Raw genomic sequence first — 57,671 nt, 5'->3', positions numbered from 1 at the left:
ATTCTTCGAGCACAAACGTGCATACCGTCTAATCAAAGGCGAAGTACCAACAGATGATTACGTATTACCAATCGGTAAAGCAGACGTAAAACGTGAAGGAGAAGACATCACGGTAATCACTTACGGTCTATGTGTACACTTTGCACTACAAGCAGCAGAGCGTCTTGCACAAGACGGAATCTCCGCACACATTCTTGACCTGCGTACTGTTTACCCGCTTGATAAAGAAGCAATCATGGAAGCTGCTTCTAAAACAGGAAAAGTTCTTCTACTTACGGAAGATACAAAAGAAGGAAGCATCATGAGTGAAGTATCTGCCATCATCGCAGAAAACTGCTTATTCGATCTTGACGCACCAATCATGCGCCTTGCTGGACCAGATGTACCTGCAATGCCATATGCTCCAACAATGGAAAAATACTTCATGGTTAACCCGGACAAAGTAGAAAAAGCGATGCGTGAGCTAGCTCAATACTAATACCTGAATTTTTAAGTGGAAGAGTGATTAAAGGAGGTTCTCATCATGGCAGTAGAAAAAATTACCATGCCGCAGCTTGGGGAAAGCGTAACGGAAGGAACAATCAGCCGCTGGATCGTAAGCGTGGGCGATAAAGTAAACAAATACGACCCTCTAGCAGAGGTTATGACAGATAAAGTTAATGCAGAAATCCCATCTTCTTTTACAGGAACAATCAAAGAACTTGTAGCAGAAGACGGTGACACACTAGCAGTAGGAGAAATCATCTGCTACATCGAAACAGAAGGCGGCGGAGAAGCAGAAGCTACTGCTGACGCACCAAAAGAGGAAAGTGCACCTGCACCTGCAACGAAATCTGAAGCACCAACAGCACCAGCTGTAGAAGATGATGCAGACGCACCTAACAAACGTCGCTACTCTCCAGCAGTTCTTCGTCTTGCACAAGAAAACAATGTAGATCTTGAACAAGTGAAAGGAAGTGGAGCAGGCGGCCGTATTACAAGAAAAGACATCCAAGCGGTGATCGATTCTGGTAACATCCCAACTGCTGATTCCAAGCCTGCAGCTGCTCAAGCTTCAACAGCGGAAGCTCCAAAGGCGGCACCTGCAGCACCTGCAGCACCAGCGGCTCCATCTGCACCTGCAGCAGCAAGTGCACCTAAATCAGCTCAACCTGTAAACGTACCAGTGGAAGCAGGCGACATCGAAATCCCTGTAACAGGTGTACGTAAAGCAATCGCTGCAAACATGCTGCGCAGCAAGCATGAAGCGCCACATGCTTGGACGATGATCGAAGTGGACGCGACAAACCTTGTAGAATACCGCAACTCCTTGAAGAGCGAGTTCAAGAAAAAAGAAGGCTACAACCTAACTTTCTTCGCATTCTTCGTAAAAGCGGTAGCGCAAGCATTGAAAGAATTCCCACAAATCAATTCCATGTGGGCTGGCGACAAAATCGTTCAAAAGAAAGACATCAATATTTCAATCGCCGTTGCAACAGATGACGCACTTTATGTGCCGGTTATCCGCAACGCTGATGAGAAGACAATCAAAGGCATTGCTCGTGAAATTACAGATCTTGCAAACAAAGTTCGTGCTGGTAAATTAACCTCTGCAGAGATGCAAGGTGGAACATTTACTGTCAACAACACTGGTTCATTCGGTTCTGTACAATCACAAGGAATCATCAACTACCCACAAGCAGCCATCCTGCAAGTGGAATCCATCGTGAAACGTCCAGTAGTCATGGACCACGGCATGATCGCTGTTCGCGACATGGTGAACCTATGTATGTCTCTTGACCACCGTGTACTTGATGGTCTTGTATGCGGACGCTTCCTAGCTCGCGTTAAAGAAATCATTGAGAAAATGTCTAAAGAGAATACGTCTATTTATTAAGATGTAAGATGTTTGTGGAAACCGATAAGGTCCTTCTAAAAGGAGGGCTTTGTCGGTTTTTTTGTTTTCGCCCGATTACTCGTGAAAATCGCCCGTTTTTTCGAAATATCGCCCGATTGCAGTCCAAAATCGCCCGTAAAATTAAATTTTCGCCCGTTTTTTCGAAATATCGCCCGAAAGACCTCTAGAATCGCCTGAAAAGTTTTGATCGCCGCCATTTTGGCCGGCCGTTTTTTTAAATGTCCTACAGACAAGTGGACGTATTTACAGGTGGAGCAACATACAATGGTTGCAGGCAAATAAATAACTATATTCAGAGGAGGCAGTCGATGAAAGCTGTTGTGTATACCAAATATGGTCCACCAGAGGTACTTCAATTAAAAGAGGTCGATAAACCAGTTCCAAAAGATAATGAAATTCTAATAAAAGTAGTGGCGACAGCTGTTAATGCAGCAGATTGGCGATTAAGAAAGGCGGACCCGGTTGCAGTGAAATTGTTCTTTGGATTGACACGTCCTAAGAAATCCATTCTAGGTGGAGTTCTGGCAGGAATAGTTGAGTCTGTAGGTAGTAATGTTACTCGGTTTAAAGAGGGAGACCAAGTTTTTGGATCTACAGGGATGAGCTTAGGAGCTTACGCGGAATATATATGCCTGCGCGAAGACGGAGTGATAGCATTAAAACCACACAATCTAAGCTATGTAGAAGCGGCCACTGTTCCGTTCGGAGGGCACACTGCTATTCATTTTCTAAGAAAAGCAAATATCCAACCTCGCCAAAAAGTTCTCATTTACGGGGCATCAGGTGCAGTCGGTACCGCAGCCATTCAACTAGCTAAAATATACGGCGCTGAGGTTACTGGAGTATGTAGCACAGCTAATGTCGAAATGGTGAAGTCTTTAGGGGCAGATAAAGTAATTGACTATACCAAAGAAGAAATCGGTGAAGAAAACTATGATGTCATTTTTGATACAGTAGGGAAAATCCCTTATCAAGCAATCAAGAAAACCCTTAAGAAAAAAGGAACGTGGATTCTTGGCGCAGCAGGAGTCACTCAGATGGTGCAGGGATACTGGAGTGGCATGGCACGCGGCTATAAAATAATATCAGGTGTTGCATTGGAAAAAGAAGACGATATTAAATTCTTGAAAGAACTAATTGAAAAAGGCAAGTATAAAGCAGTTCTCGATAAAAGCTATCCGATGGAACAATTAACAGTTGCTCACAGCTATGTAGAAAAGGGACACAAGAAAGGAAATGTTGGGGTTATTGTTGATGAAAACTACGATAAATAAGTAAAAAAATGGTGTAGGAACCGCTATGTTTCCTACACCATTTTTCAAATATTAAGGTTATCAGTTCTTCAAGAACATCCCATCCAACTCCCGCATCTTATCATAAGCCTCCAACAGATTTTCAGGTACAACCGTCCTTCCAAACACCCACGCATTTTTTTCGATTTGTCGCATCAAGATTTCTTTTTCATCTTCTCCACCATACATTAAAATTCTCAAGTCATGCTTGTTCTTTTTAAAATCCAGGTAATAGCCGACTTCATGAAAGAGTATGAGTTTCACAAAGTTTTCATCGGATTCTCTAATTTTATTATTTATCTTGGCTTTGTAACCATTAATCTGCAAATAATTGAATTTGATCGTGTTAGTGGAGATGTTAAAACTCATTGGTGCTTTCAAGTTATTGTCAAATTCAAAGTAAATATCTAAACCAAGTTCCTCTAATGTTTCATTAATTATGTTTTCAATATTCCATATGTATAACATCGCTACCAATCACTACCTTTTTATGAAACTATCATTTATATAGTAAGTATAGTTTTTTTGCCGGGTGAATACTACCGAAAAATAAATAATTCCAATGCTTTCTTTATTTGCCGTGCCCCCATAACTATATTAAAATAAATATATGAACTTTTGAAAAATTTAAATTTGTAAGCGATTACGAAATTAAGGGGACGAGGGGATGAAGATGAGTAGATTAAAAGACATGATAAACAATAGTTTCCCGAAAGTTACAATGGAAGAATGGGCTGAGCAAGCAGAAAAAGCGTTAAAGGGGAAGCCTGTATCCAAGCTCGACACCGTTACATACGAAGGAATCACACGTAAACCGGTATATACAGAAAACGATAATAATAATGCATCCAAACAATTAATAGAGAAGTCTGATTGGACAGTCAGCCAGCAATTGTATGCATCTACTTCGTTTGAAGAATTAAATGCTCAACTGAAAATGGAACTAGAAAGCGGCTTGCAGACCATTCATTTTGCCACTTTCCCATCAACAGAAGCTAATGCATTAATAATAAAAGACCAAACAAACTTAAAGACTTTATTAAATAATATCTCATTAAATGACATAACACTCCAAGTACATGCAGGCCCGAGTGCAACAACGTTCATCAATGCGTTAATCGATAGCGAGTTGGAAACGAAGAGTTTGCAAGGGATCATTGGAGCTGATCCAATTGGCGAGCTTGCAGCAACAGGATCACTGAATCAGCCATTGGAGCAGTATTATGATGAAATGAAATCCAATATCGAATGGAAGGAAAACAATGCTCCAGGACTTAAAACAGTGTGGGTGCAGTCCAATGCTTACCACAACGGGGGCGCTAATGCCGTGCAGGAGCTCGCAGCTGTTATGGCAACAGCAGTAGAATATTTACAGGCACTTATGATCAGAGGGATGTCTTTTGAAGAGGCTTCCCAGGAAATAGCATTTACTTTCCCTGTTGGAAGTGACTTTTTCATGGAACTTAGCAAGTTGAGGGCGGCAAGAGTGTTATGGGCAAATATCGTGGAGGCTTTTGGAGGGGATGAAAAAGCACAGACGATGACATTACATGCAACAACCTCAATATTCACAAAGTCAAACTTGGATCCGTATGTCAATATGCTGCGGACAACAACAGAGGCATTCTCTGCAGCCGTTGGTGGAGCTGACAGTATTAATGTGGACAGCTACCAGCAAGATTCGGACGCATTCTCACGAAGAATCGCCAGGAATACTCACTTTATCTTAAAAGAAGAGAGCTTCTTAAATAAAGTCGTAGATCCAGCAGCAGGGTCATTTTATGTCGAAAACCTAACAAATCAATTAGCTGATGAGGCATGGAAGTTGTTTCAGGAGCTGGATAAGCTTGGAGGTATAATGGAAGCTCTGCGAACGAACTTCCTTCAAGACCGCATTGTCGAGGTAAAAGAAACACGACTTAAGGATGTCCAATACAGGAAAAAAGTGTTGGTCGGTATCAATATGTTTGCCAATCTTCAAGAGGAATTAAAGTGGCAAATAAGCACAAAACGTACGAAAGAAAATGAGCATGCTCCAGAAAAAATACAGGCCATTCAGCCCCTAAGGCTTTCTGAAGCCTTTGAAAGTTTACGATACCAAGCGAAGTTGTATCAGGAAAAACAGGGGACATCACCAAAAGTTACCTTGATTAACCTTGGTACATTAGCATCACACAAGCCACGAACTGACTTCGCATCAGGCTTTTTCCAAGTAGGAGGTCTACAACCTGTAGTCAGTCCAAGCTTTGAAGAAGCCAAAGAAATTGTGGAGTGGGTATCTGATCAAAACATAACTGGCTATGTGTGCATGTGCGGAAGTGATGACACGTATGAAGAGTTCTTGAATGCAGCGGTTATGGCAGTCCATTCACCTAACCGAAAAGTATTAGTTGCCGGATACCCTGATGCAACTCGTCAAAAAGAGTTGCAGAAATTAGGGGTTAGTGATTTTATCCATATGCGCTCCAATTGTTATGAACAATTAGTAAAGATACACCAAGAAATGGGGTTGACAGACAATGAAGCCTGATTTTTCAACGAAAACACTGAATAAACATACCACTACGGCACAAACAGTGCCACTAACCAACGAAACGGTGGAAGAACTATTTTTTGAAACAAATGAACAGATTAAATTGAAGGCTAATTACACAGACGCTGACTTGGATGGAGCCGATCACTTGGGAACTCTTCCTGGTATGGCCCCGTATGTGCGTGGACCTTACCCGACGATGTATGTTAACCGTCCATGGACGATTCGTCAGTATGCAGGTTTTTCAACAGCAGAGGAGAGTAATGCATTCTACAGAAGAAACCTTGAAATGGGGCAAAAAGGGTTGTCGGTTGCCTTTGACCTTGCGACGCACCGAGGCTATGATTCTGATCATCCACGAGTAGAGGGGGATGTTGGGAAAGCTGGTGTAGCCATTGATTCCATTCTCGATATGAAAGTTCTTTTTGATGGAATTCCATTGGATAAAATGTCTGTGTCGATGACGATGAATGGCGCGGTACTGCCGATTATGGCGTTTTACATCGTTACCGCTGAGGAACAAGGGGTAAGTCCAGAGAAACTTTCTGGGACTATTCAGAATGATATTTTAAAAGAATATATGGTACGTAATACGTATATATATCCACCTGAGATGTCTATGCGAATCATCGGAGATATTTTTGCCTACACGTCCCAGCATATGCCGAAGTTTAATAGTATCAGTATTTCCGGCTACCACATGCAAGAAGCAGGAGCACCGGCGGATATTGAGCTTGCCTATACGCTTGCAGATGGTCTCGAATATGTGAGAACAGGATTGGAAGCTGGCATTGATATTGATAAGTTTGCGCCAAGACTATCATTCTTCTGGGCAATAGGTATGAACTTTTTTATGGAAGTGGCAAAAATGCGTGCCGCTCGATTTATCTGGGCGAAGATGATGAAGGAGTTTGCACCTCAAAATCCAAAGTCGATGGCCTTAAGGACCCATTCACAAACGTCTGGATGGAGCTTAACGGAACAGGATCCATTTAATAATGTGACGCGTACCTGCATTGAGGCTTTAGCGGCTGCCAATGGGCATACACAATCCTTGCACACCAACGCATTGGATGAAGCCATTGCACTACCAACGGACTTTTCCGCCCGTATTGCTCGTAATACACAGTTGTATTTGCAGGAGGAAACAGAGATAACAAAAGTAATCGATCCTTGGGCTGGTTCTTACTATGTAGAAACCTTGACAAAGGAATTGATTGATAAAGCCTGGGCACATATTGAAGAAATAGAAGAGCTTGGTGGCATGGCAAAAGCGATTGAAACTGGATTGCCGAAGATGAGAATAGAAGAGGCATCTGCACGTCGTCAAGCAAAAATCGATTCAGGCAAAGAATCCATCATTGGTGTGAACAAATTTCGTTTGGAAAAAGAAGATATGGCAATAGATGTTTTGGATATTGATAATGCCGAGGTTCGTAAAAAGCAAATCCATCGTTTGCAAGAGCTTCGTGAAAATAGAAATGAAACAGAAGTTGTTTCTGCTCTAGAAGCACTGACAGATGCGGCACGTACAGGGAAAGGCAATCTTCTCGAGCTAGCCGTTGACGCTGCCCGTGCGCGTGCAAGTTTAGGAGAAATTTCAGATGCTATTGAAAAGGTTGCTAATCGTCATCGTGCTGTTATCCGCTCTATCAGCGGCGTATATAGCAGTGAATTTTCCAATGAGGAAGAGATGAAGACCGTGAAGGATAAAATTGAGGAATTCCTAGAGCTTGAAGGAAGAAGACCGAGGATCATGATTGCGAAAATGGGACAGGACGGCCATGACAGGGGAGCAAAAGTAATCTCAACTGCGTTCGCCGACCTTGGGTTTGATGTGGATATTGGACCTCTTTTCCAAACACCTGCAGAAACCGCGCTGCAAGCAGTGGAAAATGACGTGCATGTTATCGGCATCAGTTCGCTTGCTGCCGGTCATAAAACACTTCTTCCACAACTTGTGGAAGAGCTGAAAAAATTAAATCGCGAAGACATCATCGTTGTTATAGGTGGAGTAATCCCAGCACAGGATTATGAATTTCTATATAGCAAAGGTGCATCCGCCATCTTCGGACCTGGAACGGTTATCCCTCGTGCCGCCGAAAAAGTTCTAGAGGAAATCTACGAACGCCTTGGCTATGAAGAAGTGGAAGAGACGCATGACTAAAGAGCGTAAACCTCGTAAAAAGGTGCTCAAAAAAGTGGAGCGGAGTACAGCGGATATCATTACTGGTATCCATGCAGGAGTACGATCTGACCTCGCTCAAGCTATCACGCTTGTGGAAAGCAATGCAACACGACATTTTCATAAAAGCCAAGAGATTATACAAGAGATCATGCCTTTGACTGGTCGCTCTGTCCGCATTGGGATTAGCGGCGTTCCAGGTGCAGGTAAGAGCACCTTTATTGAAGCGTTTGGGTTGTATTTGTGCGAGCAGGGCCATAAAGTGGCTGTGCTTGCAGTCGATCCGAGCAGTTCTAAGACAGGTGGAAGTATTCTTGGGGACAAAACGAGGATGGAGCAGCTTGCCAGACACCCTAAGGCGTTTATCCGTCCATCTCCTTCAAGTGGCACATTAGGTGGAGTTCATAGAAAAACACGTGAAAGCATTCTTTTATGTGAAGCAGCTGGCTATGATGTGATTTTAGTAGAGACTGTTGGAGTGGGACAAAGTGAAGCGATAGTGCGTGATATGGTGGATTTCTTCTTACTGCTTGTTCTTACAGGTGCAGGGGATGAGCTTCAAGGTATGAAGAAAGGCATTATGGAGCTTGTGGATGCGATTGTCGTGAATAAAGCGGATGGAGATAATAAAAAAAGAGCCGATAAAACAGCTCATGAGTACAAACAGATCCTTCATTTCTTGCAGCCTGCAACAGAAGGATGGGAAACGAAGACATTTACTTGTTCGGCTTTAAATAATGTGAATGTTGATGAGACCTGGAAGATCGTTCAAGAGTTTGTGCAAAGCACGAAGGATTCCGGAGCTTTTGGAGAGCGAAGGAATGCACAAAAGAAGACTTGGTTTTATACTTCGTTGAAGGATCAAATAGAGCGGATGTTTTTTGAGGATGAAAAGGTGAAAAAAGAGTTGTCGATTCTTGAGCAGCAAGTTGGGAAAGATGAAGTTTCAGTATCTTTGGCTGTGGAGAAGTTAATTGCAAGTTACAGACAATAATAAGGGGCTACAAAAAAAGGAAAGTGAGCATATCACTTTCCTTCATCTAGGGAGTATAGGGGTATGGATATCTGGATGCTACTGGTATAATACCCTCCAACTTAGAAAATAAACCTTTTTTATTTTATTTATTTGAAAAAAATTGGTATGATAGAGATAGTTTAAGAAGAGGTGATACAACATGAATATCGATTTTAATATGTTTATGAATGATGTTGTTCGTACTGCCAGAGAAGAAATGGATAACGCTGGCTATGAGCAACTTAGAACAGTAGAAGATGTTGAAGAAGCATTTGCACGTAAAGGGACGACACTTGTAATGGTTAACTCTGTTTGTGGTTGTGCCGGCGGTATTGCTCGTCCAGCTGCAACGCATGCGGTGCATTATGACAAGCGTCCAACACACTTAGTTACTGTGTTTGCAGGTCAAGATAAAGAAGCGACAGAGAAAGCACGCGAATATTTCGAAGGCTATCCACCATCCTCTCCTTCTTTTGCTTTATTAAAAGACGGCAAGATTGTAACAATGGTAGAAAGACACGAAATTGAAGGCCATGCGCCAATGTCTGTTATCACAAAGCTACAAGGGTATTTTGAAGAGCATTGTGAAGAGCTGTAAGATTTAAAAAAATGTCGATTCCAAATATGGGATCGGCATTTTTTTGTTGTGTAGAAAACTAATATTTACCGCTACATCCTCCACCCATAGCATATTACAATAATAGTTAGGCAGTTTATTAGGAGGAAGTAACAAAATATGCAACTTAGACGGAAACTTACGCTATATTTATTGGCTCTACTGGTTCTTGTGAGTGCAGTAGTTATATATTTAATAAATTCTACAAAGTCAGTACCTACTAAATCGGCTACAGAAAAGATACCAGAAGTCGTGGAGGAAACCGACAACCCACCTGAGATTATTAATTTTACCCATACTTCTTCAGATGAGAATGATGATTCTGTAGTAAGTGGGGATGTAGAACTTCAAGTTGAGGCAAAAGATGACAACGAAATCATTAAAATTGAATATTACTCTAGCAATGGCGACTACTTAATTGGCGAAAAGACAGAAGCGCCATACACTATCAATTGGTCCACCGATCCTTGCGTGGAAAATGGAGAGCAGATACTGAAAGCCGTTGTGTATGATAGCGCCGGACATAAGGCGGAAGCAACGAAAAAGGTAACAGTAGAAAATAAAGAAGTACCAGAAGCGGACTACAAAATGGTCGGTTATTATGCTGGTTGGTCCAGTTATTCGGGATTTAACGTGGCCAACATTGATGCTAGTAAACTGACACATATAAACTATGCATTTGCTAATATATCACCCGATGGAGAAATAGTTGTGGGAGACCCTGCAATTGACCATGAAAATTTCAATGACATGCAACAGCTAAAGAAACAGCACCCTCATCTGAAAACGATGATTTCTGTTGGTGGTTGGACTTGGTCGAAGAACTTTTCTGATGCAGCGGCAACTGAAGCTTCCAGAGCCAAATTTGCAGAAAGTGTGCGACGATTTATTTTGGAAAATGGCTTTGATGGGGTGGATTTGGATTGGGAGTACCCAGTGAGTGGAGGACATCCTAATAATATAAACCGCCCAGAGGATAAACGTAATTACACCCTTTTACTTAAAACGATCAGGGAAACCTTGAACGACCAAGAAAAAAAGGATGGCAAGGAGTATTTGCTAACAATCGCGGCGGGAGCGAGTTCGTCTCATGCTGCAAACATGGAATTAGCAGAGCTGCATCAATATGTTGATTATATTCAATTGATGACCTATGACATCAATGGGGAATGGGATGAGCTGACTGGATTGAATGCACCATTGTATCCAGATCCCAATAGTGCGTTCAGTTGGCAGTGGAGTGTTCAAGACGGTATAATAACCTATTTGAAAAGCGGTGTTCCGGCATATAAGCTGGTGATGGGATTGCCTTTTTACGGGAGGGTGTTCCATAATGCTGATTCTGCTAATAACGGACTGTATCAGTCTTTTAGATGGGGTACATCGTTTAGCTATGCCAAGCTTGAATCGCATTACATTAATAAGAACGGATTTAAGCGTTACTGGTTAGAAGATACGGAAGTACCGATTCTTTATGATGGCAATACGTTTATTAGTTATGATGATGAAGAGTCGATAGTGAAGAAGACCAAATTTCTGAAAGATAAAGGACTAGGTGGAGCGATGGTATGGGAATTAAGTCAGGATCCTGAGAGAGTATTATTGGAACGAATTTATACAGAATTGAATAGATAGAGATAGAAATAAATATTAAATAAATTGAAGCTATATATTCATCACTAAAAACGCTCATAAGGAGCGTTTTTTATTGTGAAATATTCTGGCTTAGGATAACTAATAGGAATAAAGATTCAATATTTTCGTAATAAAAAGAAAACGGTTGCACGGAAGAAATTCATCATGTTATTATAAATTTGAAATGGACAACTATGAAAAATATACCATCGTTTGCACAATGAAAAAATAGAGAATTGGGGAGTGATATTAATAGAGATTTATTTTTTTGGATTGTTATGAAAGCGTTTGCACAAAAAAGAGAGGGGTATGTTATGAAGTTTGAGAATCGAATAGTAAGTTTAGTATTAACAATATTGTTAGCTGTAGCGGTGCTGATTCCGTATACATCGGAACCAGCGAAAGCTCATCATAATGGGACAAATGGAACCATGATGCAATATTTCGAATGGTATTTACCAAACGATGGAAATCATTGGAACAGGTTAAGAGATGACGCAGCAAACTTAAAAAGTAAAGGTATAACAGCTGTATGGATTCCACCTGCTTGGAAGGGGACTTCCCAAAATGATGTAGGTTATGGAGCCTATGATTTATATGACCTAGGAGAGTTTAACCAAAAAGGTACCATTCGTACAAAATATGGAACACGCAGCCAGCTTCAGTCTGCAGTGACATCTTTAAAGAATCAAGGTATTCAGGTATATGGTGATGTCGTCATGAATCATAAAGGTGCAGCAGATGGTACAGAAATGGTAAATGCAGTGGAAGTGAACCGCAGCAATCGAAATCAGGAAATCTCAGGAGAGTATACAATTGAAGCATGGACGAAGTTTGATTTTCCTGGCAGAGGAAATACGCATTCTAGCTTTAAATGGCGATGGTACCATTTTGATGGGACAGATTGGGATCAGTCACGTCAGCTTCAAAACAAGATTTATAAGTTTAGGGGAACAGGCAAGGCATGGGACTGGGAAGTCGATACAGAGAATGGAAACTATGACTATCTTATGTATGCTGACGTTGATATGGATCACCCTGAAGTAATAAATGAACTTAGAAACTGGGGAGTTTGGTATACCAATTCTCTAAATCTTGATGGATTTAGAATTGATGCAGTGAAACATATAAAATATAGCTTTACGAGAGATTGGCTTACACATGTTCGTAACACCACAGGCAAACCAATGTTTGCAGTGGCAGAGTTTTGGAAAAATGACCTTGGTGCAATTGAAAACTATTTGAATAAAACAAGCTGGAACCACTCGGTATTTGATGTCCCTCTTCACTATAATTTGTACAATGCATCTAGCAGCGGTGGATATTATGATATGAGAAATATTCTAAATGGTTCTGTCGTGCAAAAACACCCTACACATGCGGTCGCATTTGTTGATAATCATGATTCCCAGCCTGGGCAAGCATTGGAATCCTTTGTTCAGTCATGGTTTAAACCACTAGCATATGCATTAATCCTGACGAGGGAACAAGGTTACCCTTCTGTTTTTTATGGAGATTACTACGGAATCCCAAACAATGGTGTTCCCGCATTGAAAACAAAAATAGACCCGCTTTTACAGGCGCGTCAAACCTATGCGTATGGATTACAGCATGACTATTTTAATCATCAAGATATTATCGGATGGACAAGAGAGGGCGACAGTTCCCATCCAAATTCAGGACTTGCCACCATTATGTCAGATGGTCCTGGTGGTGGTAAATGGATGTATGTCGGTAAAAATAAAGCAGGACAAGTTTGGAGAGATATTACAGGGAATAAAACCGGCACCGTCACAATAAACGCAGATGGATGGGGTAATTTCTCTGTTAATGGAGGGTCTGTTTCTGTTTGGGTGAAGCAATAACAGTTCTTCTGGGGGATGATTAATTAAATGAAAATTGCGCTGCTACATGCGGAAATTAGTGATCTATCATATCACATGTATAAATTAGAGGCGTATGCAACCGTCCCTATTAGCACAATGGATAATAAAGAACCTATGATGATCTATTCAATTGGTGCTCACTTTGACAAAGTCCATAGTACGAATGTAACGGTAATGGGTAATCAAAGAGTTATCAAGTTTGATATCTTGTTAACGAAACAGTCTGGATTATTAGCAGAAGGGCTTACTTTTCAATTAAGCCTTTCTTCTTCCTATATAACAGGTGATTATCATATTGGAGGAAGCTTTGGAAATATTGTTCTAGAAGAATCAATAATTAAACATCATTTACTATATTTACAACACCTAAAACTAACAGGATCAATTTTGATAAAATCTTCGTATAACAAGAGAAGTGTTCGATTTGTATGTTTTAATGAGAGCCACTCACTAATTAGTGAAGCGAGGTTTAAAGAGTACATTCCATTTAGTAAGATAGAACTTTGGGAATATACTGTTAATTTAAACGAAGAAAGCCTAACAGACGATTTGTTTTTCTATGTAGAGCTAATAGGAGAAAACATTTCTTACAAGGATAATAATTTCCAGAAATTTTACAAGTTGTGGGAACAAGTACCTCGTCTCACATAAGATACTAAAGAAGCTACAAAACCAATTGAACTGGGTTTTGTGGCTTTTTTTTATACAAAACAGAATATACCTTACTTCTAAATAAAGTTTAGATTAATTCTTATATTTAAATTAATGTTTCCATGTTTCCCACTTCACAACAATTATATAATAGGTTAGTAACTTAAGAAATTCTTAAGAAAATACTTCAATAATACTTAAGATTTACCATATATGATGTGTATATAAAGAAACAATGGTAAGTGGGAGAAGGGTGAGAAATGGCGAACTATACGGTATTGGTAGTAGATGATGAGAAAGAAATTAGAGATGCGATTGAGATTTATTTGAAAAATGAAGGTGTTAGGGTCTTAAAAGCTCAAGATGGGGTGGAAGCGTTAGAAATGCTTCATGAAAATGAAGTGCATCTCATTTTACTAGATGTGATGATACCAAGGCTCGATGGGATATCTGCGACGCACAGAATTCGCGAGGAGAAGAACATCCCGATCATTATTTTAAGCGCAAAAAGTGAGGATACCGATAAAATCCTTGGGCTTCAGATGGGAGCAGATGATTATGTAACAAAGCCTTTTAATCCAATGGAGCTTGTCGCGAGAGTGAAATCGCAGCTCAGAAGGTATGTAACACTTGGAACGTTTGAAGGAATCAAGAAAGTAATTGATTTGAACGGCCTGACCATTGATAAGGAATCGAAGGAAGTAACAGTTCAGGGAGATCCGGTCAAGTTGACGCCAATTGAATACAAAATAGTGGAGCTGTTGATGACTAATGCCGGTCGGGTATTTTCCATCAATGATATATACGAGCGGGTATGGAAAGAACCTGGCTACAATGCGGAAAATACAGTGGCGGTACATATTAGGAAAATTAGAGAGAAGATAGAGATAGATTCGAAAAATCCAAGATATTTAAAGGTGGTATGGGGGATTGGGTACAAGATGGAGAAATAGAATAATAGCTTTTTTAATGGCACTAGTTTTTGTTTGTGCGCTAAGCGGGAGCTTTTATTTTATCTATAACTTAGATCGATTTGGACAGAAAAATTATTTTGAAACAGATGAGTTCCAAAGTGAGCTTGACGGATTTGCCAACTATTTAATTAGGGGCGAACTTGGAACTGTGTCAATAGAAAGTGTAAAAGAAAAAATTACCGTTACCATGGAAGAAATAGAAGAACACCGTTATAGATACGGTTCATTGGATGCTCAACTTGATAACATCCGCTATCAATATGAGGAGCGACTTCAACTTGCAGAGGATGGCGAAATAAGCGAGCAACCAGAAGAGATAGTAGCTGAAAGAGATGCAAAATTAGAAGATATTCAAAAAAACTTCTCAAGTGATGAGCATGTAGAGAAGAAAATAAGAGCAGAAAAAGAAAAAATAGTGGAAGCCTACTTTGAAGATGAGAGTAACTTCACTTCTGATTCATACAGATTTAACAAGGATTTCTTATACTTTTTTGAACAAAATGGAGAAAGTTTTACTAACACAGATGCCGAAATTAATTCAAAAGAACAATTATTCAATGAGAATAACATGCAATATGTTACTAATTACACGATACATGGAGATAGGTATTTTCATTCATACAATTGGCCGTATGAGGATTGGCTGTACCAAGCACTGGCGGATGTTAGAGGTGATTTTAATGGGGAAATTGGTGTGCCATTAGAACTTGCATCCGATAGCCTATTGATGACTTTTAAAACTAATTATGAAGAGAAAAGGATTTGGTTTTGGAGACTTGGGATAAGTTCACTGATTGTATTATTATTATGGTTTGTCACCATGTTAAAAATTATTTCTCTGCCAAAACAAGCTGGGAAGTGGCAAAACCTATACGGAAAAATTCCGGTTGACCTTAGGATTGCGGTGACGGGAATCTCTACCTTTTTATTATTGTTCAGTCTAATGTGGGTACATGATTGTATCAATCAATTGACATACAGCTTATCAACAGCATGGGCTACTGAATTCATAATTAGTATTCTAATCTCAGCATGCATGAGTTTACTAACTTACTACCAAATAAGATATTTGATAGCAACCATGCGAAATATGTCTGATTTTAAGGAAGCATGGACAAGAAGTGTGCTTCTTAGAGCATTAATATTTTGTAAAAAGGTGTATAAAAAGTTCTTCCGTATCGTAAAGGAAGCATTTCTAAATACAACTACAGGCATCCAAGTGTTCATTCTCCTGGGGATCATCTTTGGACTAGGCTTTGGTTTCTTTATGATCTTTATTGATATAGCTTTCTTCCTGCTATATTTTCTCTTTGCTATATTTATTGGTGTGCCAACGTTCATTCTTTTAGTAAAAAGTGTCGGTTATTTCAATAAGATCTCCATCAAAACAGAGGAGATGGCATTAGGTAAATTAGGGGAGCCAATTGAAGTAAAGGGAAATTCCATCCTTGCTAAAATGGCAGCAAACCTGAATGTATTGAATCAAGGGGTAAAGGTATCTTTAAACGAGCAGGCAAAAAGTGAGAGATTGAAAACGGAGCTGATTACAAATGTCAGCCATGATCTTCGAACACCGTTAACCTCCATCATCACTTATACGGAGCTTTTGAAGAAAAGCGACCTGAATGCTGATGACCGATCCGCCTACCTTGAGATTATTGATAGGAAGTCACAACGTTTAAAGGGACTAATTGAGGATTTATTTGAAGTTTCCAAAATGGCGAGTGGAAATATTGAGCTTGTTAAAGAGCGTGTAGATTTAAATCAGCTTCTTCAACAAGCTCTGGCGGAATATGATGATTCATTAAAGGAATCAAATCTGCAATTTCGTGTTGCAAACACGGATAAACCTTTATATGCCATGGTAGATGGACAGAAAATGTGGCGAGTATTTGATAACTTAATTGGAAATATCGTGAAATACTCCTTGGAAAACTCTCGAGTATATATACAGGCCCATCAGTATGAAAACAAAGCAAAAATTACGTTTAAAAATGTATCAAAATACGAGTTGAATGATCAAAGTGAGGAATTATACGAACGTTTTAAAAGAGGAGATACCTCCAGACATACAGATGGTTCTGGACTTGGCCTTGCTATTGCAAAATCTATCATCGATCTTCATGAAGGAAGTCTCGATATTGAAACGGACGGCGATTTATTTAAAGTGAATATCTGTTTGAGAGTGGTGGAATAGGTGGATTTTACGACGATGTATAATGTGCATTATGACAGATTGTTTTACGTCAGTTTCTCTATTATTCGCGACCGCCAGTTGGCTGAAGACAATGTGCAGGAAACTTTTATAAAGGCGTATAAGAAGTTGGATAGTTTACAAGAGGGTGATAAAGTAGGATCCTGGCTTTGCGTGATTGCCACAAGAACAGCCATTGATTTTATCAGGCGAGAGAGAAAAATTGGTGGATGTCCAATGGAATTAGATGTGTTAGATAGCCTTGGAAAAGAAGCAGGCCATAATGTTGCAGGAGAAGTGGAAGCGAAATTGTTGAAAGAGCTCCTAGATGAAAAAATAGAAGATTTTTCAAAGGAAGACCAGAAACTGCTCGTTCTTAAAATGGAAAGAGGATTAAAGGAGCGGGAAATCGCTAATGCTTTGGAGATGAATCCAGCTACAGTGAAGACGAAGATCCATAGAGCTAGAAGAAAATTAAAAGAGCGAATGGCTGTAGAGTTGAGTGCTTAGGTGGATTATTGTTGGTGCAGGGGACACTTTTCCTAAAAAGTGCTCCCTGCACTTTTTTGAATAGGAACTTGTATAAATGTTTTGCTAAAGAAGTTCTTTCGAGGACAAACTCCAATGGGTATGTTTACGAAAATAATTATCTGGATTCAAAATCACGTTGATCTCTTTCATCCAATTTTGCAGATATTTCTTCAAGGATTGCTTCTATATCCTTCGTTTGATCCTCTTCTATTCTAGTCAGGGTAGCATTGATTTCATTAAAGCGGTCGTTCACATCATGCCTGAATAAATAGAATTCTTCCCGAAGTGTACCAGTGGTATTTGTCAAAGAATGAAGCTCTTCTTTTATCTGATGCTGCCCAGCAGAAAGGATGAATGTCTTTTCACTCAGACCACTGATTTCTTCCCTCACAAGCATTTGGTTGTCAGAGAGGATGGAAGTTTTTTCGTTAAGACCTAGAATTTCATCTTTCATCAGCAACTGATTATCAGCGAGTGTGGAGGTTTTATCGTTAAGACCTTTGATCTCATCTTTCATCAGCATCTGGTTGTCAGAGAGGATGGAAGTTTTTTTGTTAAGACCTCGAATTTCATCTTTCATAAGCAACTGATTGTCAGCAAGTGTGGAGGTTTTATCGTTAAGACCTTTGATCTCATCCTTCATCAGCAACTGATTATCAGCGAGTGTGGAGGTTTTATCGTTAAGACCTTTGATCTCATCTTTCATCAGCAACTGATTATCAGCGAGTGTAGAGGTTTTATCGTTAAGACCTTTGATCTCATCTTTCATCAGCAACTGATTATCAGCGAGTGTGGAGGTTTTATCGTTAAGACCTTTGATCTCATCCTTCATCAGCAACTGATTCTCAGAAAGTGTGGAAGTTTTTCCGTTCAACTCACTTAAATCTTTTTTCATTTCATACTTAAAATCCAACATCCTATTTAAAATCAAGTCCAATTTAGCATCTGTGTTCATCTTAAATCACCTCCTTTTTCTAGTTCATTGTAATTATAACATGAACCTAGACTAATGGAACTATAACAAAAAGTGTATATTTCAGAATAATAAAAATATAAAAATAATATTTATCTTTATTAACTATATTGCATAAATATTAACATGTGTTAAAATACATTTATTCGAATAAACATACATCACAATAGTACTTGATTTAAATGTAGGTTTGTTTCATAATTAGATTAAATTTTTACTTTTCTGAAAAAGGAATAGGGGGAAATTATTGTGAAAAAATGGTTTGTGTATTCATTTATTAGTATTTTAGTAGTAGGTTTGTTATCCGCTTGTGGAACAACAGGTAATGGGGATGAAACGAGTGGAGAAGGTGAAAATGAAAAGAAAGTATTAGTCATGGGGACTTCCGCTGACTACCCGCCATTTGAGTATATTGACACGGAAGTTGGAGAAGAGATTATCGGTTTTGACGTTGATCTTGCAAAAGCTATTACAGAAGAGCTTGGTTATGAATTGAAAGTTCAAGATATGGATTTTGGAAGTTTAATCACTGCGATGAAGTCAGGTAACATTGACCTTATTTTGGCAGGTATGACACCGACAGAAGAGCGTGCAGAGCAAGTTGATTTTACAAATGTATATTATACTGCGAATCACATGATTGTTTCATTGAAAGATAGCAATATTACTAGTTTAGAAGATTTAGAAGGTAAAACGGTTGGCGTACAAATGGGATCCATTCAATATGACAAAGCGGAAGAAATTGCAGAAGAAGTGAATATCACTATTGAAAACCGTGACCGCATCCCACAAATTGTACAAGATCTAAAAACTGGTCGTTTTGATGCAGCTATCATTGAAGATACAGTTATGAAAGGCTTCATGGAAAAAGATGCTGATTTGACTGGTTTCACACTTGAGTCTGATGAAGAAGGATCTGCGATTGCCCTTCCTAAAGGCAGTGAATTGACTGAGGAATTTAACCGTGTTCTGAAAGAGATGGAAGAGAACGGTGAGATGGAAAAGTTAATTAACAAATGGTTTGGTGGAGAAGAAGAATAAGTCTTAACGAAATCAAAAGGGTGCAGGAATTGCCCTTTTGATTTTCTTGTTACTATGAGAATACGGTTTTACACCGCTGATAATTTCCGTGCAAGGCTTCGCTTTCCACGGGGCGCTTGGGGAGCCTCCTCGGCAAGCCTGCGGGGTCTCCCCTAAGCGCTACCTCCCGTAGGAGTCTTCGCCTTTCACTCCAATCATCCGCTCTTAAACTGTATAATCATACTTGCCTTTGTTATTTAGGTAATTTGACGGAAAGGACTGGTAGCACTTGACGATTGACTTCTTAGATTTTAGTGCCATCACTGGTTCCATGGATTATATTCTTGCTGGTGTGAAGGTTACGCTTCAAGTCGTATCACTTGCTGGGATACTTGGTTTTATCATAGGAACGTTGTTGGCTTTATGTAAAATCGGTAGAATTAAACTACTTAAAATTTTTGCAGATGTTTATACATCCATTTTCCGAGGGACACCACTTGTTCTTCAATTAATGTTAATATTTTTTGGATTGCCGCAAGCAACAGGTATAACGTTTGAACCGGTTACTGCTGCCATTCTTGCTTTTGGGTTAAATTCTGGAGCATATATCTCTGAGGTAATTCGTGCAGGGATTATGGCTGTTGATAAAGGACAGCGAGAAGCAGCTATGGCCCTTGGTGTGCCATACCGCCAAATGATGAAAGACATTATCTTACCACAAGCATTGAAAAATATTTTACCTGCACTTATGAATGAATATATAACTCTTACAAAAGAATCAGCAATAGTTACGGTTATCGGGGTAATGGATGTTATGAGACGCTCCTTTATGACGGCTTCTAACACGTATGCATATTTGGAATCATTTATTTTTGCCGGACTTATCTATTACGTACTAGTAATGATCCTGACGTTCATTGGCAAGCTCATTGAAAGGAGAATGAGACGCTATGATTAAAATAGAAGAATTGCACAAATCCTTTGGCAAGTTAGAGGTGCTAAAAGGAATTTCTACTCAAATAAAAGCCGGGGAAGTAGTGGCGATCATCGGGCCGTCTGGTTCTGGAAAGTCAACTTTGCTTCGTTGTATGAATCTACTAGAAGAGCCAACTTCCGGTCACATCTGGATTAAAGAGCAAGATGTTGCAAATAAGAAAACGAATATCAATAAAGTACGACAGAACCTGGGGATGGTATTCCAACACTTTCACCTGTTTCCTCACAAGACGGTACTTGAAAACTTAACATATGCGCCTGTCTCTGTAAAAGGTATTGGGAAAAAGGAAGCGGAAGCAAAAGGGATGGATCTCCTTGCAAAAGTTGGACTTGCTGAGAAAGCAAAAGAATACCCAAATCGTCTGTCAGGTGGTCAGAAGCAGCGTGTAGCCATTGCCCGCGCACTGGCTATGGACCCGGAAGTTATGTTGTTTGATGAACCAACTTCTGCCTTGGACCCAGAGATGGTAAAAGAGGTGCTTGAAGTAATGAAGTCACTGGCGCATACGGGAATGACGATGGCTATTGTGACACACGAAATGGGCTTTGCACGTGAAGTGGCAGATCGTGTATTATTCCTTGATGATGGAATGTTAGTGGAAGATGCACCACCTGCTGAGTTTTTTACCACACCGAAAACAGAACGTGCTAAGGTGTTTTTGGAGAAGATGTTGTAGGATTAACAAGGGACCAGCTCTATTTTGAGGAGCTGGTTTTCTTTTTTTGTATGAGGACAATGTTAGCGGGAAAAAGAGAAACATTGTCCTCATAGGGCGTGTATGAGGACAAAGATAGAAGAAAAGTAGAAACACTGTCCTCATAGGGCGCGTATGAGGACAATGTTAGCGGAAAAAGGGAAACATTGTCTTCATACAACAGCTTCCCATACATAATTATTCATGCTAACTTAACACTAACAATATTAATTCTTCCCAAAGAAAGGAGCACAAACAATGACCAACCACAATCACAACCTTCAAACCGCCACTCTCGGCATGGGCTGATTCTGGGGAACTGATGCCCGGTTCGGGTATTTAAAAGGAATCATCAGCACAAGAGTGGGTTACGCAGGCGGAACTACACCTTCGCCTACCTACAAACAAATGGGAGATCATACCGAGTGCTTACAAATTGATTATGATCCTACCCTAATAACCTTTGAAGAAATAACCCGTCACTTTTGGAGCTCCCACAATTCTAATCGTGGAAACTACAAGGGGAGACAGTACTTATCGATATTTCTATACCAGGACATCGACCAAAAAGATGCTATAAAAAAAATTAAAACAGAGATCCAAACTAAAAACTCACAAATAATAGGAACAGAAATTGCACCACTTGATCATTTTACAATTGCAGAAGAAAGACACCAGAAATATTACCTGAAAAGATATTCTAATGCTACTCAAAAACTAAGAGAGCACTTCCTTACTGAAGTGGCGTTTACAAATGCGACTTTAGTAGCGAGGTTAAACAGTTTTGTAAAAGGATATGGTACACTATCTTCCTTGAAAGAAGAGATTATGCAGTGGGATAGGGAAGAAGCAGGCAAAGTAATTTCGTTGGTGGATACATTGAAATGGTAGGGTGGTTTGCGCATTGCTTCATCTCTATCCACCAGGATGAAGACACTTCCATCCCGAATTTCCCCCAAGAGTGTCTTCATTCAGTTAATGAAGACACTTATATAGAGAAATTACCCCAGTGTCTTCATGCATCTTATGAAGACACTTTCACAGCTCACTCCCTTTCCTATCAAACAGCTCACCTACCATTACCAGCCCTCCTCATCCTAAACAAAATGTATAGAAAAAGCTGGAAAACAAACACTAATCCTTAGCAGAAGACTAAGGGAGGACACACAAAAAATGAAAACCACACGAATCATTGCATCATTATTAATAACCGTCATTCTAAGCTTTACCTCAATTCTAACCTACGCAGAAAGCCCAATCTATAAATCACGCACTGATATTCCAACTGAATATAAATGGAATCTCCAGACTCTTTACAAGAATGAAACGCAATGGAAACAGGATGTATATAAAGTTAAAAAGTTGGCAGACCGTTTTTCCAGAAAAGAAGAAAAACTGGACAACGACAAGCAAATCCTAAATTTACTAGAGGATTACTTTGAGCTGTTTCGATTAATAGAAAAAATCTTTGTCTACTCCCGTATCAATTTGGATGTGGATATTAGCAATACTTCCGCCCAGGCATTATCTGATGAAAGCCAAAACATGATGATATACGTGGTGGAGCGGACGGCATGGTTTTCAAATGAATTACAGGAAATAGAAAAAGACCAATGGGAAGAACTCATGAAAAGTCCGAAACTAACACCTTATTACAATCACTTACAAGACACTTATGATGAAAAAATACATTCCCTGCCTCCGGAAATGGAAAAGATGCTAATAAAGACGATGCCAATTGTAAATGCACCTAGCGAGCTTTTTACGATGATGTCTAAAGACCTTGTCTTGCCGAGCTTTACAGTAAAGGATAAAGTGTATGAAATGTCGGCACCTTTATACTCTGTCTATATGTCCAGCAAAGACAGAGAAGTGAGGAAAGCTGCTTTCCAAACGTATTATCAGACACTTGGAAATTACCAGGATACCTTTGCTTCCATGCTTGCCAATGTCGTAAAGGCAAATAACTTTTTTGCCACTACGAGGAACTATCCTTCCTCATTAGAAGCTCATTTAGATGGGAACGATATTGATCCGAAGGTTTACACACAATTGATTGACACCGTAGAAGAGGGGCTTCCGCTATTTCATCGGTATCTTAAATTGAAAGAGAAATATGTTGGCATCGACGACTCTATGCATATGTACGATTTGTCAGCTCCATCTCCTTATACCAAAGAGGAAAAGATTCCATATGAGGAGGCAAAGGAAATAGTCATAAAGGGATTATCGCCAATAGGAGAGGCGTATGTTAAAACCCTATCAAAGGGGCTTTCTTCCAATTGGGTGGATGTTTATAACACACCTGGGAAAGCAACAGGGGCTTATCAAATTGGTTCTTATGATTCCCATCCCTTTGTGTTATTGAATTATCAGGGACTTCCAAGTGACGTGCTGACTCTCGCCCATGAGATGGGGCATGCGATGCATTCTTATTTTTCCAATGAAAATCAGCCTTATCAGGATGCAAGATATGTGACGTTTACGGCGGAGGTTTCTTCTACCTTGCAGGAGCATCTTCTTCATAAGCAATTGATGGATGAAGCAAAAACGAAGGAAGAAAAGATTCATGCTCTCTATCAATACTTAGAGGATTTTCGGGTAACGCTTTTCCGTCAGACGCAATTTGCGGAGTTTGAAAAGATTATCCATGAAATGGGGCAAAATGAAGAACCATTACATGCAGAAGCCATAAAAACAGTCTATTATGACCTAAATAAAAAGTACTATGGAAAGGACATGAAAGTGGATAAGGAAATTGCCATGGAATGGGCCAGAGTACCTCACTTTTTCCATTCAAGTTTCTATACGTATCAGTATGCAACAAGTTTTGCTGCATCCGCAGCGCTTGCAGAGCAATTGGAAGAAGGCGGCACTGATGCGCAGAATAAGATTTTGAAAGAGCTATTTTCTTCAGGAGGCAGCCTACCCCCAATTGATATTTTGAAGCGGGCAGGAGTGGATATGAGTAAAAAAGAGCCGATCGAGGAATCGTTGAAACGATTTGAAGAGCTGGTCAATGAATTTGAGGAGCTATTGCAATAATACCGATAAATAAGTAAACAACTCCCTCCAATTTTCATGTATAGTAATACTATGTGATATATTGAACAAACGAAAGTCGGGAGAGTTTGATGTATGAGAAAATTTAAAATCGGGTACCGAACAGCAAAGACGGCCCTCGGTACAGGGATTGCAATCAGTATTGCACAGTTATTAAACCTGGACTTTTATGCATCAGCTGGGATCATTGCAATCCTCTGTATCCAAAATACAGTAAGGAAGTCATGGAAAGTGGCAACTGCTCGCTTTATCGCATGCTCCTTAAGCCTTTTATTCGGCTTTGTGTTCTTTGAGCTGTTAGGGTACAATCCGGTATCCATAGCACTTCTTTTGTTATTTTTTATACCTGTTACGGTGATGCTCAGGATTACAGAGGGTATTGCCACCAGTTCCGTCATACTTCTTCATGTGTATTCAGTTGAAGCTTATTCATTAGGACTTGTCATCAATGAACTAAGCATCATTTTTATAGGTATAGGGGTCGCTCTCATTATGAATACTTACATGCCAAGTGTGGAAAAGGAATTGAAAAGCTATCAATTGCAAGTGGAAGAAAACTTTCATAAGGTGTTTTCAGAGATAGCTCATTTTCTTCGTCATGGTGATCGCGGATGGGGTGGACAAGAGATTCCAGAAACGAATAAGTTATTAAAAGCAGCGAAAAGTCTGGCTTTCCGTGATGTGGAAAACCACTTCAGACGTGAGGAAAATCATCATTATTTTTATTTTAAGATGAGGGAAAAGCAGCTGGACGTCATGGAACGGATGCTTCCTATAGTTGCTACAATAGAACATAATGTGGAGCAAGCTAACATGGTAGCAGATTTTATAGAGGATCTTGAGCATGCTATTCACGCAGGAAATACTGCTTATCTTTTCTTGCAACGCTTGCGCGATATGCACGAAGCGTTTCAAGAAATGCCGCTTCCACAATCCCGTGAAGAATTTGAGACGAGAGCGGCTCTTCGTCATCTCCTAAAAGAATTCGAACAATACTTAATACTTAAAAGTGATTTTATCGGTTTGGAAACTACGAAGTAAGCGAATGGAATGGACATCTTTCAACCACACTATACCTAAAAGGCAGGAGGATGGAAGATGTTCATTTTTTCATTAATTTTCGCACTGGTGACCTCACCACTCTGGCCGCTTGGACCAAATCCTCTTCCAGGTGATCCATATATTATTGTAAATAAACAGACCAATCAGCTTGCATACTTTCAAGGTGAAGAATTGAAAGAAGTTCATACAGTAGCCACAGGTAAATCGAAAGAACTTACACCTGAGGGTGAGTTTACTGTCACTGTAAAAGCTATTAATCCATACTATCGCAAAAAAGACATTGCTGGAGGCGATCCAAAGAATCCCCTTGGCACTAGATGGATTGGATTTGACGCAGAAGATACCGACGGCAGGACGTATGGAGTACATGGAACGAACAATCCGTACTCCATCGGAGGCTATGTAACACAAGGGTGTATTCGGTTGGAAAATAAAAATGTGGAAGCTTTGTTTGACAGGGTGCCTGTAGGTACGAAAATTTGGATAGTGAAAACAGGGAAATCTTTTGAGGAACTTGGGAAAAATAAGGGTGTATTGAGGTGACCAATAGGTAGTTCCTCTACTTTTTAATTATTATATAAGAGTCAGTTCTTTTTTAACAAAAAGAACTGGCTTTTTTTATTGAGATTTCACTATTTGAAATTTTCTAATTGTTTTGATAAATTTTTCATCCTATAGTTTAGGAAGAGAGTTTGCATGGAGGTGACACTACATATTCTTGGAGACAAAATGCAACAAAATGAAAGCGATTTCAATAAAGGGGGAATTGGAATGGGAATCAGGACAGGGGAGCAATACATTAACTCTTTAAGAGCAAGAAAGCCTGAAGTCTGGCTTGGTGGTAGGAAAGTTGAGGATTTATATAACGAAGATGTGTTCAAGCAGCCAATTCATAAAATTGCCAAACTTTATGACATGCAGTTTGATCCCGAGTATCAGGATAAGATAACGCATGTGTGTAAAGAAACAGGAGAACGGGTGAATAACGCGTTTCTTGTACCTAGGTCCCATGAAGATCTTATGGCCCGCAGCAGGTTGTTTGAGGCTTATGCACGTGCAACATTCGGACTGATGGGAAGAACTCCGGATTTCTTGAATGTAGTGGTCACCTCGATGGCAAGCAACTCCTGGTTTTTGGATAAATACAATCCGGATTGGTCCGTAAATATACGAAACTATTACCGTCATATCAGGGATAATGATTTATTTTTAACACATGCAATCATTAATCCGCAAAATGACCGAAGTAAAGCTTCCTATGAACAAAAGGATTTGTTTACCCATTTAGGGACGGTAAAGGAAACGAAGGATGGATTAGTTGTTAGAGGTGCCAAAATGTTGGCAACATTAGCTCCTATCACAGATGAAGTGATTATCTACTCTTTCCCAGGCTTCCAACCGGGTGATGAGAGATATGCACTTGCATTTGCCATTCCTATTGATACACCAGGATTACGGATTATTTGCCGTGAGCCGATGCAGGATGGAAAACGATCTGTATTTGATCATCCGTTGGCTTCTAGGTACGAAGAAATGGATGCTATACTTGCGTTTGACGATGTTTCGGTGCCGTGGGACAGAGTATTCATGTATAACAATGTGGAAGCGGCCAATTCCTTATATCCAATGACAGGAATTGCTCAGCAGCCTGCGCATCAGTCAGGGGTCAGAGGGTATGTGAAACTAGCTTTTGCAACGGAAGTCGCGTGTAAAGTAGCGGATTCCATTGGAGTAGATGGATTTTTGAATGTGCAAAATGATCTTGGTGAGCTTGTTCAAGCGGTAGAAACAATTCGAGCACTATTGCGTGTATCCGAATATGAGTATGAAGTGACAAAGGATGGAGAATATCGTCCGGCACCGGCACCTCTTGAAACCATCAGAGGTCTGCTACCGAAAATGTACCCACGGGCAATTGAAGTGATGCAAATTATTGGAGCCGGTGGTTTGCTGATGTCTCCTACAGGTGCCGACTTCGAAAATACAGAATTACGCCCAGATTTGGACAAGTATTTTGGAGGACGAGAAGGAGTGTCGGCAGAAGAACGTGTTCGCATATTTAAGCTGGCATGGGACCTTTGCGGAGAAGCTTTCGGCCAACGCTTATTGCAATACGAACGCTATTATACCGGGGATCCAATCAGAAAAAGAGCAATTTTTTACAATCAATACAAACGTAAGAGTAAATTCGATATGGCTGAACAAGCTCTGAAGGATACTACTAAACCAGAAAAAAATCTCATCTGAAATAAAGGGAAATGGCGTTCTTTGTATAAATATTAGAATATTAGTTATATTCTGATATTTATTGTAGAACTTTGATGAAAAAGGGGCGAAGACATGATATCCTCTGTGCTGAAAGTAGCGAAGATTCTGGACTGTTTTACAGGGAATGAGCCAGTTTTGGGTAACCGGGAAATTGCGGAGAAGTTAGGGATGAATGTAAGTACGGTCCATCATATTGTCAGTACGTTATGCCATGAAGGAATTTTGATACAGGACAGCAGAAAGAAATATCGGCTTGGCTGGAAATTGCTTGAGTGGAGTAATCATGTCATGTATCAGCAGGACATATACAGTGAAGCCATTCCGATTGTGGAGGACTTGGTCCGCCAGTACAACGGTACCGTCCATATCGGTATGTTTGATGCTGGAGAGGTACGTTTTGTCCTGAAGGTTTCTGCCAAAAATTCAGTACCTGTTCCGACTTTTGTCGGTGCCCGCAAGCCTGCTTATTGTACAAGTACAGGAAAGATTTTATTGTCTTTCAATCCATCATTCATCCAACCTACTATTTCTAAAGGCCTGTTGCAAAGAGCGCCAAATACCATCACTTGTGTGAAAAAGTTAAAAAGAGAATTGGAAGAAATAAGAGAACAAGGGTACGCCATCAGCAATAATGAAAATGAATTGGGGTTATACGGAATTGCTGCTCCTATTCATTCTTATACAGGACAAACAGTAGCGGCTCTCAATATGGTTGGACCGATATCTTATATGCAAGGAGAGCAAAAACAGGCCATCATTCAAAGTGTTTTACGGACATCCAGGCAAATTTCAAAAGAACTTGGTTATATTAGCGCAATTTGATAGCGCTTACAAATAATGAGGAGGAATTAGCTATGGCATTAAAGACGAGATCTATGAACATTATGAAAGTGATTGAGGACAATAAGCATCTATTGAAACCGCCGGTTAATAATAAAGTTCTTTGGGAGGATTCTGAATTTATTGCAATGCTTCTTGGTGGACCGAATAGAAGAAGGGACTTCCACGTTGATCCTTCAGACGAGTTCTTTTATCAAGTAAAAGGTGACTGTTATGTAGAATGCATCAATGAAAGTGGAGAGCGCGAAGTGGTTACGGTGAAAGAAGGGGAAATGTTTATGCTTCCGGCCAACGTACCTCATTCCCCTCACCGTGTAGCTGACACGTACGGAATTGTTTTAGAAAGGAAACGGGACAAGGGGGAGCTAGAAGACTTTGTTTGGTTCTGTGATAACTGTAATGAGGAAATGCACCGGGTAACGGTTCAATTAACTAATATTGAGACTCAGGTAAAGGGAGCGATAGAGGAGTTTAACGGAAGCGAAGAACTGCGCACATGTGACCATTGCGGCCATGTAATGCCAGAGGAAGTAGATGTGTGGAAATGCGAATAGACTTTCATACTCACATCATTCCAAAGGAGTTTCCGGACTTTGCCGAAAAATATGGCGGAGACCGCTGGCCGACGCTAGATCAGACTTGTACGTGTGGGGCAAACATTATGGTTGCAGGAAGGGTCTTTCGGGAAGTGACCGATCAAGTTTGGTGTCCGCATAAGCGTATTCAGGACATGGACAGAGAGGGTGTGGACATACAAGTTTTATCCCCAATTCCCGTGACATTTTCTTACTGGGCGGACAAAGAGGCTGCACTTGAAATGGCGCAGCTTCAAAATGATTTTATCGCTGATACGGTTAAAGAATATCCTAACCGATTTATTGGTCTAGGAACTGTACCTCTTCAAGATACGGTTGTTGCTATTCAGGAAATGGATCGGTGTGTGCATGACCTTAAACTTGCCGGAATAGAAATCGGAACAAATGTAAATGGAGAAAATCTCGATTCCCCGCATTTAACAGAGTTCTTTAAGATGGCTGAAGAGTGGAAGGTCCCTCTCTTTATACACCCTTGGGAAACGATGGCGAAAGACCGTACCCCAAGACATAATTTTATGTACACGATCGGGATGCCAAGTGAGACAGCTCTTGCTGCCGCAAGCTTGATTTGGAGTGGGGTATTGGAAAAGTTCCCGAATCTAAAAATTTGTTTTGCCCATGGTGGAGGCTCTTTCCCATATATTTTACCGCGCTTGGACAAGGGGTGGGAGGTATGGCCACACCTCAGGCTTACGACACATCCTCCTAGTCATTATGCAAAGAAATTCTATTTCGACTCATTGAACTATGATTCGCTTACCATGAAATATCTGATTGAACGATTTGGTATCGATAAAGTGATTATGGGTTCTGATTATCCTTTCCTGTTACGAGAAATTGCACCAGGAAAAGTGGTAGATGAAATGGAGGATCTGTCTGAATCGGACAAAAAGCTGTTGTTAGGGAAGAATGCTTTGGAATTTTTGAATATAAAGGAGACCGACTATGGAACAGAAGCTGATGACTCCAGAGGAAAAGCTGAAACAATTAGGTCTTGAGTTAAGAGATGTACGTCCGGCAGTCGGTAATTATGTCAGTCATGTCAAAGTAGGTAATCTGATCTTCACCGCTGGCCAAGGGGTGGATCAATACCATGGCAAACTGGGCAGGGATTTTACGATTGAGGAAGGGTATCTTGCTTCCCGCCAGTCGATGCTTAATTTGTTAAGTGTGTTAAAACATGAGCTGGGTGAATTAAGCAGGGTGAAAAAAGTAGTTAAAATGCTAGGCTTTGTCAATAGTACAGAAGATTTCACTGATCAGCCTAAGGTGATGAACGGGGCATCAGACTTATTGGTTGAGGTATTCGGTGATCGAGGAAGACATGCCCGTTCTGCAGTAGGCATGGCACAACTGCCTAACAATACGGCCATTGAAATAGAATTGATTGTTGAAATTACAGAGTAACGACTCCTTCTCTCTCTTGGCTTGGATGAGAGGGAGTCTTCATTTTGGAAAGGGTGGGTTGTCTCATGCAAGTTAAAGAGTTTATTCCTGAGAAAATCAAGCCGATAAATTGTCGGCATTTTATCAATGGCGATTACATCGATTCTGTTAATTTGAAAACCTTCGATAATATTAATCCTGCAACAGAAGAAGTGATTGGAAAAGTGACGGAAGGCGGGAAAGAAGAAATTGATCGTGCGGTTAGTGCAGCAAGAAAAGCGTTAAAAGGTCCGTGGAAAAAGTATACAACCAAGGAACGATCTGAATTACTACGGAGAATTGGGGATGGAATATTAGAGAGAAAAGAAGAATTGGCCGTCTTGGAGTCTATGGATACAGGGAAGCCATATGAGTTGGCTCTTGAAATGGACATCACCAGATCTGCCTATAATTTTTACTTTTTTGCTGATTTCTTAACATCTATGGGCGGGGAATCTTACCAACAAGATAATGTTGCTCTTCATTATTCTATTAGAAGACCTGTTGGAGTCGTTGGGATGATCAATCCTTGGAATCTACCTTTACTCTTATTGACTTGGAAATTGGCTCCATGTCTTGCGGCAGGGAATACTGCGGTCATGAAGCCTGCGGAATGGTCACCAATGACAGCTACTGTACTGGTGGAAATTTGCAAGAAAGCAGGTGTACCGGATGGGGTTATAAATCTCGTCCATGGTTTTGGAGCGGATTCAGCCGGTTCTGCATTAACCGAGCATCCAGGTGTGGATGCGATAACTTTTACAGGGGAAACCAAAACAGGATCAGCCATTATGAAAGCTGCAGCTCCTACACTGAAAAAATTATCTTATGAGCTTGGGGGGAAAAACCCGAATATCATTTTTGCAGACTCCAACCTGGATGAGGTCATTGATACCACGCTCAAATCAAGTTTCATGAACCAAGGGGAAGTATGTCTTTGCGGTTCAAGGATTTATGTAGAGAGTTCTATCTATGAATCGTTTCTTGAAAAGTTCACTGCAAGAACCCAAGAACTACAAACCGGAGATCCTTTTCATCCTGCTACCAAAGTAGGAGCAGTAATCAGTAGGGAACACTACGAACGGGTTCTCTCCTATATTGAAGTTGCTAAAGAAGAAGGCGGGACCATTTTGACAGGAGGAGGTCGCCCGGACTCTGTTGATAAAGGGTTTTTCATTGAACCAACCATTGTCGTAGGCCTAGATAGACATTCAAGATGTGTTAAAGAAGAAATCTTCGGGCCAGTCGTCACCGTTATCCCGTTTGAAACAGAAGATGAGGTATTAGAACAGGCAAATGATACTCATTATGGGCTAGGTGCGACGATTTGGACAAATGATCTTCGCCGCGCACATCGCGTTGCAAGGGAGATTGAAGCGGGAATCATCTGGATTAACACATGGTATTTAAGAGACTTAAGGACTCCATTCGGTGGTATGAAGCAAAGCGGAATTGGCAGGGAAGGCGGCATGCACAGTTTTGATTTTTACAGTGAATTGTCGAATGTTACGGTAAAACTATAGTGGCAGAAAGGAGTTCCTGAAATTGACCATTCAAATGAAAAAACTTTCAGACCTGTTAATGAACGCAGAAAAATCAAGAAAAGGAGTCTCTCCTTTAACCGATATAAATCCAGGTTTAACTGTGGAAGAAGCTTATAGCATTCAATTGGATAACATTCAGGTGAAGCTTGGCAACGGGGAAACAATCAGTGGGAAAAAGATCGGACTAACTTCACTGGCCATGCAGCAGCTACTTGGGGTGGACGAACCCGACTATGGTCATCTCCTTCAATCAATGGAAGTGAATAATAATGGGATCATTTCCCGCCGGCAGCTTCTCGAACCGAAAGTGGAGGGAGAAATAGCATTCTTTTTAAAAAAGGATTTAACTGGACCTAATGTGACGGTGGAGGATGTGTTGGATGCTACAGAATATGTAGTTGCTGCATTGGAGATTGTCGACAGTCGTGTAGCAGATTGGAAAATCAAACTATGTGACACAATAGCGGATAATGCTTCTTCAGGCCTGTACGTACTAGGTGATAAAAAGATCTCCCCACATCAACTGGACCTAAAGGAAGAAAAGATGGCGTTTTATAAGAATGAACAATTAATCAATGAGGGTATCGGTAAAGCGGCTTTAGGAGATCCCGCCTATTGTGTTGCTTGGCTTGCTAACAAACTATCCGAATTTGGAATCAGATTGAGAGCCAATGAGGTGATTCTGTCGGGTGCTTTATCAGCGGCAGCAAACGCAGGAGAAGGTGATGAATTTGTAGCCAAATTCCAAACACTCGGAGAAGTAAAAGTAAACTTTAGATAAAGAAAGGGGGAGTACGCATTGGGGAAAGTGAAAGTAGCGATTATCGGTTCAGGAAACATCGGTACAGACCTAATGCTTAAACTTCATCGTTCCAAGTCCCTGGAACTGACTGCCATGATTGGCATAGATCCTCATTCAGACGGCCTCAGACGAGCAAAGGCTTTTGGACATACCATTATCATGAATGGAGTGGATGGGTTTCTAGAAAAGCCGGACCTAGCAGACATTCTTTTTGATGCAACCTCTGCCAAAGCCCATTACAGGCATGTAGAGGCTCTGAAAAAAACGGAGAAACATCTCATCGATCTAACTCCTGCAGCTATAGGTCCTTTCGTCGTCCCGACCGTAAACCTGCTGGAGCACATAAATGAACCTGTTGTGAACATGGTTACTTGTGGTGGACAGGCAACCATTCCTATCATTCATGCTATCAGTCAAGAGTGTCAGGTGGAGTACGCGGAAATTATTGCAACCATTGCGAGCAAAAGTGCTGGCCCAGGGACACGTATGAATATTGATGAATTTACTACCACGACAGCACGTGCCATTGAAAGAATAGGTGGTGCTAAAAATGGTAAAGCCATCATCATTCTTAATCCTGCAGAACCGCCAATTTTAATGAGAGATACGGTTTACTGCCAAGTGCAAAATTTGAAAGGAAAAGAAGAAAAAATAAGCTCGGCTATAGCTAGACGTGTTGAAGAAATTCAAGAATATGTACCTGGCTATAGACTACGCACTGACCCAATATTTGATGGAAATAAGGTCAGTATTTTCATAGAAGTAAAGGGAGCGGGGGATTACCTACCAGAGTACTCAGGTAACCTGGATATCATGACTGCAGCAGCAGTAAAAGTAGGAGAAGAAAAAGCAAATAGATTGGTAGGAAAAAGAATGAAAGCGATTAAAGCTACGTAAGAGAGGGGAGGGCAAAAGGTTTGAAACGTGATGTATGGATTACAGAAGTTGCTCTAAGGGACGGCAGTCATGCTATCAGTCATCAATTTACCGTTGATCAAGTGAGAAGTGTTGCTAAAGCATTGGATGATGCGAATGTCCCTGTTATTGAAGTGTCCCATGGTGATGGGCTTGGAGGATCCTCCCTTCAATATGGATTGTCACATACAAATGAAATGAATCTGATTAGTGCTGCAGCAGATGTTGTAACGAAGGCAAAAATAGCCGTCTTGTTGCTTCCCGGCATAGGTACCGTTCAACATTTAAAAGAAGCAGCAAGCCGTGGTGCCAAAATAGCCCGGATTGCTACCCATGTAACAGAGGCGGATGTGTCTAAGCAGCATATTTCTTTTGCAAAGGAACTGGGTTTAGAAGCAGTTGGTTTTCTGATGATGTCTCATATGGCACCAACGGAAAAATTGCTCGAACAGGCAAGCTTGATGGAAAGCTATGGAGCGGACGTAGTATATGTGGTTGATTCTGCAGGGGCTCTTTTACCACATCAAGTAAAAGAAAGAATTCATTGCTTGCGCAACAGCTTGGATATACCAATTGGGTTTCATGCCCACAACAACCTTTCATTAGCGGTGGCCAATTCCTTAGTTGCAATAGAACAAGGGGCTACCAGAATAGATGGGAGCATTCGTTGCCTTGGAGCAGGAGCTGGTAATACACAGACAGAAGTCCTGGTATCTGTACTGGACAGGCTGAATATTCAAACTGGTATTGATGTATATAAAATGATGGATGTGGCGGAGGAAATTGTCGCCCCTATTTTGCAGAAGCCGCAAGAAATCACAAGGGAAGGCCTACTGCTTGGATATGCAGGCGTATACTCTAGTTTCTTGGTTCATGCCAACAAAGCGGCACAACAGTTTCAAGTAGATGCAAAAGATATATTAATAGAATTAGGGAAACGAAAAGTAGTCGGCGGACAAGAAGACATGATTGTCGATATTGCTGCTGAGATGGCTAAAAAGAAAGTGAAGGCTTAAGAGGAGGAGCTATATGGACTTACTTCAAATTGCAAAACATGTGGCAGATCACCAAAAAAATGGACAAGAGATGGATAAAATCACACTGACTCATCCGAACATGAATGTGGAGCATGCTTATGAAATTCAAAAACTAAGCATGGATCATGCAATAAACAATGGAGATAGATTAATTGGGTGGAAGATGGGATTGACTAGTAAAGCTAAACAATTGTCGGTGGGAGTCGAGGAGGCCATTTATGGTAGATTAACATCTTCAATGGAATTGAGAGAACCTACCTTACATATTGGTAATCTCATTCATCCGCGAGTGGAGCCTGAATTTGCGTTTATTCTTAACAAAGAACTAAAAGGAGATCAAATTACAGTTCGTGATGTCTGGATGGCAACAGAATGCATCTTCCCTGCGATAGAGATCATTGACAGCAGGTATCGCAACTTCTCCTTTACTCTAGAAGATGTTGTAGCAGACAATGCATCATCTTCCAAGTTCATTTTAGGAAATCAAGCATTTTCCCCATATTTTACATCCTGGGATAAGGTTGGAGTATCAATGACCAGAAATGGGGAGAAGGTTCAATCAGGGGTGGGAGCGGCAGTATTGGATCATCCTGTGAAGTCTATTGTGGAATTAGTGAAAATGCTGGACCGCGAAGGCCTTTCCGTCAAACCTGGAATGGTAGTTCTTGCCGGTGGAATTACGGAAGCGATTAATGTCTACAACGGGGATGTAGTAGAGGTTCACTACGATCAATTAGGAACATTGAAATTGAACGTCGAGTTGTAAAGGAGAAACTATATGCCTATTACTCACATTCATTTGCTGGAAGGAAGAAGTGCCGAGCAAAAACAAGATCTGATTCAAAATGTCACCCAAGCCATCACCCATACGCTTGAAACTGCTCCTGAACAAGTGAGGGTGTTGCTCATCGAAATACCTAAGGAAAATTGGGGAACAGGCGGTGTTACAAAGGCACAACTTGATGAATTAGGAAAATAAAGGGGGAGAACAATGAAAAAGGTGAAGCAAAGAGTAGTGATGATGATGATCATGGCAATGGCATTGTTGCTCGCAGCATGTGGAGGAGACGAATCAAGCGGAGATGAATCAGGTAAGACATATTCCTTTAAATTAGCTCATATTACCCCAACCAACCATATGTGGCATCAGGCTGCAGAAAAATTTGCAGAAGAACTGGAGAGCAAGTCCGATGGAAGAATGAAAGTGGAAATCTATCCAGCAAGCCAGCTTGGAACTGAAGCAGATATGGTTCAACAAATTGAGGCGGGATCTGTAGACTTTGGATTAATCACGGCAGCTTATATGAGTTCCCGCTCCCCTTCTTTTGCCGCATGGTTTATGCCATACGCATTTGAAGACATCAATGCAGCTCATGAAGCTAGGACTTCTGATGTTTCTAAAAAGATTTTGGCTACATTGGATGAGCAAGGCCTTGTAGGATTGGATTATCTGTTTGCGGGTCAGCGTGTCATGCTTTTTAAAGACAAGGAAGTGACTTCACCAGAAGATATGGCTGGTTTAAAGTTACGTGTTACGCCAAGTCCGCCGATGCAAGATTTTTATCGTTCCGCAGGTGCCTCACCTGAAGGGTTGCCCCTTCCTGAAGTTTATGCAGCCGTTCAAACTGGCGTAATTGATGGGATGGACATGGATTTGGATGCTGCCATCACTAATAAATATTATGAAGTTGTAAAGTATGGAGCTGTTACCAACCATATGGTTTGGCCTTCCGTTGCCATTGTAAATAAATCCACATTTGAGGGTATGTCTGAAGCGGATCAAAAGATTGTTCGTGATGCACTGACAGTAGCTACCGATTTTGCAGTAAACACTCGCTCTGGACAAGAGGAAGAATTCAGGCAAACATTAAGCGACAATGGGATGAAAATCTATGATATCCCTGCAGATGCATTTGCAGACCAGATTGCAGAGTTTGATGCAAAATACAAAGATTCAGATCCTCTCATTAAAGAGTTCATTGATACGTATAGAAAATAAGATATGAAGGGGGAAGTTACAAAATGATGAAAATCAGTGACGGAATAGCCAAAATCGAGAAATTTCTCGGTGCATTCTTAATGTTGTGCATGGCGGTTATCATAACATTATCAGTAGCCTTCCGATACTTCCTGAATTCCCCCTTGTCATGGGCTGGGGAAGTATCTATCTTTCTATTAATCTGGATTAGCTTTATTGGAGGTAGCTTGGGACTGAAATATAAATCCCAGGCTTCTGTTTCGATATTCCTGGAGTATGTGCCAACAAATATAAGCAAGGCATTAACCTTAATCGGTCATATATGTATGCTGTTATTTCTTTTCGTCATTCTTTTTTATACCTACACTTGGATACTATCCCCTAACGTAGCTTTGCAAAAATCAAGTGGTATTCTGTTACCCATGTGGATCCCTTATAGCGCAGTCCCAATTGGTCTTACGTGTGCATCTTTTCATATTTTGACTAATTTTCTAGTTGTTTTTCGAGAGGGGGAAGTAGAATGACGATACTAGTAATTGTCTTATTTTTTGTATTTTTACTGATTGGTATTCCTATTTCTCTCGTATTAGGTATGACAACTGTATTGTACTTCTTACTTGTAGGAAGCCCAGTGCTACTGGAATCCACACCTATGCGTTTGTATTCTGGGTTAGAAAATTTCGGGCTATTGGCAATCCCACTCTTCATGCTCGCGGGCGAATTGATGAATAGCGGTGGAATTACGACAAGGCTGGTAAAATTCTCAAAAACATTAATAGGTCACGTTAGAGGTGGCCTGGCATACGTAACGATTATATCCAATATGTTTATTGCATCCATATTAGGTTCAGCGAATGCACAAGCAGCGATGATGAGTAAAGTTATGGTACCGGAAATGGAAAGAGAAGGGTACAAAAGAGAGTTCTCCTCCGCGCTCACCCTTGCCTCCTCCATTGTCGCCCCTATCATTCCTCCAAGCATGATATTCATCATTTATGGGACCCTCTCTGGCACCTCCATAGGTGGATTATTCATGGCAGGAATAATTCCAGGAATCATATATGGTTTAGGATTTATTGGTCTCATTGCCTTTATGGGTTATAAATACAAGTTCCCCAAAAGTGACCGTGCTTCATTTAAAGAAATTCTACATCACGGATTGTATGTCATACCAGCATTAAGTGTTCCATTTATCATTATCTTTGGTATCTTAAGCGGTGCATTTACCCCGACAGAATCGGCTGCCGTCGCATGTTTCGTCGCTTTGATAGTTGGTATGTTTCTCTACAAAGAGTTGAAACTGAAGAGTATTCCCAAGCTATTGATGAACACCGTAATAAGTACCGCCACCGTGACGTTTCTTATAGCAATGGCAAACATTTTTGGTTGGATGATTGCGTTTGAACAAATCCCACAACTTGTAGCTGACGGCATGCTGAGCATTTCAGAAAACCCGCTAGTTTTCTTATTGATGGTTAATTTAATGCTCCTATTACTTGGTGCAGTTTTAGACGGTATAGCAGCATTAATTATTTTAATTCCTGTATTAATGCCACTTGTTGTTGCATTTGGGATAGATCCAATCCACTTCGGAGTCATTATCTGTATCAATTTGACCATTGGACTTTTAACACCGCCTGTTGGTACTGGATTGTTTGTAGTCTCCTCCATTGCGGATGTGAAAATCGAGAAGCTAATAAAGGCTACCACTCCATTTTTAATAATGGGAATTTTCATTTTGATGATCATCACATATTGGGCAGACGCTGTATTATTTATTCCAAGGATGCTGGGTTTTTAAAATAGCCGGACCGGATTGGTTCGGTTTTAAATTTGTGGAAAATAAATGAAACCCCAGTTGCTCTTTCACGTATTACTAAGAGGCAGATTTTTTAGGGGGGATAACATGTATGATACATATAAAGGGCTTACAAAAATTTTATGGGGATTTCTTTTTGTATTAATAGACATAAACATAGAGTATGTAGATATCATACCGGATTTCGTGGGCTATGCCATTGTCGCATATGGATTGATGCAACTTGATTTTGAGAGGGAGCGGAACTGGGCAGCAGGACTTGCAATCATTGCTTTTCCATCCTTTTTCATACCAAAAGTAAATGCGGCAGAATCTATGAGTTATAACGGTGATTATTTTTTAAACTTTCTTTATTATACAGGGTTTGGAGTGTTGCACTTAATCCTGATGTATCTCATCATCAGTAGGCTGATTAAAACTGCAGAAAGCAAAGGTCTATTTGAGATGTCACAAAAGGCTAGGACTAGACTGACTTTGTATGTAGGCCTTAGTATTTTTGCTTTAATAGGCTTTCCGCTTGGAGAGATACTAGGATTCCTATTAATTATTGCAGTTATTTTTTTGTTCATCATGGAAATTGTTATGTTGGTATTAATTGCGCAATTCCGCAATGTTTTGTAGGAGAGGGGGATTTGATATGACTTTTGTGTGGATGATGTTAACAATAGCTGTAGCTCTTGTCATTGTTGATGTGGTTTTAAGAAAGTTACTGGGAATAAAACGTGCGAAGCTAACAGATCCAAAAGGAAAGAAAATAGATTTGTTCGGACGAATTATTTGTGCCATTTTAATTTTTATTTTGTACCCGGCCGTTATTGAAACAGGTGTACTTCAACTGAAGCATCTCTTTGTTATCTTTTTTACCGTTCTGTTTTGTCTTCAGGCAATCATCCAATTTATTTATATTAAGGAATCTAAAGAGTATATCATTACATTGCTTATAAATGTTGTGTTTGTAGCTTTTCTGCTCAATATTGACTCCCTTTTAATGCTTTACAGCTAATAAAAATACGAGCCAGGAATCTCTGGCTCGTTTTTGTTTGCCAATCTATTAAAAAAACATGGAAGCTCCAGCTAATAGTGTCGTAATAAGCATAACGCCAATCATTAAATATACGACAACCTTTTGAAATTTGCGGTTCATCATTTGAGTTCATTCACTCCTCATCTATTCTACTAACTCTATTTTACATGGATTACAATTCTTTCTCAAGTTAGGATTCTAGACGAAAAAGGAAGGAATTTTGCACAATAAGTCGAAATGTTATAGAGTCATAGTAAGGGGACATACAACAAGGGGGATTGGCATGATTAAAAATGTAAATCATATTGGGATTGCTGTAAGCTCCATTGAGACAGCGCTTCCATTTTATACAGAGACTTTGGGGTTGACCTTTGAAGCCGTGGAACATGTCGCGGAGCAAAGGGTAAGAGTGGCATTTATCAATGCCGGAAATTGCAAGCTGGAGTTATTGGAACCCACCTCACCGGAGAGTCCGGTTGCCAAGTTTATCGAAAAGCGTGGGGAAGGAATTCACCATGTAGCCTTAAGTGTAGAATCCATAGAAGATAGAATTAAAGAAATGATTGAAAAGGGAATCCCGATGATTGACAAGCAATCCCGAATTGGGGCAGGAGGAGCGAATATCGCTTTCATGCACCCAAAAGCAAGTAATGGCGTACTGGTAGAATTCTGCGAAAAGGCGGCGAAACAACATGACAATTGATATCTATGAAAAAATAAACGAGCTTTATGACAAACGTCGCGAAGTAGAACTTGGCGGTGGGGACGATCGCATTGACAAGCAGCATGAAAAAGGGAAATTAACTGCTAGAGAACGCATCGAGCTTTTAGTCGATGAAGGGACTTTTGTAGAACTTAATCCATTTATCGAACACCGTTGCAATGACTTTGGCCTGCAGGGAAAAAAAGGTCCTGGAGATGGCGTCGTTACTGGGTATGGAAAAGTGAACGGCAAACCAATTTATCTATTCTCTCAAGACTTCACTGTCTTTGGTGGTGCCCTAGGAGAAATGCATGCCAAGAAAATCGCCAATGTCATGGATATGGCAGCGAAAAATGGAGCACCGATTGTTGGATTGAATGATTCTGGTGGCGCGCGTATCCAGGAAGGTGTTCTTTCCTTAGATGGATACGGGCACATTTTTTACAGAAACTCCATTTATTCAGGAGTGATTCCGCAGATATCGGTCATTATGGGCCCATGTGCAGGCGGTGCCGTTTACTCTCCGGCCATTACTGATTTCGTATTTATGGTGGAAAAGACGAGCCAAATGTTTATCACGGGACCAAAGGTAATTGAAACGGTAACAGGAGAGAAAATAAGTTCAGAAGGACTCGGTGGTGCAAAAGTACATAACGCGATAAGCGGTAATGCTCACTTCTCCAGTTCATCGGAGGAAGAGGTATTGGCACAGGTGCGAAACCTGCTAAGTTACCTTCCACAAAACAATGAAGAAAAGCCGGAAAGAATTTCTTGTGAACAAGGTGATGACTACCGTCCGGACTTAGCGGATGCCATCCCGTTTGACGCAATCAGACCTTATGATGTTCGAATTGTCATCAATCAGGTAGTGGATGAAGGGTCGTTCATGGAAGTCCATAAGGATTTTGCCAAAAACATCGTAGTTGGATTAGCAAGGCTTAAGGGAGAAGTAGTTGGACTCGTTTGTAACCAGCCAAAAGTGATGGCAGGCGGACTTGATATTGATTCTTCTGATAAAGCATCCAGATTTATTCGATTCTGCGACTCCTTCAATATCCCGTTGATTACGTTTGAAGATGTTACAGGATTCTTCCCTGGTGTGAAACAGGAACACGGAGGAATCATTCGTCATGGTGCTAAGATTCTTTATGCTTATTCAGAAGCGACTGTGCCAAAACTGACTGTAATTTTACGTAAAGCATACGGTGGAGCATATGTAGCCCTAAACAGTAAATCCATTGGCGCTGATCTTGTATTTGCTTGGCCGAATGCGGAAATTGCGGTAATGGGACCTCAAGGTGCGGCTAACATCATCTTTGCCCGTGAAATTAATGAAAGCGACAATCCAGATGAGACACGCGCCCAGAAAATTGAAGAATACCGTGAAAAGTTTGCTAATCCATATGTGGCAGCAAGCCAAGGAATGGTAGATGACGTGATCGATCCAAGAGAGACAAGGATTAAATTAATTCAATCATTAGAAATGCTCCGCAATAAAAAGGAAACAAGACCTTATAAAAAGCACGGGAACATCCCACTTTAATTCATGACGAGAGATAGTAGGTGAAATAAGCCTGCTATCTTTTTTATTGGTGTAGGCTCAAGCAAGGAAAAAATCGCATGAATAGGTTATAATAGGATGGGATTCAAAAAGTAGTAGGAGGAACATACATATGATTAACAGAGACAGACTTGTCGAAGAATTTTTAGAGCTTGTACAGGTAGACTCAGAAACAAGATTTGAAACAGAGATTTGCAAAGTATTAAAAGAGAAATTTTCTGCTCTTGGTGTCCAAGTAGTAGAAGATGATACCATGAATGAAACGGGACATGGTGCAGGTAACCTGATCTGTACATTAGAAGGCACAAAAGATGGTGTGGATACCATTTATTTTACGTCTCATATGGACACAGTAGTTCCAGGCAAGGGAATCAAACCATCCATTAAAGACGGTTACATTGTGACTGACGGTACAACTATCCTTGGAGCAGATGACAAAGCAGGTCTTGCTGCCATGCTTGAAGCGGTAAAAGTACTAAAAGAAAATAACATCGAACACGGTAAAATCGAGTTCATTATCACAGTCGGTGAAGAATCCGGCCTTGTAGGAGCAAAAGCTCTAGATCCAGCTTTAGTAACTGCAAAATTCGGTTTTGCTCTTGATAGCGATGGAACAGTTGGAAACATTATCGTTGCAGCGCCTACACAAGCTAAAGTAAAGGCAACGATATACGGGAAGACGGCTCATGCTGGAGTTGCACCGGAAAAAGGAATTTCAGCGATTACGATTGCAGCAAAATCCATTGCAAAAATGCCTTTAGGCCGTATTGATGAAGAAACGACTGCAAACATCGGACGTTTTGAAGGTGGCGGACCAACAAATATCGTGTGCGACCGTGTGGATATACTAGCAGAAGCACGCTCTTTAGTTCCTGAAAAAATGGAAACACAAGTTGCAAAAATGAAGGATGCATTTGAAACAGTTGCAGCAGACATGGGTGGCCGTGCAGAAGTAACAGTAGACGTTATGTACCCAGGCTTCAAATTTGCTGATGGCGATCATGTGGTGGAAGTGGCAAAGCGTGCAGTTACGGAAATCGGCAGAACGCCTGAACTTCAACGTAGTGGCGGAGGCAGTGATGCCAATGTTATCGCAGGATTTGGCGTTCCAACAGTCAATCTTGCGGTTGGATATGAAGAAATTCATACGACAAATGAAAGAATGCCAATTGAAGAATTAATTAAAACAACGGAACTGGTTGTCAGTATCATGAAAGAAGTAGCAAAATAATATTGGGAAAGCTTGGTGAAATTGCCAAGCTTTTTTTTATACCTTGTTTTATAATAGAGAAAAAGGGAGAATAGGAGAAAAGTCATGGAATCCAAGAAACTAGTGATTTTTGAAGCAAAAGAAGAAGAGTATGGAATACCAGTTGAATATGTGGTGTCTATCGAAAAGCTTGGAACCGTTACAGCTTTACCTGAAATGGAAGCTTATCTAAAAGGCCTTATGAAAGTAAGGGGACAACTAATACCAGTTCTTGACGTAAAGCATATATTATTTTCTGACCCGATTGAAGTAAACGATAAAACACGTTTAATTGTAGTGCAAACATCGGAACTTTCTGTAGGGTTATTAGTAGAAGACGCAAAGGAAATACTGGATGTGAAAAAAGAGGCTATTAAGGATTTAAGTGTGTTGGCATTTCAGTCATCTCCGTATATAAACGGAATGGTAAATCTTGATAGTCGACTGATTGCAATTATTGAACCGAATAATTTAGTGGCGAGCCTTGAAAAAGTTCACCGTATCAAGGATGCAGTAGAATCTTCTACTATATAGAAATTTAATATTTCTCTTATGACCACGACAGTATACATAATAAGTCTATACAAATAAAGGCCACCAGCTTAATTGCCGGTGGTCTTGTTAATTTTATTCTGCTTTAGTTACTAATTCTACTTCGATATTACCTCTCGTTGCTTTAGAATAAGGGCAAACTTCGTGAGCTTGTTTAACGAGCTTTTCTGCTTCTTCTTGAGTAACGCCACTTATGCTCACATTTAATATAACCGCCAATTTAAAACCACCATCAGTATCTTTCCCTATAGAAACTTCTGCAATTACTTCCGAATCGATTTTCTGGCGCGCTTGTCGTGCAACAAGGTTCAGTGCACTGTCAAAACAAGCGGAATATCCTGCTGCAAATAGTTGTTCTGGATTAGTTGCGCCCTCTTTTTCTGTTCCGCCTAATGATTTTGGCATTGCAAGTGCAAGATCTAAAGTCCCATCTTCACTTTTAATTTTCCCCGCTCTACCCCCGGAGGCTGTTACTTTCGCAGTATATAATGCATCCATGTGAAAACTCACTCCTTTTAGTTGTTTAAAATTATATTGTGCAAAACTTAATTCTTAACTATCATATCGTGTGTTAATTATTTAGTCAACTAATAAGTTGTGTAAAAGGAATTTGTGTATAAGGTAAGTGAGTTGTACAATAGTAGTATTGAGATTTAAAGGAGATAGATGTATGGAAAGCAACTTAAAACTAGATAATCAACTTTGTTTTAAAATTTACTCTGCAGAAAAAAAAATGATGAAATTATATAGGTCGTACTTAGATGAGTTGGGAATAACTTATTCTCAGTATCTAGTACTATTGGTATTGTGGGAAAAGGATGCAATATCTGTGAAGGAGTTAGGTGAAAAGCTAATTCTGGACTCTGGTACTTTAACTCCAATGCTAAAGCGTATGGAAACCAATCAATTAATTACAAGAAGTCGCTCTAAAAAAGATGAACGAAGTGTTGTGATAACTCTTACTCCGAAAGGAATGGACTTAAACAAAAAGGTTGAGTGTATCCCAAACAAGTTTCTCGAAAAAGTATCATTAGATACTGATGAACTAAAAGCATTAAGCGAACTCCTTACAAAGCTGGTTGTAAATTAAAATAGGCAGAGAAGTTTAGGGTGGATTGTATGAATGGAAAAACAACAAAGGGACATCGAATAATCTTCCATGTAGATATGAATAGCTTCTACGCATCTGTTGAAATGGCATATGACCCATTGCTTAAGGGAAAGCCCGTAGCGATTGCGGGAAATGTAGAAGAACGAAGAGGCATCATCGTCACTTGTAGCTATGAAGCAAGAGCATTTGGTGTAAAAACAACGATGCCTCTATGGGAGGCAAGACAAAAATGTCCTCAACTTATAGTGCGAAAACCAAACTTTGATAGGTACAGAAAAAGTTCCCAAGCCATGTTTGATCTTTTAAGAGAGTATACAGACTTGGTTGAACCGGTTTCCATCGATGAAGGTTACATAGATGTCACAGATTATTCTGGACATTTAACGCCCTTACAAATAGCAGAAGAAATCCAGATGAGGTTACACAAGGAACTATTATTGCCGTGCAGCATTGGGATTGCCCCAAATAAATTTTTGGCAAAGATGGCTTCGGATATGAAAAAGCCGATGGGAATTACTATCCTCAGGAAAAGAGAAATCGAGAAAATACTCTGGCCTATGAAAGTGGGGGAAATGCATGGTGTAGGGGCCAAGACTGCCGAAAAATTAATGACAATTAATATTACTACAATAGGAGAATTGGCAGAGGGTAATGATTACCAATTAAAGCATCTCCTTGGTATTAATGGAGAGAGGCTGAAAAATCGAGCAAATGGTGAGGATAACCGCCCTGTTGATCCCGATAGTGTCTCTGAATTCAAAAGTATTGGAAACTCCACTACCTTACCAAAAGATACAGACGATGAACGTTTGTTAGAAAAGACTATTGAAAAGCTCTCTTCTTCTGTGAGTGCAAGAATGAAGCGGAAATCTGTGCTCAGTCATAACATTCAGCTAATGATAAGGTATGGTCTTCATCATACGGTGACAAGGAGCCGAAAGCTTTCCAACCCAGTAGAAGGTGAAAAGGATATCAAGGAAGCGGCTATGTTTTTGCTTAGAAAGCATTGGGATGGGGAGCCTGTACGCTTATTGGGTGTAACTGCACAAGAACTTGTGGAAAAGGATGATTCCTTTAAACAGTTGGACCTTTTTACGTTTCAAGAGGATGCCAAAAAAGAGCCGCTGCATAAAACCCTTCAGGATCTAGAAGATAAGTTTGGGAAGGGGATTATTAAAAGGGGTATTAAGAATAAGAATACTGCGGATGTGGGCTCAAAGGCTAAAATAACGACTAGTTTTCAAAAGGATTTTCTAGAATAAGCAATTTCTGATCTGTAGACCAATTTGGTTTACAGGTTTTTTAATACTAAAAAAATGATTAATAATCTGTCCAACAATCATATATATATAAGGGGAGGAGGATTGCAACTATGAGGAGAATGCGTCGGACTTCCCTATTGAAAAGTGGGCCACTGCCAATAAAGTATGTGTTTTTAATTACGTTTATTTTATTTAACATTTTGACGGTATTTAGTTTGGTCATAATTAATAAAAATTTGGAGCCTAGTTTAAGGAGTATAGCGGAAACGAAAGCTCGTCAGATTGCAACGCAAGCTATTAATGATGCCGTATCAAAGAAGATCGCAAACAGTTTGAATCCCGAGGAATTAATTATCGTTCTGAATGAAGGAACAGATCATGTGGCATTTAGTACCAATCACAAAGTAGTTAACACAGTCATTTCAGAAACTACATTACGAGTTCAAAGGTATTTGGACTTCTTAGAAGAAGGTAATCTGGAAGGAATGGAATCATATAAAAATGATTTAAACATAGATTACGAAGAATCAAAAAAGCAGAATGGGATCGTTTATAAGGTTCCATTGGGGATGGCAACTAAAACGACCCTTTTTTCCAACCTTGGTCCCAAAATACCAGTACGGTTTGAAATACTAGGAGATGTTATCTCGAATGTGGAGACCAAAGTAATTGAAACAGGAATAAATAATACAGTTATAGAGGTTTATGTAAACGTAAGCGTAAAAATGAACATTATCATCCCGTTGGTAGAACAGCCAATGGAGATAAATAACTCTGTAAAAATAGGAGACTTAGTGATTCCAGGAAAAGTTCCGATGTATTATCATGAAAGTGGAAGCGGTGGTGGAGGAGTTGCACCAGTTATTATCCCAGAGATTCCAGTAGAAGAACAAAAGAATAATAACTGATTAACCTGGTCCTGTGATGTTCGATTGCAGGGCTTTTTTTAATTTTGTTGGTTTTTTCAGGTAGTCAACGACATCTTCTTTACAGACATCCACTACGTAGCTGATTATATCCAAGTCATTAGTAACATTATAATGGATTAATCTTTTTGCAATTTCGAGAGCAGTTTCCTTGGAAACGGAAGAAGGATCAGGATTCATGATGAGTCTCTTCGTAGTTATTGATTACATTCTTCATCCCAGGGATTGCAATTAAACTAAGGGAAGTCATTAAGCTCAGCATGAACATAGGGGCATTGCTTGTCTTATCTGTCATCATCACATAAAAAAGAATGGCAAAACCGGAAACAGCCAATAGTTTTAATATGACGTAAAAAGATTGTTGGATTAACTTCATTAGTATCACCTCATTAGTATTTAGAACGTTTGTTCTGTTTTCATTATAATCGAACAAACGTTCTAAAAGCAAGCGTTTTATTCAAAAAAAATAACACCGTGAAGTGTTATTTCAAAAAGGATTTATCTAATAGCATGGAGAGATCTGTTAATCCTGAAACTGTATAGGTTGCTTCACTTTCTTTAAAGAGGTCAAAAGGATCGATACAAATTGTACTACAACCCAATAATGCGGCAGGAAGAATTTCATTTATATAGTTATCGCCCACGCTCAGCATTTGGCTGTAAGGAACATGGTGTTGTTGAGATATGTATGAAAGACGATCTGTTGTATTTACCGGTTTATTAGCTTCATAAATTTTTTCATGGAAATAAGAAGTAAATCCGAGTTTTTTCAATATGACATCGCTGTCTGTCTGTGGGCTATTTGTCATAAGAATTAAAGTGTATTTTTTATGAAGTTTCTCTAATACACTAGCAAACTCTGCTAATGGTTCTAATACGAAGTCATCTGTCATCATATGTTCTCTGGTTTGAAGAAATGCCGCATATGCTTCCTCGCTGCTTAATCCGTAGTGCTTGGCAATGGAAACCGGTACCCACCATAGATCTCCGATACTGAGCATATCAAACAGGTCAAATTGAAGAGTATCAGGATAATAAGAGGTAAGTTCTGTTTTTGATACTTCCACTCCATCCCAAGTCCAGCCTTTAGATACCTTGCCATCAATATGTGCTAGAATTAGATCCTTTTTAGCGTCATACACCCTACCCATCTTAAGCGTATGTGTACCTGCTTCAATAGCTGTATAGTCTTCTTCAAACTTGGGCTGTACTTCCGCAGGCAATTTGTTTTTTAAAAGATCGGCATAATACTGAAAGTGATGGGTGTCCTCATAAAGAGTTCCGTCGAGGTCAAACACGATTGTAGAAATGTTATCCATAGCATCCATTCTCCTTTTTCCAAGATATTATCATTGTACTATATTCATTGATAGTATTATGGAAATTTTCTTTTTTGAGTATAATGGAACAAGAGGAGCGGATGAAGATGAAACTAACTTTTTTAGGTACAGGTTCTGGTGTTCCTGCAAAGCACCGAAATGTATCTTCGCTGGCATTACATATAGATGATAAAGAGGGCTCTGTGTGGCTCTTTGATTGTGGGGAAGCAACACAGCACCAAATTTTACATACATCATTAAAACCAAGAAAGATCACCAAGATTTTTATCACACACTTACACGGAGATCATATATTCGGCTTGCCTGGATTGTTAAGTAGCCGTTCTTTTCAAGGTGGGGAAACACCGTTGACGGTTTACGGGCCGGTAGGGATAAAAGAGTATATAGAAACCTCTTTGCGAGTGAGTATGACACATGTGAAGTATCCCTTATTTTTTGAAGAGTTTGAAGAAGAAGGATTGCTTTTGGAAGAAGCGGATTTCACCATAAAAGGGAAAAAACTTTTCCATGGAATTCCTTCTTTTGGCTTTAGAATTGTTCAGAAAGACTTACCAGGTGCATTATTAATGGACAAAGTTAAGCAAAGCAAGATTCCATCTGGCCCACACCTCCAAGATCTAAAAGAGGGAAAAAGCGTCACCCTTTCTGACGGCAGAATAGTAGAAGGAAAAGATTATATCGGTCCTCCTAAAAAAGGGAAGGTGATCACAATACTTGGGGATACAAGGTACACTCCTGTTTCTGTTGAGCTAGCGGAAGTTGCGGATGTTCTAATTCATGAAGCAACTTTTGCAGCAAAGGACGAATTGCTTGCAAAGGAGTATTTTCATTCCACTACTGTACAGGCGGCACAGGTTGCCAAGGATGCAGGAGCGAAACAATTGCTCTTAACGCACATAAGTGCGAGGTACCAGCTTGAGGATGTTCTCACATTAATGGAAGAGGCAAAGGAGATATTTTCTAACACGGTAGTGGCAAACGATTTTGATGTAATTGCGATAAAATAAAATAATTATGGGGTAGGACGATTACTTTTGAGGTAATCGTCTTCTTTTGATTTGTTTGTTACATTTTCATTACGAATGTTACAAAGGAGGGGAGTGAGTGGGTAATACATCATTAGCTAGAATGATTTTAGGTGGGGTGGAACATTATTATGTGCGTCCATACCTTATACATCAATTAGTGGAATTAGAATTAAAATATGGGGATTAGAATTGCGTTAGATAGAGATTTAATAGGGAATAACGGATTCCAATTTTATCTATTTCACCTAACTTTAAAAGGGGTGTAACAATTAATAGATAGAATATTGGTACAATATTACATATAAGGTAAGGGGGAGATAAGATGGCTAAAGAAATAATAAATAATGAAGATCTATACGAAATGTTAGACGGACTTCTAAGAGAACCGGAGGCTTTTTGGAATGACTTTTATAAGGATAGAAACAAGGAAATCCCATTCTTTAAAGTGAATGGTCCGGATGAAAATTTAGTTTCTTATCTGGAGAACGGTCTGTTACCTAAGCGAGTATTAGAGATAGGATGTGGACCGGGGAGGAATGCAATATATTTAGCAAAAATGGGTTGTATAGTAGATGCTATTGATATCTCGGAAAGTGCATTGAATTGGGCCAGAGAAAGGGCTTTTTCTGAAAAAGTGGATATCAACTTTCACCATGCTTCCCTTTTTGACTACAAATTCGAACTCAACACTTATGATTTTGTTTATGACAGTGGCATGTTCCATCACCTTGCTCCACATCGCAGATTGAGCTATGTAGAAACAATAAAAAAAGCTCTTAAAAAAGATGGTCACTTCGGTCTGGTTTGCTTTAATACAAAAGCGGCTGCAGAAACTGCTGATTGGGATGTTTATAAACAAGGAAGCATGCACAGGGGCATTGGGTATTCGGAAGAACGATTGATGCGTATTTTTTCTAAGGATTTTAAGATAATTGAATTCAGAGAAATGGTAAAAGATCCGCAAGTAAATGATATTTTTGGCGAGGCATTTCTATGGACAAGTTTGATGCAAGTTAAATAGAAATACATAAAAAGGCATTATGACTTGAGAACCTGAAACTAATTGAGCTTTCGTTCGTAAATAGATTATGAGAGTTTAATTAAAGGGGGATTTATCTTGTTTACAAATCTAAACCAAGAGTTATTAGAAGTGAAAGACAACCTGCGTAAGAAAGCAAAGTACGAAGAGCATATTGAAAGACTGGATACATATTTGACAGAAGAAAAGCGTAAAAAAGATCAGCTGGAGTCGCTTTTAGAAAAAGAAGAAGGTGATGTTGCACGTCTTGAAGGCTTTACACTGACGAGTGTTTTCTATTCGATGATCGGCAAAAAGCTAGAGAAACTTGACCAAGAACAGAAAGAAGCTTTAGCTGCAAAACTAAAATATACCGAAGCTGTTGAAACGATACAGGATGTTGAACGGGAGCTAGGTGAGTTTCAAGCGTTGCTTACAACAGTTGCCAATGCTCCAATTAAATATGAAAAGATTATCCGCGAAAAGGAAAAGCTTATTCACGACTCTCACTCTGTATGGAGTGTGAAATTATTTGAATTAGCGGATAAGGAAGCAGACCTGCAATCGAATTTAAATGAATACAATGAAGCGATTGATGCCGGCCAATTGGCATTGCATGCTTTGGAGCGAGCGTTATCTTCCTTAGATTCTGCAAAAGGCTGGTCCACGTTTGATATGTTCGGCGGCGGAATGGTTTCCACTGCTATGAAACATAGCCGCTTGGATGAAGCAAAAAAACATATTCACCATGCACAGAATAAGTTGAGAGTGTTCCAAGATGAGTTACTTGATATCAAGCATCATTTTGACTCTACGATTGAAGTGGGCGGAATGCTCACTTTTGCTGATTACTTCTTTGACGGGTTGATTGTCGATTGGATGGTACACGGGAAAATTACAGAAAGCTATGATCAAACATCTCAAATTATCGGAAGAGTTTCTAGGTTGCTTGGAAGTTTAAAATGCCAGCGAGATCAAATGGAAGAAGAGTTGCGTACTGTTAAAGAAAAAAAGAAAAACCTGCTTGAGTCATCAAATTAAAAGAAAGCGGCCACTCTGAAGAGTGGCCGTTTATATTACCAAGAACGGTCATATTGTTTTGGAGATTCAATTTCAACCCCCAGTTGTTTCGCCGCTGTTCTCGGCCAGTAAGGGTCACGTAGTAGTTCTCTTGCCACAAAAATCAAATCTGCACGATTGTTTCGTAAAATTTCTTCTGCTTGCAAACCGGAAGTAATTAATCCTACAGCACCAGTATCAATGTCTGCACCGGATTTGATCGTTTCTGCAAAACCAACCTGGTAGCCAGGATACACATCAATGGCTGCCGGCACCACTGCACCTGAGCTGACATCGACCAGGTCTACTCCTTGCTCCTTCATCCATTTTGCATAGATTACATAGTCTTCTGCTGTTAAGCCTTCAGGGTGGTAGTCATTGGCTGATACACGGACAAATAATGGTCCATCCCATACTTCATTTACGCCATCAATGATGTCACGAAGGAAGCGGTAGCGATTTTCTGTACTTCCACCGTATTCGTCTTTACGTTTGTTCGTAAGGGGTGATAAGAATTCATTGATTAAATATCCATGAGCACCGTGAAGTTCAATAATATCAAATCCTGCTTCCTTGGAACGTTTGGCGCCTTCCACAAATGCAGCGATCGTTTCTTTTATATCTTCTGTAGACATTTCCACAGGGGTTTTCATTTTTTCGTTAAATGCCAAAGCAGTTGGTGCATAGATGTCGCCGTCTACCATTGCTTTTCTGCCGGCATGAGCAAGCTGGATGGCAGTTTTGGATCCATGGACCTTGATTTGTCTGTTTAGTTCTTGGAATCCTTTAATATGTTCGTCGTTCCAAATTCCAAGATCTTGTGGAGAAATACGGCCTTGTGGTTGGACAGATGTTGCTTCTACCATAATTAGCCCTACTTGGCCGACTGCACGGGATACATAGTGAGTCATATGCCAATCTTGAACATGCCCATCTTCATTATGACTGGAATACATGCACATCGGAGACATGACAATCCTATTTTTTAGTGTGACGCCTTTTACTGTATATGGGGAAAATAATGCTGAATTCATAAGTGACTCCTCCTATATATTTCGAGTTCCTAAAATATTATATCAAACGTTTTTGTTCCCACCAAAAGATAGGTGTTCATTTTCTAAAATTAGTAGTATGATAGGAGCAAAATACTACTATCTAGAGGAGGATGGGAGATGCACTGGCAAACGAAAGAGCAGTTGACAAATCTACTTGTATCCCTTGTCCAGCACGGAAGTGTGACATTATCAGGGGAAGAGAAGCGATTGGCTTCCTTTATTTATTATCAACTGAATCATCTAGATTATTTCCAAGAGAATCCTGGGAATCTGGAGCTGCATCGTATGGAAGATGGGCGTTCTTTTGTTACTGCTTTAGTGAAGCAATCTGAGAAGAAAGAAACGATTGTGCTTGTCAGTCATTTTGATGTAGTAGGGGTGGAGGATTATGGTTTTCTAAAGGACTTGGCCTTTCAACCGGTTGAGCTCACGCGGGAACTGGAGAACAATGCCGATGCACTTCCTGCTGAAGCGAAGGAACATCTTTTATCAGGAGATTGGTTGTTTGGCAGAGGGGTCATGGATATGAAAGCGGGACTGGCACTGCAAATGTCTCTCCTGGAAAAAGCAATTGACGAGAAATGGGATGTAAACCTGCTTTTATTGGCAGTCCCAGATGAAGAGGTGAACTCTCAAGGTATGCTTCAGGCTTTGCCTGCTTTGGCTGATCTGGCTTCTACGCATGATTTGAATTATAAGGCTTGCGTCAATTCGGAACCAATGTTTCAAAAATACCCTGGTGACAACAACCTTTATCTTTATACTGGCGCAATAGGTAAATTATTGCCTGGCTTTTTCTGCTACGGAAAAGAAACGCATGTAGGTGAACCGTTGGCTGGCCTTAATGCTAATTTGATGGTTTCAGAGATTCAAAAATTAATGGAGTGGAATACAGATCTGTGTGAGCAGGTAGGTGCGGAAGTCACACCACCTCCTACTAGCTTGATACAAAAGGATCTAAAAATGGAATATTCGGTGCAGATTCCACACACTGCGGTGACGTTATACAATGTCCTTTTTATGGAAAAGTCACTGATGGATTGGGAGGCAGATTTCCTTCGAATTGCAAAACAGGCGGCAAAGAATATCAATGAATTTTGCAAAGGAAAAGCCGACCAGTTTAAGCGTTTTACGTCTTTTACGGAAATGCCTGTAGACGTAGCGGTATATACCTATGAAGAAATTCTGGAAAAGGCAAAAGCCATCCATGGGGATCAGGAAATGGATATGAGAATTTCTTCGGTGATTGTATCCAATTTGCATTTAGATGAAAGAGAGCAGTCCATCAAAGTTGTAGAAGAAGTTGCCTCGCTCTGTAAGGATTTGGGTCCGATGATCATTTTGTTTTTTGCGCCTCCATATTATCCTGCGGTGGCTACGGACAATAAGGTGTTATTGGATTCTGCTCGACAATTCATTCAAAAGTGGAAAGTGGATGCGAATGTTGAATTCAATGAGCAGCGCTATTTTTCGGGCTTATGTGATTTGAGTTTCATAGGCAAAGGGGACTTTTCGGCAAAAGACCGTTTGTCATTCAATATTCCGGTTTACGGGGCGACATACTCCTTACCATTTGCAGAGATGGAAGCATTGCAGATGCCGGTGTTCAACTTGGGGCCAGTAGGGAAGGACCCTCATCAATGGACGGAGAGATTGAATGTGAAATTTTCATTTGAGGAATTTCCGCCGATACTGGCTGATTTTGTGAAGAATTTATAATGATGTAAGTCTGTTTGGAGAGCCTAGGCTTTCTGGACAGGCTTTTTATTAGGTCAAAAAACCAACAGCGATTGGTTAATTATGTTAAAATTGTCATATATGATCTATGATTGGAGTTTGATGCGCATGACATCTATTCAAGTAACTTGGGGCGATTCAATCGTTCAATTAACCTGGGACAAGCAATCTCAACTTCCACCAAGAAATCTGATAACTAGCGCTCATGGCTATTGCTTTTTTCAGGATAAGCTGATGCTTATCAACCTCAAAGATAGAGGATGGGATTTTCCTGGTGGGCATGTTGAACTCAATGAAACCCCAGAAATGTGTTTTCAAAGGGAAGCAATGGAGGAGGGGTATGTAGAAGGAGATTGCCGCTTGCTTGGTTTCATTGTGGTCGATCATCATGTAAATCCGAATTGGAATGAGGAAAGTCCATATCCGAAAGTAGGATATCAGGTTTTTTATAGAATGGATATTACGAAGTTTCATAGTTTTAGAGCCGAATATGAATCTATGGAAAGGATCTTTATTAAACCGGCAGAGGTATCAAATTATTATGAGGGCTGGAACAAAGTTTATCAAGCTATTTTAGAGAATTGTTTGGAAATGGGGAGAGTATGTGGAGGCAATCGTTAAATTTTATTATGTTGAGGCTTCTTTATGAAGTTTATAGGGAGTGAAATGTCCTTGTGGTTTAAAGCCACTGTATATATTTGGATATATTATCTTATTTTTTTCATCTTTAATCCTGCTCACCCATTAGATACATACGGCCAAATCACAATCATCGGTTCTTTTTTTGGATTACCGTTATTAATGTGGTTACTTATTCCTATTTGGAATGCTTTATATACCTTTCGAAATAAGTCCGTCCGTTGGAAGCCTCTTCGTCTTATTATGTATATTTGCTCGGCATATTTGGTTCTTTTAGGTGTGATGATGGTACATGCGGAGATATCCAATTCCATTGTAAAAGAAAGGCTTTTCCCTGAGGGGTGGGATAAACATGTGGCTGTGAGCTTTGAACGATTACAGTCTACTTCGGATGGTGACCTAACACTAATGCGGGCATATTATACTGCGCCTTATCACTCTAATATTAATGCGGGTAATATGAGTGGTACTAGAAGCCCATCATTAACTATAGAGTACATCTACAACAATTGTTCTGATAAAGATGAATGTTCATTTATTTATAGGGAGCTTTATGATGCTTCGTCCGGTGCTCTTATAAGAAGCGAGAATGATAGTTTTTAGAACCAACAGCAGCTGTTGAGGCTGGTGGTTTTTTTTGTGGTGATAAATAGATATAAAAGCAATAAATGTCAAAAATGATTCTTTGTTGTTTGCTAAAATATAGGTAAGGAGGTCAATAGATGAGTAACGATACTATAGTAAAAAGTATGATTGGCTTTATAGAAGAAAACCTACATAAAGATTTATCCCTTGCCCATTTATCAAAGGTCGCGGGTTACTCCAAATATCATTTCTTGCGATTGTTCCAGGCTGAAGTCGGTGTTACGGCATCGGAATATATCCGTTACAGGCGGATTGCCAATGCAGCTAAAAAGCTCATTTACTCCAATGATACCATTTTGGAAATCGCTTTATTTTACCGCTTCGAGACTCAGGAATCATTTACAAGATCTTTTAAAAAAACTTATAATCTCCCGCCTGGACAATACCGGAAGATTATGAGCAGTATCCATCATCAACAGGAGGAGATAGCATTGAAAAATGAACAGATGTTAAAGGGGTGGTTCCTGAGTGGCAGTCATCCGTTTCATTATAAAATGGGGGTTGATCGCGAGACGTTTCATAAAGGGAGGGCATCTGGTTACCTTAAGTCTGTGACTGCTCACAAGGCAGAAGAATTTGCCACTATGATGCAGCAATTCAAAGCACAAAATTATTTAGGGAAAAGATTAAAACTCTCAGGTTTTATCAAATCGAGTGAAGTAGATGCCTATTGCGGATTTTGGATGAGGGTGGACGACAATCTTAGAGATATCCTTCAATTTGATAACATGAGCGACAGACCGATTACGGGCAATACAGAGTGGAATCACTACAGTATTGTTTTAGATATTCCTGATACAAGTTCAACCATCTCCTTTGGAGTGCTTTTAGTGGGTAGCGGGCAAGTATGGGTAGATGAATTGAAGTTTGTTGAAGTAGACGAGAATACACCAACAACTAATATTGAGTTTGCTAGTCAGTTGTTGGAGGAGCCTACCAATCTAACATTTGAAGAATAAGGGGGGATATGGTTGGAAAATAGAATTTTTATGTTAGGGAAGTCTATTTGGTTATGTATGTTTTGTTTTCTACTTGTTGGCTGTAGTTTCTTTGAAGGTGCTGTTAAAGAGGCACCGAAGGAGAGAGAGCTGGAAAATGATTTTAACTTTGCAACAATTGAGCAACCACAGGGTATTTCAAAAGAGTTGGAAGAGAACTTGTTTTATTTAGGGAAGATTTGGGGATTTTTGAAATACTACCATCCTAATGTTGCGGAAGGCGAATTTAATTGGGATCAAGAGCTTTTTTACATACTGCCAGAAATTTTATCTGCCACTTCCTCTTTAGAAAGGGATGCCGTATTAGTGGAGTGGATAGAAAGTTTAGGGGAGATTAAAGGGGAAAAAAGCACTTCACCTGAGGATGGAGAAGAGAAAATTAAAATGGAGCCGGATCTTGATTGGTTGAACTCGTCAGGTTTCAGCGAGGAGCTAGAAGGAGTCTTGCAAACTGTTAAAAATAGTGAACGTAACGATTTACATCACTATGTTTCACTAGCTGAGGGTGTTGGGAACCCTGTATTTCAGAACGAACTGGAATACCGCCACCCTTATCCTGAAACTGAATATCGCTTGCTTTCCTTATATAAGTATTGGAACATTATTGAATACTATTTTCCTTACAAGTATCTGATTGACGAGGATTGGGACGATGTCATGAAAGAGTTCATTCCAAAACTAATTCATGCTAAAAATGAACAGGAATACCACCTGAATACATTAGAATTAATAGCAAGAGTACATGACACCCACGCAAACATATGGAACCCTAGTTCAGTGATTGAACGGTATTGGGGGAAAAGATATCACCCGGCTATTTTAACGTTTGTCGAAGGAAAGCCTGTTGTGACAGGATACTATAAAGAAGAGGAAGGAAAGAGTTCGGGACTTGAAGTTGGCGATGTAATAACAAAGATAGATGGAAAAACCATCGATGAGATACTAGAAACTCAATTAAAATATATTCCTGCCTCTAACTATGAGACGCAATTAAGGGACATGGCCCTAAAGCTGTTACGGACAAATGAAAAATCGTTATCTGTTGAAATTGAAAGAAACGGGGAGTTGAAAAGTCTGGAGCTTGCCGTTTTCACAAAAAATAATCTAGAAGTGGATCAATATGATATCTTCCATAATGGAACAGAGCCGTTCCAATTGTTGGATTCAAATTCTGTTGCTTATATGTATATGGGAGATTTTTCTTATTCATTTTTAAACGACTATCAATCAGAGTTAGATCAGACAAAAGGTATGATTATTGATTTTAGAAGTTACCCTTCTGAATTTACGGTTTTTAGTCTGGGAGAATATTTACTCCCAGA

At 40.0% G+C, this 57,671-nt stretch carries 58 protein-coding genes and 1 pseudogene (2 of these 59 running past the window's edge); 51 read left to right on the top strand and 8 right to left on the bottom strand.

What is annotated here, in order from left to right:
* The 3 genes from HF078_RS14410 to HF078_RS14400 all read left to right on the top strand — a co-directional run.
* Positions 1-478, top strand: partial view of an alpha-ketoacid dehydrogenase subunit beta gene (locus tag HF078_RS14410; RefSeq protein ID WP_169291785.1) — the final stretch only. It extends 506 nt beyond the left edge of the window; only the last 478 of its 984 coding nucleotides appear in the window; the start codon falls outside the window, past its left edge; the stop codon is at positions 476-478.
* A 45-nt stretch (positions 479-523) separates the two neighbouring features.
* Positions 524-1,876 (top strand): dihydrolipoamide acetyltransferase family protein, encoded by a 1,353-nt coding sequence (locus HF078_RS14405; protein ID WP_169291784.1) that lies wholly within the window; start codon positions 524-526, stop codon positions 1,874-1,876.
* Between the two features lie 329 nt (positions 1,877-2,205).
* Positions 2,206-3,171 (top strand): NAD(P)-dependent alcohol dehydrogenase, encoded by a 966-nt coding sequence (locus HF078_RS14400; protein WP_169291783.1) that lies wholly within the window; start codon positions 2,206-2,208, stop codon positions 3,169-3,171.
* A 60-nt stretch (positions 3,172-3,231) separates the two neighbouring features.
* On the opposite strand, the gene HF078_RS14395 is transcribed toward HF078_RS14400, so the two are convergent.
* Positions 3,232-3,657 carry a hypothetical protein gene (locus tag HF078_RS14395; protein ID WP_169291920.1) on the bottom strand — a complete coding sequence of 142 codons (426 nt, stop codon included), beginning with the start codon at positions 3,655-3,657 and terminating at the stop codon, positions 3,232-3,234.
* A 199-nt stretch (positions 3,658-3,856) separates the two neighbouring features.
* On the opposite strand from HF078_RS14395, the gene HF078_RS14390 reads away from it, so the two are divergent.
* From HF078_RS14390 to HF078_RS14345, 10 genes are all read left to right on the top strand, one after another.
* Positions 3,857-5,719, top strand: a complete 1,863-nt coding sequence (locus HF078_RS14390; protein ID WP_169291782.1) for a methylmalonyl-CoA mutase family protein — start codon at positions 3,857-3,859, stop codon at positions 5,717-5,719.
* Positions 5,709-7,889, top strand: a complete 2,181-nt coding sequence (scpA, locus tag HF078_RS14385; protein ID WP_169291781.1) for a methylmalonyl-CoA mutase — start codon at positions 5,709-5,711, stop codon at positions 7,887-7,889. The genes HF078_RS14390 and scpA overlap by 11 nt, the downstream gene beginning before the upstream one ends.
* Positions 7,882-8,901 (top strand): methylmalonyl Co-A mutase-associated GTPase MeaB, encoded by a 1,020-nt coding sequence (meaB, locus tag HF078_RS14380; RefSeq protein ID WP_169291780.1) that lies wholly within the window; start codon positions 7,882-7,884, stop codon positions 8,899-8,901. Before scpA ends, meaB begins: the two co-directional genes overlap by 8 nt.
* Positions 8,902-9,082: 181 nt before the next feature.
* Positions 9,083-9,520, top strand: a complete 438-nt coding sequence (locus HF078_RS14375) for a BrxA/BrxB family bacilliredoxin (RefSeq protein ID WP_010194943.1) — start codon at positions 9,083-9,085, stop codon at positions 9,518-9,520.
* Positions 9,521-9,658: 138 nt separating this feature from the next.
* Positions 9,659-11,173, top strand: a complete 1,515-nt coding sequence (locus HF078_RS14370; RefSeq protein WP_169291779.1) for a glycosyl hydrolase family 18 protein — start codon at positions 9,659-9,661, stop codon at positions 11,171-11,173.
* Positions 11,174-11,451: 278 nt separating this feature from the next.
* Positions 11,452-13,038, top strand: coding sequence for an alpha-amylase (gene amyS, locus HF078_RS14365; RefSeq protein ID WP_481748020.1), 1,587 nt, complete (start codon positions 11,452-11,454; stop codon positions 13,036-13,038).
* 27 nt (positions 13,039-13,065) lie between these two features.
* Positions 13,066-13,710: a hypothetical protein gene (locus HF078_RS14360; RefSeq protein ID WP_169291777.1), complete on the top strand. Its 645-nt coding sequence runs from the start codon at positions 13,066-13,068 to the stop codon at positions 13,708-13,710.
* Between the two features lie 260 nt (positions 13,711-13,970).
* Complete coding sequence (locus HF078_RS14355; protein ID WP_169291776.1) at positions 13,971-14,663, top strand: response regulator transcription factor; 693 nt, start codon at positions 13,971-13,973, stop codon at positions 14,661-14,663.
* Positions 14,641-16,881 (top strand): sensor histidine kinase, encoded by a 2,241-nt coding sequence (locus tag HF078_RS14350; RefSeq protein ID WP_169291775.1) that lies wholly within the window; start codon positions 14,641-14,643, stop codon positions 16,879-16,881. Before HF078_RS14355 ends, HF078_RS14350 begins: the two co-directional genes overlap by 23 nt.
* A 15-nt stretch (positions 16,882-16,896) precedes the next feature.
* Positions 16,897-17,388 (top strand): RNA polymerase sigma factor, encoded by a 492-nt coding sequence (locus HF078_RS14345; protein WP_169291774.1) that lies wholly within the window; start codon positions 16,897-16,899, stop codon positions 17,386-17,388.
* 136 nt (positions 17,389-17,524) lie between these two features.
* Here the strand turns inward: HF078_RS14345 and HF078_RS14340 are convergent, their stop codons facing one another.
* Positions 17,525-18,364: a hypothetical protein gene (locus tag HF078_RS14340; protein ID WP_169291773.1), complete on the bottom strand. Its 840-nt coding sequence runs from the start codon at positions 18,362-18,364 to the stop codon at positions 17,525-17,527.
* A 267-nt stretch (positions 18,365-18,631) separates the two neighbouring features.
* Between HF078_RS14340 and HF078_RS14335 the strand changes: the two genes are divergently transcribed.
* The 23 genes and pseudogenes from HF078_RS14335 to HF078_RS14225 all read left to right on the top strand — a co-directional run bounded on the left by HF078_RS14335 (position 18,632) and on the right by HF078_RS14225 (position 39,445).
* Positions 18,632-19,423, top strand: a complete 792-nt coding sequence (locus HF078_RS14335) for a transporter substrate-binding domain-containing protein (RefSeq protein ID WP_169291772.1) — start codon at positions 18,632-18,634, stop codon at positions 19,421-19,423.
* Positions 19,424-19,733: 310 nt separating this feature from the next.
* Positions 19,734-20,360 (top strand): amino acid ABC transporter permease, encoded by a 627-nt coding sequence (locus HF078_RS14330; protein WP_168864752.1) that lies wholly within the window; start codon positions 19,734-19,736, stop codon positions 20,358-20,360.
* On the top strand, positions 20,353-21,075 hold the full coding sequence (locus tag HF078_RS14325; protein WP_169291771.1) for an amino acid ABC transporter ATP-binding protein: 723 nt from the start codon (positions 20,353-20,355) through the stop codon (positions 21,073-21,075). Before HF078_RS14330 ends, HF078_RS14325 begins: the two co-directional genes overlap by 8 nt.
* Positions 21,076-21,414: 339 nt before the next feature.
* A pseudogene (locus HF078_RS14320) lies at positions 21,415-21,984 on the top strand (peptide-methionine (S)-S-oxide reductase MsrA); the annotation flags it as partial.
* A gap of 282 nt (positions 21,985-22,266) precedes the next feature.
* Positions 22,267-24,138, top strand: coding sequence for an oligoendopeptidase F (gene pepF / locus HF078_RS14315; RefSeq protein ID WP_169291769.1), 1,872 nt, complete (start codon positions 22,267-22,269; stop codon positions 24,136-24,138).
* Positions 24,139-24,231: 93 nt separating this feature from the next.
* Complete coding sequence (locus HF078_RS14310; protein ID WP_169291768.1) at positions 24,232-25,197, top strand: aromatic acid exporter family protein; 966 nt, start codon at positions 24,232-24,234, stop codon at positions 25,195-25,197.
* 57 nt (positions 25,198-25,254) lie between these two features.
* Positions 25,255-25,761, top strand: a complete 507-nt coding sequence (locus HF078_RS14305) for a L,D-transpeptidase (protein ID WP_169291767.1) — start codon at positions 25,255-25,257, stop codon at positions 25,759-25,761.
* A 228-nt stretch (positions 25,762-25,989) separates the two neighbouring features.
* On the top strand, positions 25,990-27,465 hold the full coding sequence (locus tag HF078_RS14300) for a 4-hydroxyphenylacetate 3-hydroxylase family protein (RefSeq protein WP_169291919.1): 1,476 nt from the start codon (positions 25,990-25,992) through the stop codon (positions 27,463-27,465).
* Between the two features lie 93 nt (positions 27,466-27,558).
* Complete coding sequence (locus HF078_RS14295) at positions 27,559-28,308, top strand: IclR family transcriptional regulator (RefSeq protein WP_169291766.1); 750 nt, start codon at positions 27,559-27,561, stop codon at positions 28,306-28,308.
* Between the two features lie 32 nt (positions 28,309-28,340).
* Positions 28,341-28,880: a 3-hydroxyanthranilate 3,4-dioxygenase gene (locus HF078_RS14290; protein WP_168864648.1), complete on the top strand. Its 540-nt coding sequence runs from the start codon at positions 28,341-28,343 to the stop codon at positions 28,878-28,880.
* Positions 28,871-29,920 carry an amidohydrolase family protein gene (locus HF078_RS14285; protein ID WP_205831638.1) on the top strand — a complete coding sequence of 350 codons (1,050 nt, stop codon included), beginning with the start codon at positions 28,871-28,873 and terminating at the stop codon, positions 29,918-29,920. The genes HF078_RS14290 and HF078_RS14285 overlap by 10 nt, the downstream gene beginning before the upstream one ends.
* The gene (locus HF078_RS14280) at positions 29,868-30,329 is read left to right on the top strand and encodes a RidA family protein (RefSeq protein ID WP_169291764.1); all 462 of its coding nucleotides are present in this window, start codon (positions 29,868-29,870) and stop codon (positions 30,327-30,329) included. The genes HF078_RS14285 and HF078_RS14280 overlap by 53 nt, the downstream gene beginning before the upstream one ends.
* Before the next feature lie 65 nt (positions 30,330-30,394).
* Positions 30,395-31,870 carry an aldehyde dehydrogenase gene (locus HF078_RS14275; RefSeq protein WP_169291763.1) on the top strand — a complete coding sequence of 492 codons (1,476 nt, stop codon included), beginning with the start codon at positions 30,395-30,397 and terminating at the stop codon, positions 31,868-31,870.
* Positions 31,871-31,904: 34 nt separating this feature from the next.
* Positions 31,905-32,672: a 2-keto-4-pentenoate hydratase gene (locus HF078_RS14270; RefSeq protein ID WP_169291918.1), complete on the top strand. Its 768-nt coding sequence runs from the start codon at positions 31,905-31,907 to the stop codon at positions 32,670-32,672.
* Between the two features lie 18 nt (positions 32,673-32,690).
* Entirely contained in the window at positions 32,691-33,590 is a 900-nt protein-coding gene (locus HF078_RS14265) for an acetaldehyde dehydrogenase (acetylating) (protein ID WP_169291762.1), read from the top strand.
* A 20-nt stretch (positions 33,591-33,610) separates the two neighbouring features.
* Entirely contained in the window at positions 33,611-34,624 is a 1,014-nt protein-coding gene (gene dmpG, locus HF078_RS14260; RefSeq protein ID WP_169291761.1) for a 4-hydroxy-2-oxovalerate aldolase, read from the top strand.
* A 13-nt stretch (positions 34,625-34,637) separates the two neighbouring features.
* Positions 34,638-35,411, top strand: a complete 774-nt coding sequence (locus HF078_RS14255) for a 2-keto-4-pentenoate hydratase (RefSeq protein WP_169291760.1) — start codon at positions 34,638-34,640, stop codon at positions 35,409-35,411.
* 12 nt (positions 35,412-35,423) lie between these two features.
* The gene (locus HF078_RS14250) at positions 35,424-35,624 is read left to right on the top strand and encodes a 2-hydroxymuconate tautomerase (protein ID WP_169291759.1); all 201 of its coding nucleotides are present in this window, start codon (positions 35,424-35,426) and stop codon (positions 35,622-35,624) included.
* A 12-nt stretch (positions 35,625-35,636) separates the two neighbouring features.
* A complete protein-coding gene (locus tag HF078_RS14245; RefSeq protein WP_169291758.1) occupies positions 35,637-36,644 on the top strand; it encodes a TRAP transporter substrate-binding protein in 1,008 nt (335 codons plus the stop codon).
* A 23-nt stretch (positions 36,645-36,667) separates the two neighbouring features.
* On the top strand, positions 36,668-37,147 hold the full coding sequence (locus HF078_RS14240; RefSeq protein WP_169291757.1) for a TRAP transporter small permease: 480 nt from the start codon (positions 36,668-36,670) through the stop codon (positions 37,145-37,147).
* Positions 37,144-38,424 carry a TRAP transporter large permease gene (locus HF078_RS14235; RefSeq protein ID WP_169291756.1) on the top strand — a complete coding sequence of 427 codons (1,281 nt, stop codon included), beginning with the start codon at positions 37,144-37,146 and terminating at the stop codon, positions 38,422-38,424. The genes HF078_RS14240 and HF078_RS14235 overlap by 4 nt, the downstream gene beginning before the upstream one ends.
* A 105-nt stretch (positions 38,425-38,529) precedes the next feature.
* Positions 38,530-39,063: a hypothetical protein gene (locus tag HF078_RS14230; RefSeq protein ID WP_169291755.1), complete on the top strand. Its 534-nt coding sequence runs from the start codon at positions 38,530-38,532 to the stop codon at positions 39,061-39,063.
* A gap of 16 nt (positions 39,064-39,079) precedes the next feature.
* Positions 39,080-39,445 (top strand): DUF4181 domain-containing protein, encoded by a 366-nt coding sequence (locus HF078_RS14225; RefSeq protein WP_169291754.1) that lies wholly within the window; start codon positions 39,080-39,082, stop codon positions 39,443-39,445.
* Between the two features lie 48 nt (positions 39,446-39,493).
* Here the strand turns inward: HF078_RS14225 and prli42 are convergent, their stop codons facing one another.
* Positions 39,494-39,589: a stressosome-associated protein Prli42 gene (gene prli42, locus HF078_RS14220; protein WP_010194162.1), complete on the bottom strand. Its 96-nt coding sequence runs from the start codon at positions 39,587-39,589 to the stop codon at positions 39,494-39,496.
* Positions 39,590-39,749: 160 nt separating this feature from the next.
* Between prli42 and mce the strand changes: the two genes are divergently transcribed.
* The 4 genes from mce (at position 39,750) to HF078_RS14200 (ending at position 43,513) form a co-directional block, all read left to right on the top strand.
* Positions 39,750-40,169 (top strand): methylmalonyl-CoA epimerase, encoded by a 420-nt coding sequence (gene mce, locus HF078_RS14215; RefSeq protein ID WP_169291753.1) that lies wholly within the window; start codon positions 39,750-39,752, stop codon positions 40,167-40,169.
* Complete coding sequence (locus HF078_RS14210) at positions 40,159-41,712, top strand: acyl-CoA carboxylase subunit beta (RefSeq protein ID WP_205831631.1); 1,554 nt, start codon at positions 40,159-40,161, stop codon at positions 41,710-41,712. Before mce ends, HF078_RS14210 begins: the two co-directional genes overlap by 11 nt.
* Before the next feature lie 130 nt (positions 41,713-41,842).
* Positions 41,843-42,961, top strand: coding sequence for a tripeptidase T (locus HF078_RS14205; RefSeq protein ID WP_169291752.1), 1,119 nt, complete (start codon positions 41,843-41,845; stop codon positions 42,959-42,961).
* Between the two features lie 84 nt (positions 42,962-43,045).
* Positions 43,046-43,513 carry a chemotaxis protein CheW gene (locus tag HF078_RS14200; protein ID WP_169291751.1) on the top strand — a complete coding sequence of 156 codons (468 nt, stop codon included), beginning with the start codon at positions 43,046-43,048 and terminating at the stop codon, positions 43,511-43,513.
* Positions 43,514-43,606: 93 nt separating this feature from the next.
* Here the strand turns inward: HF078_RS14200 and HF078_RS14195 are convergent, their stop codons facing one another.
* Positions 43,607-44,029, bottom strand: coding sequence for an organic hydroperoxide resistance protein (locus tag HF078_RS14195; protein ID WP_169291750.1), 423 nt, complete (start codon positions 44,027-44,029; stop codon positions 43,607-43,609).
* Between the two features lie 172 nt (positions 44,030-44,201).
* Here HF078_RS14195 and HF078_RS14190 point away from each other — a divergent pair, with 172 nt between their 5' ends.
* The 3 genes from HF078_RS14190 to yunB all read left to right on the top strand — a co-directional run bounded on the left by HF078_RS14190 (position 44,202) and on the right by yunB (position 46,812).
* Positions 44,202-44,621 carry a MarR family winged helix-turn-helix transcriptional regulator gene (locus HF078_RS14190; RefSeq protein WP_169291749.1) on the top strand — a complete coding sequence of 140 codons (420 nt, stop codon included), beginning with the start codon at positions 44,202-44,204 and terminating at the stop codon, positions 44,619-44,621.
* Between the two features lie 29 nt (positions 44,622-44,650).
* Positions 44,651-45,904, top strand: a complete 1,254-nt coding sequence (locus HF078_RS14185; RefSeq protein WP_169291748.1) for a DNA polymerase IV — start codon at positions 44,651-44,653, stop codon at positions 45,902-45,904.
* A 110-nt stretch (positions 45,905-46,014) separates the two neighbouring features.
* Positions 46,015-46,812 (top strand): sporulation protein YunB, encoded by a 798-nt coding sequence (gene yunB, locus HF078_RS14180; RefSeq protein ID WP_169291747.1) that lies wholly within the window; start codon positions 46,015-46,017, stop codon positions 46,810-46,812.
* On the opposite strand, the gene HF078_RS14175 is transcribed toward yunB, so the two are convergent.
* The 3 genes from HF078_RS14175 to HF078_RS14165 form a co-directional block, all read right to left on the bottom strand.
* Positions 46,813-47,010 (bottom strand): hypothetical protein, encoded by a 198-nt coding sequence (locus tag HF078_RS14175; protein WP_169291746.1) that lies wholly within the window; start codon positions 47,008-47,010, stop codon positions 46,813-46,815.
* Positions 47,000-47,206, bottom strand: coding sequence for a hypothetical protein (locus HF078_RS14170; RefSeq protein WP_060666442.1), 207 nt, complete (start codon positions 47,204-47,206; stop codon positions 47,000-47,002). The genes HF078_RS14175 and HF078_RS14170 overlap by 11 nt, the downstream gene beginning before the upstream one ends.
* Before the next feature lie 106 nt (positions 47,207-47,312).
* Entirely contained in the window at positions 47,313-48,149 is an 837-nt protein-coding gene (locus HF078_RS14165; RefSeq protein WP_169291745.1) for an HAD family hydrolase, read from the bottom strand.
* 107 nt (positions 48,150-48,256) lie between these two features.
* Between HF078_RS14165 and rnz the strand changes: the two genes are divergently transcribed.
* The 3 genes from rnz (at position 48,257) to HF078_RS14150 (ending at position 51,257) form a co-directional block, all read left to right on the top strand.
* A complete protein-coding gene (gene rnz / locus HF078_RS14160; RefSeq protein ID WP_169291744.1) occupies positions 48,257-49,177 on the top strand; it encodes a ribonuclease Z in 921 nt (306 codons plus the stop codon).
* 343 nt (positions 49,178-49,520) lie between these two features.
* Complete coding sequence (locus tag HF078_RS14155; protein WP_169291743.1) at positions 49,521-50,219, top strand: class I SAM-dependent methyltransferase; 699 nt, start codon at positions 49,521-49,523, stop codon at positions 50,217-50,219.
* Positions 50,220-50,315: 96 nt separating this feature from the next.
* On the top strand, positions 50,316-51,257 hold the full coding sequence (locus tag HF078_RS14150) for a hypothetical protein (protein ID WP_169291742.1): 942 nt from the start codon (positions 50,316-50,318) through the stop codon (positions 51,255-51,257).
* 35 nt (positions 51,258-51,292) lie between these two features.
* Here HF078_RS14150 and namA read toward each other — a convergent pair whose 3' ends face one another.
* The gene (namA, locus tag HF078_RS14145) at positions 51,293-52,309 is read right to left on the bottom strand and encodes an NADPH dehydrogenase NamA (protein WP_169291741.1); all 1,017 of its coding nucleotides are present in this window, start codon (positions 52,307-52,309) and stop codon (positions 51,293-51,295) included.
* A 138-nt stretch (positions 52,310-52,447) separates the two neighbouring features.
* Between namA and HF078_RS14140 the strand changes: the two genes are divergently transcribed.
* From HF078_RS14140 to HF078_RS14120, 5 genes are all read left to right on the top strand, one after another.
* On the top strand, positions 52,448-54,049 hold the full coding sequence (locus HF078_RS14140) for a M20/M25/M40 family metallo-hydrolase (RefSeq protein ID WP_169291740.1): 1,602 nt from the start codon (positions 52,448-52,450) through the stop codon (positions 54,047-54,049).
* Positions 54,050-54,175: 126 nt separating this feature from the next.
* Positions 54,176-54,688, top strand: a complete 513-nt coding sequence (locus HF078_RS14135) for an NUDIX domain-containing protein (protein ID WP_169291739.1) — start codon at positions 54,176-54,178, stop codon at positions 54,686-54,688.
* 24 nt (positions 54,689-54,712) lie between these two features.
* Entirely contained in the window at positions 54,713-55,309 is a 597-nt protein-coding gene (locus tag HF078_RS14130) for a hypothetical protein (protein ID WP_169291738.1), read from the top strand.
* 119 nt (positions 55,310-55,428) lie between these two features.
* On the top strand, positions 55,429-56,310 hold the full coding sequence (locus HF078_RS14125) for a helix-turn-helix transcriptional regulator (protein WP_169291737.1): 882 nt from the start codon (positions 55,429-55,431) through the stop codon (positions 56,308-56,310).
* A 12-nt stretch (positions 56,311-56,322) separates the two neighbouring features.
* Positions 56,323-57,671 carry the 5' portion of a S41 family peptidase gene (locus HF078_RS14120; RefSeq protein ID WP_169291736.1) on the top strand. 421 nt of this gene lie beyond the right edge of the window, so only the first 1,349 of its 1,770 coding nucleotides appear in the window; the start codon lies at positions 56,323-56,325; its stop codon lies beyond the right edge, outside the window.

Source organism: Bacillus sp. RO2 (assembly GCF_012911845.1).
In the GTDB taxonomy this organism is placed as follows: Bacteria; Bacillota; Bacilli; order Bacillales; family Bacillaceae_I; genus Sutcliffiella_A.
Note: the sequence above shows the minus strand (reverse complement) of the source record. Positions and strands in the feature narration are given on the sequence as shown.

Excerpts from the sequence above, each read along its gene's own strand:
- HF078_RS14255 (WP_169291760.1), top strand. The coding sequence starts at position 34,638 with ATGGACTTACTTCAAATTGCAAAACATGTGGCAGATCACCAAAAAAAT.
- HF078_RS14345 (WP_169291774.1), top strand. The coding sequence starts at position 16,897 with ATGTATAATGTGCATTATGACAGATTGTTTTACGTCAGTTTCTCTATT.
- pepF (WP_169291769.1), top strand. The coding sequence starts at position 22,267 with ATGAAAACCACACGAATCATTGCATCATTATTAATAACCGTCATTCTA.
- HF078_RS14135 (WP_169291739.1), top strand. The coding sequence starts at position 54,176 with ATGACATCTATTCAAGTAACTTGGGGCGATTCAATCGTTCAATTAACC.
- HF078_RS14195 (WP_169291750.1), bottom strand. The coding sequence starts at position 44,029 with ATGGATGCATTATATACTGCGAAAGTAACAGCCTCCGGGGGTAGAGCG.
- HF078_RS14130 (WP_169291738.1), top strand. The coding sequence starts at position 54,713 with ATGAAGTTTATAGGGAGTGAAATGTCCTTGTGGTTTAAAGCCACTGTA.
- HF078_RS14230 (WP_169291755.1), top strand. The coding sequence starts at position 38,530 with ATGTATGATACATATAAAGGGCTTACAAAAATTTTATGGGGATTTCTT.
- prli42 (WP_010194162.1), bottom strand. The coding sequence starts at position 39,589 with ATGATGAACCGCAAATTTCAAAAGGTTGTCGTATATTTAATGATTGGC.
- HF078_RS14210 (WP_205831631.1), top strand. The coding sequence starts at position 40,159 with ATGACAATTGATATCTATGAAAAAATAAACGAGCTTTATGACAAACGT.
- meaB (WP_169291780.1), top strand. The coding sequence starts at position 7,882 with ATGACTAAAGAGCGTAAACCTCGTAAAAAGGTGCTCAAAAAAGTGGAG.
- yunB (WP_169291747.1), top strand. The coding sequence starts at position 46,015 with ATGAGGAGAATGCGTCGGACTTCCCTATTGAAAAGTGGGCCACTGCCA.
- HF078_RS14140 (WP_169291740.1), top strand. The coding sequence starts at position 52,448 with ATGCACTGGCAAACGAAAGAGCAGTTGACAAATCTACTTGTATCCCTT.
- HF078_RS14200 (WP_169291751.1), top strand. The coding sequence starts at position 43,046 with ATGGAATCCAAGAAACTAGTGATTTTTGAAGCAAAAGAAGAAGAGTAT.
- HF078_RS14305 (WP_169291767.1), top strand. The coding sequence starts at position 25,255 with ATGTTCATTTTTTCATTAATTTTCGCACTGGTGACCTCACCACTCTGG.
- HF078_RS14285 (WP_205831638.1), top strand. The coding sequence starts at position 28,871 with ATGCGAATAGACTTTCATACTCACATCATTCCAAAGGAGTTTCCGGAC.
- HF078_RS14405 (WP_169291784.1), top strand. The coding sequence starts at position 524 with ATGGCAGTAGAAAAAATTACCATGCCGCAGCTTGGGGAAAGCGTAACG.
- HF078_RS14275 (WP_169291763.1), top strand. The coding sequence starts at position 30,395 with ATGCAAGTTAAAGAGTTTATTCCTGAGAAAATCAAGCCGATAAATTGT.
- HF078_RS14370 (WP_169291779.1), top strand. The coding sequence starts at position 9,659 with ATGCAACTTAGACGGAAACTTACGCTATATTTATTGGCTCTACTGGTT.
- HF078_RS14270 (WP_169291918.1), top strand. The coding sequence starts at position 31,905 with ATGAAAAAACTTTCAGACCTGTTAATGAACGCAGAAAAATCAAGAAAA.
- HF078_RS14165 (WP_169291745.1), bottom strand. The coding sequence starts at position 48,149 with ATGGATAACATTTCTACAATCGTGTTTGACCTCGACGGAACTCTTTAT.
- HF078_RS14155 (WP_169291743.1), top strand. The coding sequence starts at position 49,521 with ATGGCTAAAGAAATAATAAATAATGAAGATCTATACGAAATGTTAGAC.
- HF078_RS14235 (WP_169291756.1), top strand. The coding sequence starts at position 37,144 with ATGACGATACTAGTAATTGTCTTATTTTTTGTATTTTTACTGATTGGT.
- HF078_RS14190 (WP_169291749.1), top strand. The coding sequence starts at position 44,202 with ATGGAAAGCAACTTAAAACTAGATAATCAACTTTGTTTTAAAATTTAC.
- HF078_RS14325 (WP_169291771.1), top strand. The coding sequence starts at position 20,353 with ATGATTAAAATAGAAGAATTGCACAAATCCTTTGGCAAGTTAGAGGTG.
- HF078_RS14400 (WP_169291783.1), top strand. The coding sequence starts at position 2,206 with ATGAAAGCTGTTGTGTATACCAAATATGGTCCACCAGAGGTACTTCAA.
- HF078_RS14205 (WP_169291752.1), top strand. The coding sequence starts at position 41,843 with ATGATTAACAGAGACAGACTTGTCGAAGAATTTTTAGAGCTTGTACAG.
- HF078_RS14395 (WP_169291920.1), bottom strand. The coding sequence starts at position 3,657 with ATGTTATACATATGGAATATTGAAAACATAATTAATGAAACATTAGAG.
- HF078_RS14280 (WP_169291764.1), top strand. The coding sequence starts at position 29,868 with ATGGAACAGAAGCTGATGACTCCAGAGGAAAAGCTGAAACAATTAGGT.
- HF078_RS14185 (WP_169291748.1), top strand. The coding sequence starts at position 44,651 with ATGAATGGAAAAACAACAAAGGGACATCGAATAATCTTCCATGTAGAT.
- mce (WP_169291753.1), top strand. The coding sequence starts at position 39,750 with ATGATTAAAAATGTAAATCATATTGGGATTGCTGTAAGCTCCATTGAG.
- HF078_RS14300 (WP_169291919.1), top strand. The coding sequence starts at position 25,990 with ATGGGAATCAGGACAGGGGAGCAATACATTAACTCTTTAAGAGCAAGA.
- HF078_RS14340 (WP_169291773.1), bottom strand. The coding sequence starts at position 18,364 with ATGAACACAGATGCTAAATTGGACTTGATTTTAAATAGGATGTTGGAT.
- HF078_RS14310 (WP_169291768.1), top strand. The coding sequence starts at position 24,232 with ATGAGAAAATTTAAAATCGGGTACCGAACAGCAAAGACGGCCCTCGGT.
- HF078_RS14245 (WP_169291758.1), top strand. The coding sequence starts at position 35,637 with ATGAAAAAGGTGAAGCAAAGAGTAGTGATGATGATGATCATGGCAATG.
- rnz (WP_169291744.1), top strand. The coding sequence starts at position 48,257 with ATGAAACTAACTTTTTTAGGTACAGGTTCTGGTGTTCCTGCAAAGCAC.
- HF078_RS14225 (WP_169291754.1), top strand. The coding sequence starts at position 39,080 with ATGACTTTTGTGTGGATGATGTTAACAATAGCTGTAGCTCTTGTCATT.
- HF078_RS14295 (WP_169291766.1), top strand. The coding sequence starts at position 27,559 with ATGATATCCTCTGTGCTGAAAGTAGCGAAGATTCTGGACTGTTTTACA.
- HF078_RS14330 (WP_168864752.1), top strand. The coding sequence starts at position 19,734 with ATGGATTATATTCTTGCTGGTGTGAAGGTTACGCTTCAAGTCGTATCA.
- HF078_RS14355 (WP_169291776.1), top strand. The coding sequence starts at position 13,971 with ATGGCGAACTATACGGTATTGGTAGTAGATGATGAGAAAGAAATTAGA.
- HF078_RS14360 (WP_169291777.1), top strand. The coding sequence starts at position 13,066 with ATGAAAATTGCGCTGCTACATGCGGAAATTAGTGATCTATCATATCAC.
- scpA (WP_169291781.1), top strand. The coding sequence starts at position 5,709 with ATGAAGCCTGATTTTTCAACGAAAACACTGAATAAACATACCACTACG.
- amyS (WP_481748020.1), top strand. The coding sequence starts at position 11,452 with ATGAAAGCGTTTGCACAAAAAAGAGAGGGGTATGTTATGAAGTTTGAG.
- HF078_RS14170 (WP_060666442.1), bottom strand. The coding sequence starts at position 47,206 with ATGAAGTTAATCCAACAATCTTTTTACGTCATATTAAAACTATTGGCT.
- namA (WP_169291741.1), bottom strand. The coding sequence starts at position 52,309 with ATGAATTCAGCATTATTTTCCCCATATACAGTAAAAGGCGTCACACTA.
- HF078_RS14125 (WP_169291737.1), top strand. The coding sequence starts at position 55,429 with ATGAGTAACGATACTATAGTAAAAAGTATGATTGGCTTTATAGAAGAA.
- HF078_RS14290 (WP_168864648.1), top strand. The coding sequence starts at position 28,341 with ATGGCATTAAAGACGAGATCTATGAACATTATGAAAGTGATTGAGGAC.
- HF078_RS14250 (WP_169291759.1), top strand. The coding sequence starts at position 35,424 with ATGCCTATTACTCACATTCATTTGCTGGAAGGAAGAAGTGCCGAGCAA.
- HF078_RS14175 (WP_169291746.1), bottom strand. The coding sequence starts at position 47,010 with ATGAATCCTGATCCTTCTTCCGTTTCCAAGGAAACTGCTCTCGAAATT.
- HF078_RS14240 (WP_169291757.1), top strand. The coding sequence starts at position 36,668 with ATGATGAAAATCAGTGACGGAATAGCCAAAATCGAGAAATTTCTCGGT.
- HF078_RS14390 (WP_169291782.1), top strand. The coding sequence starts at position 3,857 with ATGAAGATGAGTAGATTAAAAGACATGATAAACAATAGTTTCCCGAAA.
- HF078_RS14375 (WP_010194943.1), top strand. The coding sequence starts at position 9,083 with ATGAATATCGATTTTAATATGTTTATGAATGATGTTGTTCGTACTGCC.